The organism is Terrimonas rubra (assembly GCF_042686025.1).
Lineage (GTDB): Bacteria > Bacteroidota > Bacteroidia > Chitinophagales > Chitinophagaceae > Terrimonas > Terrimonas rubra.
In genome coordinates this window covers 980,416-1,038,086 of the sequence record NZ_JBHUOZ010000003.1, presented here as the reverse complement: position 1 = coordinate 1,038,086, position 57,671 = coordinate 980,416, and the positions used below count along the sequence as shown (strand labels likewise).

Genomic DNA, 57,671 nt, shown 5'->3' with positions numbered 1-57,671 from the left:
GCAAAATTTTATACTGCTTTTCAGCAAAAGGATGCTGCTACCATGAATAGCTGTTACAGCGAGGATATCGTTTTCAGCGACCCGGTTTTTATGCTGCTGGAAGGCGACCAGGTACGTGCCATGTGGCAGATGCTCTGCGAAAATGCCAAAGATTTCAGTCTCAGCTTCAGCAATATCCAGTTAATAGATCATGAATATGCTACCTGTAACTGGACCGCCAATTATATTTTTTCCAAAACGGGTAATAAAGTACAGAATAATGTAAAGGCATTTATGCGTATCAAAGATGGTAAGATCATTGAGCATAGTGATGCTTTCCGGTTAAGCACATGGATGGGGCAGGCATTAGGTATACCCGGCAAGTTATTTGGCTGGACAGGCTTCATGAAACGTAAAGTACAGCTAAGTGCTAAAAAGAGCCTGTTGGACTATATGGAGAAGAATATATAACACCCGTTGCCGGAGCCGGTAAATCCGGGCTCATGTATTCGTTTGGAAAAACAATAACTTTACACCAGGCTATACCAGCCGGCTTAACCTTACAAACATGAAAAAGATATTGATAGCTATGCTACTGTTGGGTAGTCAAATGGCTTACGCACAAACACAACCCCCTGCTTTTAATAAAGCCCTGGCTGATTCACTGGATGCCGATAAATATGGTATGAAGATGTATGTTATGGCCATACTGAAAACAGGCAGTGCCAACATTACCGATAAAGCCACTGTGGATAGCTTGTTCAAAGGCCATATGGATAATATCGGTCACCTTGCCGACAGGGGTAAATTAATTGTTGCAGGGCCATTCCAAAAGAATGACAAACAATACAGAGGCATTTTTATTTTAAATACAAAATCGCTGGAAGAGGCTAAAGCGTTATTACAGACCGACCCGGCGATCAAGGCTAAACTATTGGATACGGAGCTGTTTAACTGGTACGGCTCAGCAGCCCTCCCCTTGTACCTGAAACACCATGCCGAAATAACCGAGCAGGGCAGGTAAGGCAACTATTCAGTTTTCAGTTTTTCCATTAGCCAGGTAAATTCACTGATAAAATGGTGAACCGGTTTATGAAAATTCTCATCGGCCAGTGAGCCATCACTGTTAAACTTTTTGTCTACAGAAGGCACTACCAGTAATACCGGGGAAGCAATTCCAAATAACCCGGCCACTAAAAGCAGCAATTGCTGTGTGGTCCTGATGCCGCCCAATGCTCCCGGCGATGCGGTAACAATACCAAAGGCTTTGCGGCTTTGTTTGGGATAATGATCCAGCAGGTTTTTCATTGCCGGTGAATAGCTGCCGTTATATTCCGGTGTAACCAATATAAAGGCATCGGCGGCAAATATCCTTTCACTTAAGGGCTTATACGGATCGGGGGTATTATCCACCGATGAAAAAACAGTCTGTACCATCGGTAGTTCAAAATCACGCATATCAATAATACTGGCTTCATGCCTGCCTGATACGTTTATCTGCTGCGCCAGGTGAATGGCCACCCGCCTGGTTAAACTGTTTGCTCTCGGACTACCGGATATTATTTCAATTCGCATATCAATATTAAAATCACGGGCAAAGGTTAAAACTTTTACGCATTTTGCCGTTACTAATTTTTAAACCTATAATTTTATTGCCGATTGTATGATCACCGGTAACAGGCTATGGGGATATTACCTGCCGGATCATCAGTACCCGTATTAACACAAAAACAACTGGGATAACATGCTTAATCGAAGAAAGTTTATTAAAGCGTCCGCTTTTACATCAGTAGCCGGTCTTGTATCGCAGCAATTGCTGACCAATGAGCCTGAAGAGGCTGTACTGAATAACCCCGTGGTGATATCCACCTGGGATGCCGGACTGGAAGCCAATAAAGCCGCCTGGGAGGTATTAAGTACCGGTGGGCGGGCCCTGGATGCCGTGGAGAAAGGAGTAATGGTTACCGAAGCCTCCATTAATTGTTGTGTTGGATTAGGCGGAAACCCCGACCGTGAAGGCCGTGTAACACTGGATGCTTCTATTATGGATGAAAACTATAACTGCGGCAGTGTAGCATTCCTGGAACGCATTAAACACCCTATCTCTGTAGCCCGCAGGGTAATGGAAAAAACCCCGCATGTAATGCTGGTAGGTGACGGCGCCCAGCAATTTGCTGTTGCAGAGGGCTTCCCGTTGGAGTCGGGCGAACTTTCACCCGATGCAAAAAAAGCTTATGAAAACTGGCTTAAAAAATCGGAATATAAACCGGTGATCAATATAGAAAATAAAGGCCATGGCCCATTTGCCCCTCAACAGTTAGAGAACGGCGACTGGAATCATGATACCATCGGCATGGTAGCAATGGATGCCAAAGGCAATTTAAGCGGCAGTTGTACTACCAGTGGTATGGGGTTTAAAATGCGTGGACGCCTGGGCGACTCACCTATTATCGGTGCCGGCCTGTTTGTAGATAATGAAGTAGGCGCCTGTACCGCTACCGGCCAGGGCGAAGATGTGATACGTGTGGCCGGCTCGCATTCGGTAGTAGAAGCTATGCGCTCAGGACTATCACCGGAAGCCGCCTGCAAAAAGATCATCGAGCGTATCGTACGCATTAAAAAAGAGCAGGCAAAAGATATCCAGGTGGCTTTTATTGCGATTAATAAAAAAGGCGTGGTAGGCGCTTATGCCCTGCATAAAGGTTTTAGTTATGCCGTACGTACGACCAAAGGCGAGCAGTTAATAAAACCAAAACATTATTTCAAATAGTATATGCAGCCCCATTATATCATTGAAATCGCTACCTCCGATTATGCCACCACTGCTGCCGCCGTGGCAGGCGGGGCCAACCGTATAGAGCTTTGTGCGAACCTGGCGGAAGGAGGTACTACCCCATCCTATGGTGTCATAAAAACCTGCCGGGAGAAATTTGACACCCTCATTTACCCCATTATACGACCAAGGGGCGGTGATTTTATTTTTTCCGATGAAGAGTTTAATTGTATGGTGCAGGATGTTAAGCTGGCCAAACAGTTAGGTTGCGATGGTGTAGTAGTAGGTTTATTGAATAACGATGGTACTATTGACGTAAGAAGAACGGAGCTATTGGTAAACCTGGCCTATCCGCTGGGTGTTACTTTTCACCGGGCATTTGACCGTTGTGCAGACCCGCTGCAGGCGCTGGAACAAATTATCAGTATTGGTTGTGAACGTATACTTACCTCAGGACAGCATCCCAATGCTATGGATGGAATAGCTTTACTAAAAACCTTGCAACAAGCCGCGGAGGACCGCATTATCATTATGCCCGGCAGCGGTGTAAGGAAAGAGAATATAGCCACCCTTGCCAGCGAAACAGGTTGTACCGAATTTCACACTTCTTTACGCAGTACCCGCGCATCCGCTTCACAATTTGTACACCCCGCTTTTACACAGGATAAAGAAAGTTATACCAATAATTATATTGACCCGGAAGAAGTGAGGTTACTGAGGGCGGCGCTGGAGGTAGTTAATAGCTGATAATTCATGGTTCATTACCATGTTACATCAATGCTGGGACAACAATTATCGCCCGTTTCAATAACCCTCAGTAAATCAAATTAACTAATTGTTTAAATAAACTTTGTTTTCTTTACAGGATATTCGGCGTACAACGTTTAGGCCTTAGCGGCCATCTATGTTAACGTATTTAATCAAACAGGTTATGAAACAAATTGCACTATTACTCTCCTTCTTTCTGGTAACATCCTGCGTTTTTGCACAGGCAACACCTGAAGGCATGTTCCTGAACTCAAAGGCCAAAGACTTTAAAGGAACCGATCAGAATGGCAATAGTGTTCGCCTGAAAGACCTTTTAAAAAAAGGCCCTGTGGTACTGGTCTTCTACCGCGGCAACTGGTCCATTCATTGTACCAGGTATTTAAAACAATTACAGGATTCGCTGGACGCTTTTACCGCCAAAAAAACAACGGTAGTGGCCGTATCGCCGGAGTTACCTGAAAATATTACCAAGACAGTAGAAAAGACAGGAGCCACTTTCCCGGTATTATATGATGAGGAGCTGAAAATATCCAAAGCCTATGATGTGAACTATGAAGTGCCGCAGAATACGATTACCCAGTTTAAACGTACCAATATTAACCTGGATGAAATAAACGGTAAAAACGGTTTTAACCTGCCTGTTACGGCTACTTATATTATTGATAAGGAAAGCACGGTGATCTATCGCTTTTTTCAAAACGATTATAAGAAAAGGCCGACCATTACAGAATTGGTGAGTAAGTTAAAATAAGAGCCTGGTAGTGTCCGGCATTAATTCTCCATCTTGCTGGTCTCCACCAGCTTACCAATGGTGCCATTATTACCGGCTAAAAAAACCACGTTGGAGAATTTGCCCGTGCGGCATACATTATAACTATCGCCCGATATATTGACCCAACGGCGACCGGCATCGTATGACAGATCCACACCACTGGTACCACAGGCAATTAATACTTCATCTGTAATAAACTCAACACAACTCCTGAACCCCCTGGGAGGTGTTTTGGGCCTTTGCCAGGTTTTACCATTATTAACGCTGAATATACAGTTTTGGGTATTAACCGTATCCCGGGTATAATCGCCCCCCACTATCACTATATGCGTACGTTTCGTTTTTTGACTTCTTTTATATACGGCAATGGAATAAGCGCCTGATGCCGGGGTGTTTTGTACCAGGGGAAGAGCCGTGGCCAATGTTCTGGTGATCAACCGGGAGGCTTTGCCGCCACTGGCCAGGTAAAAGCTTCCATCAGGAAACAGGCGTACATTAGTGCCGCTGGCAGCGTAAAACGCTTCGCCGCTGTCGGCTACAGCGCCAGGATGTTGCAGGTTGGTCTGTTCCCATGTATCACCATTATTCTTTGTCTCGGCTATAAAAAAGCGGTTATTCACGGGGTCGCCCACTACAATGCCATGTTCGGGGGTATAAAAATCCATGGCGTCCAAAAACATCCCCTTTGTAAAATTCTGGTACACAATACGCCAGTTATCGCCCCCATCGGTTGTTTTTAAGATATAGGCAGAATCGCCCGAGGCCATAATGATGGCCGTATTGGGGCCAAAAGCTTCTATATCGCGGAATTCCGCCTTTTCAAAGCCGGGGACGGTCATCCATTTCCAGTTTTTGCCGCCGTTGGTACTACGCCCTACTTTGCCTTGGCTGCCACTTACCCACAACACATTATCATTAACCACGCTCAAGCCCCGTAAACTGGTTTTTGTGCCGGTGGTCAGCACTTCCACTGCTCTTTTCTGGCCAAATAACTGTCCGCTGCCTGCTATTAACAGTAATAAGCCGATTATTTTGTAATATTTCTGCATATTGAACAATAAAGTGTAAAGTAATGAGTTCTTTCCACTGTTCATAGTCTCCGTATCCTAAAAAACCAGTTTACACTAAATATTTATATTTTCGCAGTAATTATTTAAACCCTTATATGAGAAAACAAGTACTGGCGTTTTTGACCTTGGCATGTTTAACTGTGTTTTTTGCGGGCTGTGCTAAAGAAAAAAGTTTTGAGACCGGCTTTGGCCCTTCGGCAGGGTCTTTACAAAGTGAAACAACGGGTGATTGTTTACCCAAGAATGTTGTTGGTATTTATGAAGCTACTGTAGCCTTAACTGCAGATAATTATATTGAAGTGGACGTAGACGTTACTACTGCCGGTTCTTATACCATCCGTACCGATACGGTAAACGGATTTTCATTCAAAGCACAGGGATATTTTACTGCAACCGGGAAACAAACCGTAAAACTAATGGGTAGCGGTACACCCGCCAATAAAGCCATCAGTAACTTTACCGTAAGCTATGCCGGTACGAACTGTGTAGTTTCGGTTAGTGTATTACCCCAAGGTGCCAGCGGCCCGGCCGCTTTTGAACTGATAGGTTCTCCCAATAGCTGTTCGGGAGCCATTGTAGACGGTGTATACGGCGAAGGTATTGCCCTTAACAACTCGCATACGGTTACCCTTAATGTAAATGTAACTACTATTGGTGTATATAATATTACCACTACCACCACCAATGGTATTACTTTTAAAGGTACCGGTGCATTAATTGACCTGGGTCCAACCACAATTGTATTAACAGGTAGCGGCACGCCAGGTCCTGCCGGATTATACTCTATACCTATTGCCGGACCTAACTCCTGTACTTTTGATGTTACAGTTGTTGGACCTGCTACATATACAATGGACTGTAGTTCCATCGTTGTAAACGGCACTTATGCCGCCAACACCAATCTGGGCGCTACAAATACTATAAAATTAACAGTGGATGTAACTTCGGTTGGCCCTTACAGTATTACCACGGCAGCTGTTGACGGAATGATATTTACCGGATCTGGTAACTTCGGAGCTACCGGTCTTACTGACGTTACTTTAAACGGTACAGGTAAACCTGGCTCTGCCGGTAATAAAACAATTACCATTAATGGTGTAAATGGCCAAACCTGTACAGGGGATATTGTTGTTAGTGGCGCCCCGGATCCCAGTGCTGCTATTTACACTATTGAAGGAACCGGGTCTCCCTTGCTTTGTTCAGGTGCTACACCTACCGGTGAGTATTTAATTGGCGTGGCTTTAAATCCGTCAGTTAATAAAGTAACAGTCAAAGCAAATGTTACCAAAGCCGGAACAGCAAATATTACCACAGGTACCGTAAATGGGATCAAGTTTTCTTTTACAGGCTCTTTCCCTACTGTCGGTAATTATAATGTTGAGTTAGTTGCCTCCGGCACACCTTCAGGAACTCCGGGTACAGTAAACTTCACTCTTCCTTTTAGCGGTTCATCTTGTGGTTTTTCTGTAACTACAAAGGCTCCTGCACAATATACAATTAACTGTCCCAGTGTAGTTGTTAACGGAACATACACAGGCTCCACACCACTCACTAGTACAAATACCATTACAGTAGGAGTAAATGTAACCAGCACAGGCCCTTATAGTATTTCAACCACTACAACCAACGGAATAACATTTAGCGGAACAGGCGAATTTACTGCCACTGGTGCACAAACTGTTACACTTGCCGGTTCTGGCACACCAAGTACCGGAGGTTCAACAATCCTACACGGGTTCCCGACAACACCTGTTTGTACATTCAGTATTACATATGGTGGCTCTCCAACGCCTTGTACCAACTTATCGGATGATAAATTTAATTTAATCGGACGTTTTTCATTTACCGGGATAAGTTTCTCCAGTACTATGGGTCCCAAATACCAAATCTCACTAGTTAGCGGCATAAAACAACTTGATATATTTTTCCCGACCAGTACATTCCCCGGATACGGAACCTTTAACATAGGCGCAGTTACCATGCAGGTTATTGACGAAAATTTTACAACAAACGGTATTACCTGGAAAGCAACAAGCGGTAGAATTTACGTTGTAAAGAACTCTGCCGGAGACGCTTATGTTGAATTTTGTGATGTCTCTTTTACAGGTACATCAATCTTCGGAGGAAACCCTATTACAGCTAAAGGAGAAGGACGTTTAGGAGAACTGTAGTTTGACTATTCCATATTTTTTAATAAAAGCCATTTCTTATTAATAAGAAATGGCTTTTTTATGTATAAACGTTACTAAGTTTTAGTTACGAAACAACCATTTCCATATATTGCTAACCGTAACGACGTATGCAAACCTGCGTTATGCTCCATTATTTAACTTAAATTGCAACCTACTCATCAAAACAACCAAGCATGATAAAACAAGGCCTCTTTGCTTTATTGCTGATTGCTGCACAATCAGCCACTGCACAGGACGATGCAGGTTACAAAACCCCGCCCAAAGATATTGTGGACCTGGTTTCGGTAAAACCCACGCCATCCGTTAGCATCAGTGAAAACGGCGAATGGATGCTGTTCCTCGAAAGGAACAGCTACCCCTCGATTGAAGAGCTGGCCCAGCCGGAATTAAAGATCGCGGGGCTAAGGATCAACCCGAAGAATTTTGCACCCAGCAGGCAAACCTTTATCAATAACTTATACTTAAAAAGCCTGAAAGGCGGACCGGAATTGAAAATAACCGGCTTACCCAGCCCGCTTTCTGCATCCGGCATAAGCTGGAGTGATAACAGCAAAAAAATTGCCGTTACCAATACCACCAATAGCGGCACTGATCTTTATGTTATTGATGTAGCCACCCGCAAAGCAGTTAAGGTGAATAAACAGCCGCTGAATACCATCATGAACGGCATGCAATGGTTTGATAACAATACCCTGTTGTACTATACAATCGTTAAGCCGGCTTCAGCTGCCCCGGCCAAGCCTTTGGCACCCAAAGGACCAACCATCCAGGAAAACTATGGCAAAGCCTCTCCCCGCCCCACTTACCAGGATATGATCAAATCGCCCTACGATGAAGAATTATTTGCTTTTTATGCCACCACCCAACTGGTAAAAAATGTAAATGGCGTAGAAACCAAAATAGGACAACCGGCTATTTATGCGGATGTAAATATATCCCCCGATAAAAAATACTTACTCACCCGCACCCTGAAAAAACCTTTCTCCTACCTGGTACCGGCTTCAGGCTTCAATAGCAGCTTACAGGTACTGGATGCTACCGGTAAACTGGTAAAACATATTACTAACTTACCTTCCAGTGAAACGGCGCCGGGTGGTAACGATAATGTACAACCTGGGCCCCGCAGTTATACCTGGCGCAGTAACGCTCCTGCCTCCCTGCTTTGGTGCGAAGCGCTGGACAGTGGTTTGATAAAAAACAAAGCCGAATTCCGCGATGCGGTGTATGAATTAAAAGCGCCCTTCACCGGTAAGGCCGACGAGCTGTTTAAAACCAGGATGCGTTATTTTGGCACTACCTGGAGCGATGGCGAAAATGCATTGGTAACAGAAGGTTTACGCAGCAAGCAGGTAACACAGATCGACCGTTACTTTACCGTAACCGGCGACCTGGAAACATTGATCACCCGTAATACCACCGATGCCTATAACAACCCCGGTATGGTAGTAACCGCTCCCAATCAATATGGCCGCAACGTGGCCGTTACCATTGATAATGGCAATAAAATATTATTCAACAATCCCACCGGCAGCTCACCTAAAGGCGACCTGCCCTTTTTAATTTCTTTTGACCTGCATACCAAAAAAGCAGATACCTTATGGCGCAGTAAAGAAGGAACTTTTGAGAGCATTACCCGGGTACTGGACCCAAACAAACTCACCATCATTACCCGTAAGGAAACTGAGAATGAAGTACCCAATTACTGGTTAAAGAATTTACGGTTACGTGTGGCTGATCAGCAGCTCACCAGTTTTACCGATCCTTATCCGCAGCTTAAAGGTGTAAGCAAGGAAAAAATATCATACCAGCGGGAAGACGGCGTAACCCTGACCGGTGACCTCTACCTGCCCAAAGGATATGATGCTAAACGTGATGGTCCCTTGCCGGTATTTATCTGGGCCTACCCTGCCGAGTATAACTCTGCAGCCGATGCCGCCCAGATACGTGGCAGTAAACACCGTTTTACCTTATTAAACTGGGGTTCACCTGTTTATTATGTTACACAGGGCTATGCCGTACTGAACAATGCCGAAATGCCGATTGTAGCAACCGATACGGCTAAAAAACCAAACGATAATTTTGTTGAGCAGTTACGCATGAATGCTGCAGCAGCTATTAACAAACTGGCCGCCTTAGGTGTGGGCGACAGTACAAGAGTGGCCGTTGGCGGTCACAGTTATGGTGCTTTTATGACTGCTAACTTACTGGCCCATACCAACCTTTTTAAAGGTGGTATTGCCCGCAGTGGTGCTTATAACAGGACCTTAACGCCATTTGGCTTCCAGAATGAAGACCGTACCTACTGGCAGGCTCCTGAATTGTACAATAACATGAGCCCGTTCAGTTACGCGGATAAAATAAAAACACCTTTATTACTCATACATGGCGAAGCCGATAACAATACCGGCACCTACCCCATTCAAAGCGAACGCATGTTCAATGCAATTAAGGGCCATGGTGGTACGGTAAAATTTGTAAGCCTGCCATTTGAAAGTCATGGTTACCAGGCTAAAGAAAGCATTATGCACACACTGGCAGAACAGTTTGAGTGGCTGGAAAAATATGTAAAAAATCCCCCGGCTCAACCATTAAAAAAAGCAGGTACAAAAGCATTTTAGTGCTTCCGAAAAGTAGTTAGCACTTAATAGAAGGGTGTTTCTGTCGTAAAGCGGAAACACCCTTCAACTTATAACCCCGACCGCTACACAGCCGCTTTCGCCCCCTATCAACCGATATTTTAAAAATTTCGTAATTTTGTTAAAATGATTCCAGATGAAATCCGAAAACAACTTCAAAATATCGTTAACGGAGTTATCCTTCAAGGGACAACGGATTCTTGCGCAACAATCCGCAACCACCTTATCCAAAGCTTTGGCGCAAGTACAACTATTAAAAGCGAATTCGAAAGTAGATTACTCATTAAAGAAAACGAGAAAAACTTTCTCATAAACTACGCAAAACGTAATGGCGTCTGGAGCGAATCGCTACCTCCGGACGCTTTATATCTAACCAGAGGCGGAGAACCTTTAGTATACTTATCTGCGGATCTGAAGCATGTTCTTAAAGTTAATGATGCCATTTATTACGCCACATGGAGCGAATACTTTACGAGTTTAGTTATACACAACCTGCTATTCCCTTCAACAGCCTACCAATTGAACGGCTTCACTTACAACAAAGAAGCAGATTTATGTGTCATCCTCCAGCAAGCATATGTTCAAGGCGACCAGGCATCTCTCGAAAACATTGATGAGCTCCTTACCTTTAATGGTTTTAAGCATCTCAAAAGACACGACTATTACAACAATGAATTCAATTTATTGTTAGAAGACATGCACGATGAAAATATAATTAAAAAAGAAGGACTCTTATTTTTTATTGATACCGTATTTTATATTACTGACCGCACCTGATCCCTTTTGCATTACCTGAAGCACTCACCTTATAGCAACCTGGCTACCAACAAACTGCAGGCAACATTATACAAAGAGTGCATCAGCAGTCCCTCAAACCGTTATTATTTCCACACGCATAGGCTAATTATACCCCCGCTTTTTGTATTTTAATCATTTTATGTACATTCGCCCCGTTGAAACGTTTTTTCGCCATAACATTTTTCCTGGTGTACCTTACCGCTTATGGTGAAGGGCATCAGTTATTGCGCATACCATACCTGGTAAAACACTTCAAAGTGCATCAGCAAACCGATCCGGAAATGGCCTTTACCAAGTTCATCAGGATCCATTACCTGCAACCCATACAGGTAGATGATGATTTTCAGCAGGACCAGCAATTACCTTTCCGGACCATTGACTGCAATATGCTTTTTGCGTCTTTCTGTTACACTGCACCTGTTACTATTGAAATAGAGCGCCCTGAGTGTACAACCGAAAAAGTGTTTACCCCGCTCATTGTTTATATCCCCGAACATAAAGCCTTCGGCGTTTTTCAGCCGCCCCGTTACGCCCATATATAGTCCGCGTTATTACTATTTATTTTCTAAGGCGTAAATCATTTACTCATGTTAAATGCAATTATCCGCTTTTCCGTAAGGAATAAGCTGTTAGTTGGTTTATGTACATTGGGCCTGTTAGTAGCAGGTATCTTTCATCTTAAACAACTACCTATCGATGCCTTGCCTGATATTACCAGTAATCAGGTACAGGTTATAACCGTTTCCCCTGCGCTGGCCGCTCCCGAGGTGGAACGACTGGTTACTTTTCCTTTAGAGCAGGCCTGTGCCAATATTCCCGGTATTACGGAAATGCGTTCCATTTCCCGTTTCGGCCTTTCTGTATTAACCGTTGTTTTTAACGATCATACCGATGTGTACTGGGCCCGGCAGCAGGTAGCCGAACGGCTGATGCTGGCAAAAGAGAATATCCCGCCCGAAGCAGGTACTCCCGAATTAGCCCCGCCCACAACGGGTATCGGAGAGATCTACCAGTATATCCTGAAACCGAAAAAAGGCTATGAAGGCAAATACGACCTGGCGGAATTACGTTCTATCCAGGACTGGATTGTAAGACGGCAATTGCTGGGTACGCCCGGGGTGGCCGATGTAAGCAGCTTTGGCGGTTACCTGAAACAATATGAAGTAGCCGTTATTCCCGGCCAGTTAAAAAGCATGAACGTAACCATGGCCGAAGTATTTGAAGCCCTGGAAAACAACAACCAGAATGCCGGTGGCGCTTATATTGAGCATGGTCCTACTGCCCTGTTCATTAAAACAGAAGGCCTGGCCAAAAGCATCAAAGAAATTGAACAGACCGTTGTAAAATATACGCCGGATGGCACGCCTGTTTTTATACGGGATGTGGCCAAAGTACAGACCGGGCATACTGTCCGTTACGGCGCTATGACTTATAAAGATGAAGGAGAGGTAGCCGGAGCAGTGGTACTGATGTTAAAAAACGCCAATGCCTCGCAGGTAATAGAACTGGTAAAGATGAAGGTTGAGGAAATAAAAAAAACATTACCCGAAGGAGTTGAGCTGGAAACATTTTATGACCGGACCAAGATGGTGGACAGGGCCATTAAAACGGTAAAGACCAACTTGATCGAAGGAGCATTAATTGTTTTACTGGTATTAATAGTGTTCCTGGGCAACTGGCGGGCAGGCCTCATTGTAGCATCCGTTATTCCCCTGGCCATGTTATTCGCCGTCATTATGATGAACCTCTTTGGTGTATCAGGTAATTTAATGAGCCTGGGGGCGCTGGATTTTGGCCTGATCGTAGATGGTGCTGTAATTATTATTGAAGCCGTATTACACCGGCTGGCACATAACCGTTTATTACCCGGCACCAACGCCATCAGCAAGGAACAGTTAAATGCCGAAGTAGAACAGGCGGCAGGAAAAATGATGAATGCAGCCGTATTTGGCCAGATCATTATTTTAATTGTTTACCTGCCCATACTTACCCTTACCGGCATTGAAGGCAAGATGTTTAAACCCATGGCACAAACCGTGGCCTTTGCCCTGATAGGTGCTTTTATTCTATCGCTCACCTATGTCCCTATGATCGCCTCGATGCTGCTATCGAGAAAACCGGTAACAAAGGAAAACTTTGCCGACAGAATGATGAACCGGCTTAAAAAACTATACCAGCCGGTATTGGGCAAGGCATTGCAGTTCCCCAAAACCATCATCACAGCTACTATTGTTTTATTTGCCCTGGCCATTTTTACGATGAGCCGCCTGGGTGGTGAATTTATACCGGAGATGGAGGAAGGTGACTTTGCTGTGGATGCCCGTTTGCTGACCGGCAGCTCACTGACCGAAACCATCAAAGTAACGCAGCAGGCCGTACATATTTTACAAAATAAATTCCCGGAAGTAGAAAAAATAGTCACCCGTATTGGCGCCAGTGAAATACCCACCGATCCTATGCCTTTGGAAATGACCGATATCATGATCAGTCTGAAACCCAAAAGCGAATGGACATCGGCAAGCAGTTTCGAGGAGCTGGCCAATAAAATGAGTAATGCCATGAAAGTGATACCGGGACTTACCAGCGGCTTCCAGTTCCCGGTACAAATGCGTTTTAACGAACTCATTTCCGGCGCAAAACAGGATGTAGTGTGTAAAATATTCGGCGAAGACCTGGACAGCCTGGCTGCTATTGCCGGCAAGCTGGGCACGGTGGTTGGATCAGTAGACGGGGCCAAGGATATTTATATTGAAACAGTAACCGGTTTACCACAGATAGTTGTGGAGTATAAACGGGAATTACTTGCTCAGTACCGCCTGAGTATTGCCGGAGTAAACCGTTTGATACGTGCGGCATTTGCAGGTGATGTGGCGGGTACCGTTTACGAAAACGAAAGACGGTACGACCTTGTTGTACGCATGGATAAGTCACAGGCCAATAGCCTAGAGTCTGTACAAAACCTGCTTATTGCCACCCCGTCGGGCGACCAGATACCTTTATACCTGGTGGCAGATGTAAGCATTAAAGAAGGCGCCAACCAGATACAAAGGGAAAATGCGCAAAGGCGTATCATGGTAGGCTTTAATATACGCAACCGCGATGTGGAATCGGTGGTACATGAGCTGGATAATAAAGTACAACGACAATTAAAACTACCTCCCGGTTACAGTATTCAATATGGAGGTCAGTTTGAAAACCTGGTGAACGCAAAAGCTACCTTATCCATTGCCGTACCCGCGGCATTATTACTGATACTGGTGATGCTCTACTTCGCATTTGGCTCTGTAAAATACAGCATACTCATTTTTTCCGCTATTCCCTTATCTGCTATTGGTGGTGTATTTGCTTTATGGCTTAGAGGTATGCCTTTCAGTATTTCAGCCGGCGTAGGCTTTATTGCCCTGTTCGGCGTGGCGGTGCTGAACGGCATTGTACTGATAGCAGAATTCAATAAACTCAAAGAACAACAAACAGATATAAAAAACATCATTATGCAGGGAGCATTGGTAAGACTAAGGCCCGTACTGATGACCGCTGCCGTTGCCTCACTTGGCTTTTTACCTATGGCACTCAGCCAGGGTGCCGGTGCGGAAGTACAACGGCCTTTGGCAACGGTAGTGATCGGTGGTTTGATCAGCGCCACTATTTTAACACTGGTGATACTGCCTATTATTTACAATTTAATGGAGCGTAAACCAAAACGCAAAACAAAAACAACAGCAGCAGCCATATTAATACCGGCATTGTTACTTACAGGTTTTGCTAACGCCCAGGACAATATCAGCCTGGATAGTGCCATACAGCAGGCCCTGCGGAATAATTTATCCCTGCAGGCGGTAAAGGAACAGCAACATTACTGGAAGGCCATGGCAAGTAACACAGTGGAATTGCCGAAAACAGAAATAGGAGCCGAATATGGAGGCATCAGCAGTATTAAAAATGACAGCCGCTTTTTTATCAGCCAGGGCTTTGGCCTGCCGGTAATTTACAGCCGTCAAAAAAAATACTACGAAGCAGAACTGAACACCCAGGGGCACTATACCCGCTCACGCGAAGCCGCATTGGTTCAGGAAGTGAAATATACTTTCTACCACCTGGTATACCTGCTGGAAACCGAGAAGCTGTTCATTGAGTTGGACAGCACCTATAAAAACCTGTTGCACACCGCCAATATCCGGCAAAAGACGGGCGAAACCGATCAGCTGGATGTAAGCGCCATCAATATGCAGTTATTACAATTCAGCCTGCAAAAAGAAGATTTGCAAAAAGATAAAACAGCCGCTTTGTTACAGCTGCAGCGGTTATGCAATAGTGCCGCGCCGCAACTGCCGGTATATACCAGCTTTAAAAAAGAAATGCAGGTAAATGATAACACAGGCACGGGAGCCCATAGCTTACTGGCTTATACCCAAAGCAATGAGATGGCAGCCAATGCCTTTACGCAAACTGAACAAAGCCGGTTAACACCCGATATCAGTATTGGTTACAGCAACCAGTCTATTATCGGTTACCAGAGCGCTGATGGTGTTAACCAGCAATACTATGACGCAGGTCACCGTTTTCACACGGTCAATGCCACAGTGGCCATACCTATTTTTAACCAGGCGGCCAAAGCAAAAATCAAAGCAGCCCGTTCCAAAGAAACAATTGCAAAAAAACAAACAGCCGCCACCGCACAGGAGCTGGACAATAACCTGCAAACGGCTACCCGGCAACTGCAGATCAACAGCAATATGATCACACAATATGAAACCATTGGCCTGGCCCAGGCACAGCAGGTATTGCAATATGCGCAGCAAAACTTCCGGGCAGGTAATATAAGCTATGCCGAATGGACAGCGCTTGCAGGTAATGCTATCAACACGCGGATACAGTACCAGCAGGCCATAAAAAACTATAACTACAATATTATACAGCTGGAATATTTATTATCCAACTAACCGCAACTACAACAAAACGATCAGTTATGAAACAGCATATAAATCTTTTGATCATCCTTATTACCCTCATGAGTTGTTCTTCCAAAAAAGAAGCCGCTCCTGAAAAAAAGGAAACAGAAAAAGACCAGGTAACTTTAACGGCCGAACAAATGCAACATGCCGGTATACAACTGGATACTGTGCGCCGCCAGGCCATTAACGGCACAGTGGAAGTCAACGGGCAGATAGATGTGCCCCCGCAAAACATTGTATCGGTAAGCTTCCCCTATAACAGCTATTTAAAAAGCACCCGGCTTATCCCGGGCATGAAAGTGAACAAAGGCGATGTGCTGGCCACTATGGAAGATCCTGCCATCATTCAGCTGCAACAGGATTACCTGATAGCAAAAGCCCGGCAGGCTTACCTGGAGCTGGACCATCAGCGGCAAAAAACCCTGCAGGAAAACAATGCCAACTCCGAAAAAATATACCAGCAGGTAGCCAGTGAATTAAAAACACAACAGATACTGGTAAAAGCTTTTGATGAAAAGCTCAGGCTTATTGGCATCAACCCTGCCGGCTTAAACGAAAATAATATATCAAGGTCTGTGGTATTACGGGCGCCTATCAGCGGTTATGTAAGCAAGGTAAATGTAAACACGGGTAAATATGTAACAGCTTCCGATATCCTGTTCGAGCTTATTGATCCCGGTGATATTCATGCTACCCTCAATGTGTACGAAAAAGACCTGCTCTTTATCAACAAGGGACAGTCAGTGGAAATTGCGGCTGTTAACGATCCTCAACAATCCTATAAGGCCAGCGTTCACCTTATTAACAAAAACATTTCCGATAGCAGGAATGCCGAAGTGCATTGTCATTTTGACGGCACCCCGCCCGGTTTATTACCCGGTATGTTCATACAGGGCCGTATTCATATTGTAAATAAAGAAGCCATTGCAGTGCCTGAACAATCATTGGTAAGACATGGCAGCGAGCAAATGGTATTATTGTACCAGGGCAATAACACTTTTAAACTCCTGCCTGTTGAAACGGGTATTAACAATAATGGTATGGTAGAAATAAACAGTGATAATTTGCCGGGGGGAAGCATTATTGCCACACAAAATGCTTACAGTATTTTAGGCCAGCTTAAAAATACAGCCGAAGAGTAGGTTAAAGCCCTTAAACACAACAAGCCCTTGTTTAACAGCGTATTAAACAAGGGCTTGTTACAGGGCATAAAAAAAGCATCAAGTTTTTTACATTCTTTATCGTAATAAAAAACATAATTAACCCGATGCTTTTTGAATGAATATTACTTTTTTCAAAGCTTTACCCATCCGCATTACAATTTCCTGTTACTACAATTTACGACAGCTAAAACTTATTGATTAACAATAGATTATTATCCGTCTTGTGGTTACATTTATCGTAACGTTTATTAAGTCTAAGTTACATCACATAACGACCTTTTCCAAATATTCTGCTACTTTAGTATGCACCGGTTATGCACCAGGTTATGCACCGGAAAAGCGCTAAAACAGGCAGTTATGCACAGGTTATGAACGCATATTCTCAAACTGAAGCGGCACACCCAGGTCCCAGCCCTTTGCGGCCTGTATCACGGTCTGCAGGTCATCAATTTTTTTGCCGGTAACCCGTACCAGGTCATCGTTAATGGAAGCCTGCACTTTCAAACCGGCGTCTTTAATGAACTTTACCACCTTCTTGGCATCCTCCTGTTTCAGGCCATTCCGCACCTGCACTTCCTTCTTCCAGGCCTTGCCTACCTGGCTGCCTTCTTTACTTAAATCAAAAGCTTCGGGAGCTATTCCCTGTTTATGTGCACGGCTCACCAGTACATCCAGTAACTGGCGCATCTTCATATCATCATCCGTTTCCAGCTTAATTAAAAAGCTCTTCTTATCCAGGTCAATCACAATATGTGCACCTTTAAAATCAAAACGGTTACCAATCTCTTTTGTAACCACATTCACCGCATTATCCAATGCTTGCGCATCTACTTTACTTACAATATCAAATGAAGGCATAACAAACTAATTTAAACATCAAATATAAACACTATTACCAAGTAAACATCTTTTTACCATACCACCTGTCATTTTACAGGCTCCCCGTCCGGGGCTGTCTGCTTCATTGCATTGCTCAGCTACTGTTCACGCCTTTGGTAGTAGTGCAAGGCCAACGCACCGGCCTGTCATTGCAGCTACTACTGCCAGTCGTGCAGCCTTTCAGCTACAGTACATGGCCAGGCAACTACCCCGGCATCATATATTATCAATGTTAAACTGCTAACACCAGCTATAACAAGCTTACCTTTGTTACGCATCAGACAAGATTAAAGTAACCAAGCATGACAGTGCAGCAACAACTCCGGAAAGATGGTTTTGTTATCGTTGACAACCTGTATACAACGGAAGAGGTAAACAATATAATACAGCAAATTGAAAACACGGATACCGGCAAAACAAATTTCCGTAAATCGGCCGATCTCTTTGCTATCCGGCAGTTTTTAAAAGAAGTACCCCAGGTAGCTGAACTTATCTTTACCCAAAAGGTAAAAAACCTCCTCACTGGTATAATGGGGCAACATTATTTCGTGGTAAAAAGTATTTACTTCGACAAACCAGGTTCTTCCAACTGGTATGTGGCTTACCACCAGGATCTCACCATCTCGGTTGACAAAAAAAAGGAACTACAGGGTTTTATCAACTGGACACAGAAACACAACCAGTTTGCTGTACAACCTCCGGTACAAATATTGGAAAACATTACTACCATCCGTATTCACCTCGATGATACGGATGAAAACAATGGCGCCCTGAAAGTCATTCCAGGCTCACACCTCAAAAAAATATATCGCCCCGAAACCATTGACTGGTCTGTTGAACAAGAGGTTGACTGCCCGGTAAAACAAGGTGGCATTATGTTTATGAAACCCTTAACCCTGCACAGCTCCGGCCGTAGTACGAATCACAAAAAACGCCGGGTAATTCATATTGAATTATCCAGCCAGGAACTACCGGGCAACCTTTTATGGTCGGAAAAAGAACCGGTCTTATTTTTGCAGGATCAGGTTTAATTCACCCTATAAAATATTTATACCTTCATGCGCTTACTATATTTCACGGCCCTGCTTTTTATATTCACGCATTGCAGCGATACAAAACAAACACCGCCCACAACAGCTAAGGACAGCATTCCTGTTACTAATACTACTCCCAAACCGGCAGTAACAACCGCCGGTACAAAGGATACCATTATTTTATCGCCCCTGCACAAACCCAACTATATCCTGGCCGACCTGGATGGAGATAACTTAACTGACAGTGTACAACTCATACAACATACCAGCAACAAAAAATACGGGCTGCTGATAAAATTCGGCAACCATACCTCCACCCTCCTGGGTGCAGGCAAGGATGTATTGCAACAGGGCTTTGATGACCTTGACTGGGTAGGTGTTTTTGAAAAAGCACAAAAGGGCGATATTTACTGGAACAACGTGAACGATGAAGGTGAGATCATTGGTGAAGACCAGGTTCCGGAAACAGCAAAGATCCGGCTGCCAAACGACGGTATCTTTATCCATGCCGCCGAATCATGCGGCGGTGGTGTGATCTATCTTAAAGACGGGAAATTTGAATGGATACAACAGGAATAATATTTCATTAAATAAAAGTCAGATGAAGCTTATAATCGTATTGCTCCTTCTATCGCTGCTGGCATGTAATAATCCAAATAACAGTCAACATCCTGCATCAAAAAATGATAGTGTTACCACTTTTACAGTAACCACACCTTTACGCCCCGGCGAAAACATTGTCCTCAATCAACCCTATACCGATACACTGGAGTTTATTAAGTTTAACGATGATGGCGATTACTACCTGTGTTTCGTTAAAAAGAACACGGATACCATCGGTTTAATTTACGACAGTGAATACCATTTTGTACGGGGCGATGAAATTGCTATAACCTGGAAAATGGATAGTATAAGGTATGCCGGTGACAGCGAAGTGCTGGATTATACCGCATTCCTGGTAGCTGCTAAAAGGATAAAAGGGCTTACACTCACCGATAAAAACATCAGTTTTCTCTCCGGAACAAAAAAGTATGACGCCACCATAAAAGATTCATTAAACACGATGGTGATCAACGAAGCCTATTGTAAAACCATCACCGACCCGGAAAAAGCTGCCCTGGCTTATGTAGCTACTTTTGTGGGTAATGAATGCAGCTGGGACGGACAGGCTACACCGGAAAGATCCAACCTGAAATGTAAAATACTATCGGCCCTGGACCTGGGCTACCAATGCTCCCATACACACCTTGATTTTTTGAAATACTGGTTCCGTAAAGACAATACCGTTTTACAAGAGCTGCAAAACTGTCCTACCACACCGGATGGCGCTACCATACAGGATAGTTTTAAAAATATCAATATCACTACAAAGGGCAATACCATCAATATTACGTATACCGTAGAAGCTATCAATATTCGTGAGGGTAAAAGCTGGAGCTGGACCGAAACCGACCAGTTCCGGTTTGATACAGACCAGCTCCAGCTCATTAAAAAGGATAAATCGGCGGTGAAAGAAACAAGTTTCGTGATCAGTGGAAATTAAGTGTCAGCTTCCTTTGTAATTAATTAAGTATTTTGCTCCTTATTTTACATATATGAGAGCATTATTCGTACTTACATTTTTATTAACCACCGTTTTTAAAGGGTATACACAGGCTAATAACAAAACACCTTTAACTATTGGTGAAATAAGAACCATCCACTCAACTATACTCAATGAGAACAGAACGCTGAATATTTACCTGCCACAAAATTATGACAGTACCAAAGCCTACCCTGTTATTTATTTGCTGGATGGTAGTATGCACGAAGATTTTTTACATATTGCCGGCTTAGTACAGTTTTTCAACCTGCAGATGCAAATGCCGGATTGTATAATGGTAGGCATTGCCAATGTAGACCGTAAAAGAGATTTTACCCATCATACCGATTTGAAGGACCTGAAAAAAGACTATCCTACTACGGGTCATTCAGCACCCTTTATACGTTTCGTGGAAGAAGAGTTATTACCTTATGTTTCGGCCAATTATAAAACTACTGCTACCCGTTACATCATTGGTCAATCCCTGGGCGGTTTATTGGCTACTGAAATATTATTACACAAACGCTCATTATTTTCCCATTATCTTATTGTAAGCCCCAGTTTATGGTGGGATGATGAAAGCATGCTAAAAAAAGCAACTACCCTTTTACAGCAACAGGCAGATAGTGCCACCTATGTATATATTGCAGTAGGTAAAAACGAACACAAGACCATGGTAAAAGAAGCAAAGGAATTATACCAGCTATTACTGGCAGCCAAAAACAAAAACCTGAGCCTGCACCTGAATGTGATGGAGAGCGAGAACCATGCTACTATTTTACATAACAGCATCTATGCGGCTTTGCTCCGGTTATTTCCTTACAAGGAATGATCTTTGCCTGTTATAATAAACAAAGGGACTGATGAATCAGCCCCTTTGTTGTGATATATGCTGAGTAAGAAATGTTGCTCAACTTTTATATAAAACTGTTCAATAGCATTACAAATGTTAAACGGAGCGTCGCAACAGCAGCCTGATCAGGGAACCGCAGCCGGTGAACTAAAAATGCTTTTTAATTTTGGCCACCGCCACCGCCTACACGGTTTTGCTCATCGCTGGCGCCGCTTTTACGCTGACGGGCCTGGGCAATATTGGTTTTACCAAAACGGTAGGTAAAGCCTATACTCACCTGGCGGGTATCACGCACATTGGATAAATTCACATCAATATCGCTGTATAGTACATGACCGCTTACTTTCTGCGTGTAGAACATATCCCTAACCGACAAACGGATAGTGCCTTTTTTCTTTAACACCTGTTTGCTTACACCTGCATTCATAGCCCACAGATCATTCAGTACCAGTAAACCTTCCGTTCCTTTACTACGGTACCAGCCGCTTAATTCGGCATTCCATCCATTACCCAAATTAAAGCTATTGCTCATATTACCCATAAAAGTAGTCATCTGAATATCGATGGGGTCGCCATTATAAAAACCTTCAAAATGGTTATTGTAAGCATTTAAGTAAGTACTGATAGTCCACCATTTTTTAATGGGCGTATTCACCATCACTGCTATACCGATCTGCGACAACTTAGCTACGTTCTCTCTTGTCTGGAAAGTTTTTCTACCTTCCTGTTTCAGCATCTCGGCAATCACATCGTTGGTTACACTGTAGTTTACCGTAGTGGTAATGAACTTCAGGAAGGTATGCGACAACTCAATATTATCCGTGATCTGTGGTTTCAGGTAAGGGTTACCCTGGTTATAGGTTAAGGAGTCCAGGAAGAAAACAAAAGGGTTCAGGTTATCATAAGAAGGGCGCTCTATACGACGGCCATAAGCCAGGTTCAGCTGATTGTTCTCGTTAAAGTTATAGCCTACACCTACATTCGGGAACAGGTTTACATAATTACGCTTAAAGGATGAGTCGCCAACCGCTTGTTTACCCTTTGCATTGGTATGCTCCAAACGTAAACCGGCACTGATACTCCATTTATTTACCTCGCCGGATAATGATCCGTAAGCCGCATTAATATTCTCCTTATAATCAAAAGCATTGCTCCTGTCATCCGGCATCCACTCGTGTGCATCTTTGCGGATATAATCAGCCACGTTATCCGTATTTACCCAGCTTGATTTTAACCCTGTTTCCAGTTTCCATTTGTTTGTAAAAGGGTGTACATAGTCTGCTTTGAAACTATAGATATTGATCTTTGAAGGCATTTTTGTTTCCAGCCAGGTGTTGGACACCGTATCCCTTACAAAATCCACAACGTTAGTATATAGAGTATTGTTGTTACGCGAATCATAGAAAGCATAGTCGGCATCTGCAGAAAACTCGCGGCCTTCTTTATTCAATGTTTTTTTATAGTTCAGGTTAGTGGTAACGCCCAGGAACTTCCGGCCCTCGGTACCTGCCGATTTAAACCTTGAATCGAGTTGTTTACCGCTGTTCAGCATATTCAGGTCGCTCCTGCTTTTTTCATCATTATCATTCAGGTTCACATTTACCAGTACACCAATGATCTCATCTTTTTTAATGCTGTAGTCCAGGCCTACTTTAAAATTCTGGCCAAAACCCCAGTACTTATTATGCGATATCTGGTCGGCAAAAGCCTCGGGAGTTACTTTGTCTGTTTTAAAGATGGTACGCTGGATATTCAGCTCATTAAAACCCGCAAAACGGTAAGGATTATAACTGCCAAACAGGTTAAACTTATCGTTACGGTAGTTAAGGTTAAGGTTGGCAAAACCACGCGGATAAACGCCCTGTGTGTAACCCAGGCCCACGCTGCCGTTCATACCTTTTACTATGTTCTTCTTTGTTTTAATATTAATGATGCCTGAATTACCGGCAGCATCATACTTGGCCGGAGGGTTGGTCATAATTTCTACCGACTGTATATTATTGGCCTGCATATTTTTCAAAAAAGCGGCCAGGTCGGCACTACTCATATAAGTAGGTTTACCATCTATTAATACCAGCACACCTTGTTTACCTTTTAAGCTAATATTACCGTCATTGTCTACCGTAATACCCGGTGATTTTTCCAATAACTCCAAAGCATTTAAACCTGCATTGGTTGGCGATGCATCAACATTCACCACCATCATACCGGGTTTTGCTTCCACCAGGGGTTTACGTGAGGTAACAGTAACCCCTCCTACTGCCTTTGCCTCCGGGTTCATACTAATGGCAGGAACCGTGTGGTTAAGCGCTGAGCCGGTCAATGTTATCAGACCGGTATTGCTACCCTGGAAACCCACTGCGCTTACCGATAAAAAGTACGTATCAAAAGGCAGGTTCTCAAACGCATAAGCACCGTTCTTATCGGCCACTTCTATTTTCACCACGCTGGAATCCTTGGCTTTTTTAAGGGTAACAGAGGCCGCGGGTAAGGAATTAGCCTCGGCATCTTTAATAATACCCTGGATCTTCCCGGCAGGGGCCTGACCATATACATTTGATATACAAAGTATAACAGCCAGTAAAACAAGTAGTTGCAATTTTTTCATGATTCTGGTTTTATCGTCTTCGGTTTTTGATTTAATTCTTTCACAAAACTAAAGTACTATGCATTACACAGTAGCTTGTTTTATATTGAACGGTCGGAAATAATGATAACTGGTTTCCTTTCCCTGGTTTCCGATGTGCCCGATTTCTTCAATTAGCTTAACCGCCCTCATACCTTAAACTTTAAACCTTAAACTTCAAACATTCCTTTCCGTTCCGCAGTATGACCCCGCAGGCAAATATTTTGTTACACTGATGTGACATTTTAGGATAAATGGTCATTATATTCCGTTAGTGGTAAAGACAGGATGCGGTATATTGCAGCAAAAATGGTATGACAGTAGATTACAGATCGGACACAGTGACCAAGCCTACAGCGGGCATGCTGGAAGCGATGATGAACGCCCCGGTAGGCGATGATGTATTTGGTGAGGATACTTCTATTAATAACCTTGAGAAAAAAGCAGCGGATTTATTTGGTATGGAAGCAGGATTATTTTGTCCTTCCGGCACCATGACCAACCAGATCGCTATAAAATGTCATACCCAACCCGGCGATGAAGTGATATGTGATTACGATGCACATATATATCAATATGAAGGTGGCGGCATTGCTTTTAATGCCGGCGCATCTGTACGTTTACTGAGTGGCGACAGGGGACGTATCACTGCTGCACAGGTACAGGCTGCCATTAACCCCGAAGATGTACACCGTGCCAATACCAGCCTGGTATGCCTGGAAAATACCAGCAACCGGGGCGGTGGCAGTTGTTATGACTGGAACGATATACTGTCCATACGTGAAGTTTGTGTACAGCATGACCTGGCTTTTCACCTGGACGGTGCCCGTTTATTCAATGCACTGGTGGCTAAAAACGAAACACCATTACAATACGGGCAAACATTTGACAGCATTTCTATCTGCCTGAGTAAAAGTTTAGGCTGCCCGGTAGGCAGCTTATTATTAGGCACAGCCTCCTTTATTAAGAAAGCCCGCCGCATACGTAAGGTATTTGGCGGCGGCATGCGCCAGGCCGGCTTTTTAGCAGCAGCCGGTATTTATGCACTGGATAATCATATAGAACGCCTGCAACAGGACCACGACCACGCACAGCAAATTGCCCAAACCATCAGCAGCAAAAGTTTTGTAGCCAAACTGCTCCCCGTTGAAACGAATATTATTATATTCGAACTGCACGATAGCAGCGGCGCTCCTGCCTTTGTTGCCAGGTTAAAGGAGCATAATATTTTAGCTTACGCCATTGCTCCTAACCGTGTGCGCCTCGTGGTACATTTAGATATAACCCCGTCGATGGTGGCCCATACCATTGATGTTTTAAACAAACTATAAATTATGTTCCCTGTTATTAACCCAACACAAAGTAAAGCCTGGCAAGACCTGCAAGCGCATTATAACGAGATAAAACAAACAGACATTAAAAGCCTGTTTGCGCAGGATGCTGACCGGTACAATAAATTACACGTACAGTTTGATGATATTTTGTTTGACTATTCCAAAAACATAGTATCCGCAAAAACATTGGAACTGTTGCAAAGGCTTGCGGTTGACAGCAAAGTAAAACAAGCTATTGACGCTATGTTTTCCGGCGAAAAGATCAACCAGACGGAAGGGCGATCGGTTTTACATATTGCTTTACGCAACTTTTCCAAAACACCCATTAAGGTAGACGGTACGGACGTCATGCCTTCCGTTAAAAAAGTATTGCGTAAAATAAAAACCTTTACCGATAAGGTACATAGCGGTGAGTTACGCGGTTATACCGGTAAACGCATAAAATATATTGTCAACATAGGTATTGGTGGCAGTGACCTGGGTCCCTTTATGGTAACCGAAGCTTTAAAGCCCTATACGGTTGATGGTATTGAAGCCTTCTTTGTATCCAATGTAGACGGTACCCATATTGCTGAAACCCTGAAGAAGGTAAAACCTGAACGCACTTTATTCCTGATAGCCTCCAAAACCTTTACCACGCAGGAAACCATGACCAATGCGCATACTGCCCGTAACTGGTTCCTTAAAAAAGCAAAGGATGAAGCGCATATTGCCAAACATTTTGTAGCACTAAGCACCAATGAAACAGAAGTGGTAAAGTTTGGTATCGATAAAAAGAACATGTTCGAGTTCTGGGACTGGGTTGGTGGCCGTTACTCTTTATGGAGTGCCATTGGTTTATCTATTGCCCTCACGATTGGTTATAAAAACTTCGAGGACCTGTTAAAAGGCGCCCACCATACCGATAAACATTTTTCTACCGCACCGGCCGAAAAAAACATTCCCGTTTTAATGGCCCTGGTAGGGTTATGGTATACTAATTTCTTTGGATCACAGACAGAAGCTATACTTCCCTACGACCAGTACCTTCACCGCTTTGCGGCTTATTTCCAGCAGGGTAATATGGAGAGCAATGGTAAGTATGTGGACAGGAGCGGCAACCCGGTAAGTTATGCCACCGGCCCCGTGATCTGGGGCGAGCCCGGCACCAACGGTCAGCATGCTTTTTACCAGCTGATACACCAGGGTACCGTTTTAATACCCTGCGATTTTATAGCGCCTGCACAAACGCATAACCCGATAGGTGATCATCATGATAAACTATTATCCAACTTTTTTGCCCAGACAGAGGCCTTGATGAACGGCAAAACTGCCGAAGAAGTAAAAGCAGAACTCACCAAACAGGGACTGGGTAAAAAAGAGATCGAAAAGTTATTACCCTTTAAAGTATTTACCGGTAACCGCCCGACCAATTCCATACTGGTGAAGAAGATCACACCCTTTACACTGGGACAGTTAATCGCATTGTATGAACATAAAATATTTGTACAGGGTGTTATCTGGAATATTTTCAGTTTTGACCAATGGGGTGTTGAGCTGGGTAAACAACTGGCCAATAAAATTTTACCGGAGCTGGCGGATAAGAGTATCATTACCTCACATGATGCTTCGACCAATGCGCTGATCAATGCGTATAAAAAATGGAGATAAATTTAATTAGCAGATTAGCTGATTAGCTAATCTGCTAATTATAAAAGCCCTTGACAAGTAATTCCAAAATCTATTTCAATAGTTAATAAAGTGGATACGAGGCTTAGTAACCTGATAAATGCATTTGAAAATAACGGGTGGACAAACGAAGGCAATATAGATATCAGTAGCGACTGGTGGTTCAAAGATATTTTACAACTTAGATATTCCCGTAGCCGATTAGATAAATTTATTTACCTGACACTCTTAACTGATCCCCAACTTATACGTGAAAAGAAAGTTTGGTGCATTGGCATTTCAACTACTATTCCGGGTAATGAAAATTTCAGGTATTTAAAACAAGTTACACTGAATGATATAAAGAGAACAGACTTAAACCTCCTTGCAAAAGAAATCAGCAGAACATTTCTCTAGCAACACCAGCATCAAATACCACCAAGCCTTGCTAATCTGCTAATTCTTTTTGAGCAACGTAGCAAACATTGTATCGGCCTGTTGTTCATAGCCTTTGAGAACCTGCTGTTCAACCAATGTAAATCCATGCTCCTGTAATAACGCCACCTGTGTTTCATTCTCCGCTTTAAATACCGAGCAGGTAATATATAAGTAATAACCACCGGCCTTTACCGCCTTAGAGGTTTGCAGTACGATCTGTTGCTGCAGCTTTTGGAATTCCCCTATCTTACCGGTTTCAAAATAATATAACTGCTCCGGTGTACGCGACCAGGTACCGCTGCCGCTGCAGGGCACATCGGCTATCACCAGGTCAATAGTGCCGTCTTTTATTTGTGGTACCGGTTCAACCGCGTTGGCAATAAAAGAATTAAACTGTTTTATGCCGGCCTCCGCAAACCTGTTCCGTAAATTAGTAAGGATACTGGCCCTAATATCAGACACGGTGAGATCAAGCTGCATAAAGTGATCCCATAACATGATGCTTTTTCCCCCGCTGGCCGCACAGCAATCCCATACTTTAAGCGGTTTATTATGCGGCAACAATGTAAATAAACCGGCTACCTGCTGGGAACTATAGTCCTGTACAACTGCCGTTTTATTCAGGCTGATCACATCTTCTATCCTGGTGCCATTAGGCAGGGCTAGGCAGGTTTCACTCATAACAGTGAAAGGCACCTGTTGCTGCTGCAGAACCGTGGTCACTGTTTTATAGTAACCAGGGCGGATACGTATGAATAAATAAGGCTGCCGTACATGAGAGACGGAGAACGGGACTGCATCTATTAAATCACTTAACTGGTCATGCCAGGGAAACACCTGTGAAAGATCAAGCGGTAATGACAGCATAGCCAGTTTTTCGGGCAATGAGGCTGCTATATGCTGGTTCTGCTCAGGCCGTAACGCCTCCAGTATTGGTTGGGGCTGATTACTGCATAAGAACAAGCCGGCCAGCAGGCGCTCCTGTATATCCCCTTCAACAACCAGTTTGCCCAAACGATAGTAACAATAGATCAGATGACTGATCTGTTTCCTGTCCTTTGAACCATACTTTTTATTGGAGGTAAAATACTTTTTTAAAAAAGCCGCCAAAGGCTCCGCACCATTATATTGCTGAATAATGGCAGTTGCAGAATTGATATAGGAATAAAAGCGACTCAAGATAGTGCAGAAGAGTATTTAGTATTCAGTATAAAGTATGTAGTATATAGACCACACTATTAACTATTAACTATGAACCATTAACTATGAACTATTAACGACTACACCCCTCTTCTCTTCAACTCCTTATTGATCAATCCAAGCTCCCGGCCTGTTTGACCTTTTACAGAAGTGTTTTCCTGTGCACGGCGCATCAGGTAAGGAATTACATCATCAATAGGACCAAAGGGCAGGTATTTACTAACGCTGCAACCGGCATTGGCCAGGTTAAAGGTAATATTATCGCTCATGCCATATAACTGGCTGAAATGTACATGCGGGTGGTTCAGGGGAAGGCCTTTTTTCTGTAAGAGTTCCGCCGCCAATAAACTACTGTGTTCGTTATGAGAAGCTACAATTAAACCGATCCTTTCCAGGCGTTCAATACAAAATTCAACTGCTTCGTTATAATCCCTGTCCGAGCTTTCTTTATCAGGCTGTATGGGTGAAGGATAACCCATTTCGGCTGCACGCTTACGCTCTTTTTCCATATAAGCACCACGTACAATTTTAGCGCCCAGTATAAACTTACGTTCTGCGGCCGCATCGTAAGAAAGTTTTAAAAATTTTAACCGGTCGTGGCGATACAACTGGATAGTATTGTAAATAACCACTTTTTCTTTGTTAAACGTATCCATCATCAGCATTGTCAGCGCATCTACAGGATCCTGTATCCAGGTCTCTTCCGCATCTACCAATACACCAATTCCTTTATTGGCCGCGGTTTCGCAGATATGCATCATGCGTAACCGTACCCTGTGCCATTCTTCCTTTTCTGCTGCAGGTAAACTGTCAATAGCTGTGAGGTATCTTTTCATCAGGCTGCCTTCCAGTTGCTGCATGGTACTATCCAGTTTTTCCAGCAGGGTAAAGCGGGCAAAGCCGGTTACTTTAATACTCATGAACGGGATATTGGGCTGCGTAGCTGCATACTCAATTACCCGGATAAACTCTTCTGTAGCGTGGTCAAAACCTTTTTCCCCGTCATCACCGCCTTCTACCCCATAATCCAGGATCACCCCCACCTTGTATTCACCCAGTTTTTTAGCCACCGCAGCCGTTTGCTGCAAGGTTTCACCACCGACAAATTGTGCAAAAATGGTATTGCGGATCAGGCCTTTTACGGGCAGGCCTACTTTAATGGCCCAGGGGGTTAAACGACTGCCGATCTGCACCAGCCAACCTTTTCCCATTACGGAGAAAAGAAAACGGGCTTTTTTCAGCTCTTTATCGGACTTGTATTCAAAGGCAAACTGTGTGTTATCGAAAGATATACGGGGGCTATTTTCCATATTGTAAAATGATTGCAAAAATAAGGATTACAGCATAGCTTTAAGGCTAAAATGGCACCGCTTGTAAAAATAATAGCCTCCCCGTCCGCCGGTGATCATATAAAACGTTTGCATAAATGCCACTCCCCTAGGGTGGGTTGTTACAGGGATGGTAAAATTGATGATCCAAGCCCTGTTTAAGGCTATCTTTGCCGCAAAAAATAAAGATATGGAACCTAGAAAAGCCATGGACAGCCTGACGATCATGACAGAACTTGTATTGCCCAACGATACCAATGTATTTGGTAATTTAATGGGAGGCCGGCTGATGTACTGGATGGATATTGCTTCGGCTTTGGCCGCTCAAAAACATTGTAATGCACCGGTGGTTACCGCATCGGTAGATAATATTTCGTTCGAAAATCCCATTAAACTGGGTAATGTGGTGCATATTGAGGCCAAAGTAACCCGTGCATTCACTTCTTCTATGGAAGTACATATGAAGGTTTGGGGCGAGGACCTGAAGAAGAAACACAAATACAAAAGCAATGAGGCCTATTATACTTTTGTAGCCCTTACCGATGAAAATAAACCAACGCCTGTTCCCGGCCTGATACCGGAGAGCGAGGAAGAACAAAGATTATTTGAAGGTGCTTTACGCCGTCGCCAGATACGCCTCATCTTAGGGGGCAAAATGAAGCCGGATGATGCCAAAGAGTTGAAAGCCCTTTTCGAGAATTAAAAAAGTTGTTTGTATAATAAAAGCCCGGATGATGATCATCCGGGCTTTTATTATTTTTGTCAACGCTATCATTGCAGATAATATCGTAACCCGATACTCACATAACGCATACGGGCTTTTCCGCCTGACAAAGTCATTTCCTGGTCTTTGTATAGTTTATTGATAGCCTGCGAAAAAGCAGCCTGCAGGGCAAACTGATCAGTTAACTGATGTTCCAGTTGTATATGTCCGCTGGCACCAATATTGGTAAGGTCTTTTTTAATAGATGCTTTTTCTGTCTTAGGCGCCCATACATATACATAATCAGGAAGAGGAGATTCCACTATAAGCATCTTATCATTATAGGCCTTTGCCCACAATAAGAAATCAAGAGACGGACCTATACCAATACTTGTTTTTTCCGTAAGGTTCAACTTAAGCACTGCTGCCAGAGAAGCAAAACCCAGGTTTGCATTCCCCTGCTTCTTTTGCAAGGAAGCATCAGCCTGATTATCAGGTACATACGGGAAATAGCCTACCCCCGGGCTGGGACTTTGCACAATATAAGCCGGGTAAGTTATACCGGCATGATAGTAAGTACCTTTTGATTCGGTATAGTTAGTACCATCTGTCGTTATAATATGGTATTTATTTTTTTGCCGGTAGGCCAGCATCCTTATACCGGCTGAAGCCTCAATGGCAAGATATTTACTCAGCTTTACCTGTGCGCCACCGCTGACATTAAAGCCCGGTTTATGTTTGAATGTAGTACTGCTGTTGATAACGGACTGGTTCGGATTGGCAGCAAAAGTATTCACATATGTACCGTTGTTTTTAATCTTCGGAAGAAGAGACAGGTTACCCTCTGCCTGAAAAAAATAACGTACCTGTGCATGTAAAAAGGAGTTACCTGTCACCAGCAACAGGGCGATCAATATAAGACGCATGGTTTAATTTTGCTATTAAATTACACAAAAAGAAGAAAGATTGAATGACTGACCTGTTATTAAAACGATAATACTGATCATTTCCTTACCATTGCCCGGCCAATACTTTCTCCATGGCATCAACTTTCATTTTACATTCCTCCCACTCGCTTTGCGGGTTACTGTAGAAAGTAATACCTGAGCCGGCCAGTACCGATACATAATTGTTTAGTCCGTTATATAAAATACTTCTGATCACCACATTAAAATCAAAATCACCGGCAGGGTCTATATAACCTACAGCACCGGAAAACAGGCCGCGTTTAACAGGCTCATAGGCAGCGATCAGTTCGGCCACCCGCTTTTTAGGAGCACCGGTCATGGAGCCCATCGGGAACAGGGCTTTCATGATCCCGGCAAAATCCACGTCATCAGCAACTTTGCCGGAGATGGTGGAGATCATCTGGTGTACTTGCGGAAAGCTGTAAATACCAAACAATTCATCCACCTGTACAGTAGCTTCTTCGCATACACGGGCGAGGTCATTACGTACCAGGTCCACGATCATCACATTCTCCGACCTGTCCTTGGTGCTTTGTTCCAATGATTGCCTGGATGCCTTATCACTTGCTTCGTTACCGGGAATACGCTTAGATGTTCCTTTTATCGGTTGTGATAATAATGTGTCGCCGCTCTTTTGTAAAAACCTTTCAGGGCTTGCACATAATAACCATTGCTGGCCCTGCTTATATAAAGCCGAAAAAGGATTAGGGGAAGCAGCACTTAAGCGTTGGTATACCTGCAGTGGATTGATGGGTATACCGGTTGCGAAAAACTCCTGGCAAAAGTTTATTTCATAACAATCGCCCCGCAGGATATGCCGGCGTAATTGTTCAATGGTATGAATGTACTGGGATTGTGTAAGCCTGCTTTGTAGTGTAACAGGCAGTTCGTTATCATTAGTAGCAACAGGCGTTCCTGTTATTTCTTCATATATGCGTTCTGCATTGTCCGCAATTATTTCCAGGCGGTCGCCCGAAAGCCGGATCACAATCTCGGGTTCATAAAAAAACAGCCTGGCAAATGGAACGGATGAAGGTGTCTGTGGTTGTAAACCCGGATATAACTCTTCTGCCAGGTCATAAGCCAGGTGGCCAAAATACCAGCCTTTTTTTTCGTTCAGGAATTGTTGCAGCTGGTGTAAGCTGTCAGCCGCAGGTTGTATATATCTTTTAACCCCTGCCCCCACCAGGCATTCCTGTGTATGCGGATGCAACTGGTATTGGTGGTTATCTAAAAAAGAAAAGGTGTCAAACTGTTGAGACCAGTTCAACACCTTATCTTTTATTACCTTAAAATTATTTACAGGAAATATATGTGACGGGTGCATTATTTAAAAATCATCATCATTATCATCAAAGTCGTCATTATCGTTAAACAGGTCACTGAATTCATCATCCATTTTAAAGTCGTCATCATCACCGGCACTTTTCTTGCCACCTGCAGAAGAGCCTCCGGTACTTTTCTTAGACTTTGACTTTGGAATATCGAACTCATCAAAATCAGGATCCCAGTCCTCGTCTTCTTCTACTTTATCCCAATCATCCACTTCGTCATCTGCACTGTCATCATCATCATCGTCATCCTCATCAGATGCTTTTGATTTTTTAGCAGCAGCTTTACCTTTTCCACGGGGAGTTTCCTCCTCTAATTCATCTAACATATCATCATCTTCATCATCCAGTTCATCCTCTTCTTTTTTTGAACGGGTAGACGCTTTCTTTGCAGGCAGTTTACCTGCATCATCATTTGTTTTGTCGGTTGCTTTTTTAGCCTTATCAGATTTAGCCATATCCTAAAAGGGTTTGAGTGTAAAATTTCAGCGAAGTTTTTAAATAGCCAAATTTTTTTTAAATAGTTTTTTTAATTATCCGTCCTGTTGATTTTCCCATGCCTCAGGGCATTTCCGCGCTATAAAATTATTACCAAATGCAAATACTATCAACATTTTTTTACACTTTCACATATTTTTTTATTCACCTCAATGATGTCGTTGTCAGTACCTGTCGGCAATCTTAAAACGCCTGATTACAGGGCTATGATCTGGTCGCGACCCGGGCCGTTTGAAACGTAAGCCACTTTCACCCCTAAATAGTTGTCAATGAAGGCCACATAATCTTTCATGGTTTGTGGCAAAGCCTCATGCGAGGTAATAGCGGAGGAAGTAACGTTCCAGCCTTTAAAAGTATTGTAAACCGGCGCCACTTCTTCTCTATCAAAACGGAAAGGAATTTCTTTGGTTTCTTTACCGCCAATGGTATACGCAACACAAAGGTCAAGTTCAGAAAAGTCATCCAGTACATCAGCCTTTGTCATCACAATTTTTGTCACGCCGTTTATTAAACAGGCAAAATTCAGGGCAACCAGGTCCATCCAGCCACATCTGCGGGGGCGGCCGGTAGTAGCACCAAACTCGCCACCAATTTGCCTTAATTTTTCGCCGGTCTCATCATGCAGCTCAGTGGGAAAAGGTCCGCTGCCTACCCTGGTACAATATGCTTTGGTAATACCGATCACGTCCCTGATCTTTTGAGGCGCAATACCTAAACCACTGCACACACCTGCCGAAATAGTATTGGAAGATGTTACAAAAGGGAAAGTACCGAAGTCAATATCCAGCATACTACCCTGTGCACCTTCCGCTAACACCTGTTTGCCGGCAGCTAATTGTTTATTGATAAAATATTCACCGTTAACAATATTCAATGATTTCAGGAACTCAACCGCGGCGAAAAATTCTTTTTCCCAGGCTTCCAGTTCTGCTTCATTTACAAAGTCACCTTCTACTATACTGCCGTCTTCTTTTGTGCGGTAATTATTCAATAACTGTAAATGCTTGGCTTTCAGTTTTCCGTACAGGGTGCTGAAATTTTCATCCAGCAGATCCCCCACCCTTAAACCGTTACGGCCGGTTTTGTCCATATAAGTCGGACCAATACCTTTTAACGTAGATCCGATTTTTTCATTTCCTTTCGATATCTCAGCCGCTTTATCCAATGCCCTGTGCGTAGGCAGAATAATATGGGTACGCTCTGCAATGAATAAATTTTCCTGCAGGTTAACACCAAATGCGGTTACACGGTCGCACTCTTTCTTTAAAGTAACCGGGTCAAGCACCACCCCGTTACCAATAATATTCAGTTTACCTTTATGAAAAACACCGGAAGGTATCTGGTGTAATACCACTTTTTCACCGTTTACATACAGCGTGTGACCGGCGTTAGGACCACCCTGAAAACGGGCAATAACATCGTAATCTTTTGCAAAATAATCTACAATCTTACCTTTTCCTTCATCGCCCCATTGAAGTCCCAGAATAACGTCAACCATTATTGTTGTTTTTTGTTGTTTTAATATCAGCTATACACTGTCTAAGTTTTTCCGTTACCGGCTATACAGCCCGTTGTAACTGCTATTCCGCCATTTTTCCCATCACACTATTACTTATCCCGCAAACCGCAAATGTATACCGCAAAAGTCATAAATAGGTCAAACATTATTGCTTTATGCTTTTACGGGCGCAAAAATAACGCAACAATAAAAAGCCACCGAATAAATATGTGGCTTTTACAAATTAATTATGCCCATAGTGTGGGTAGTTATTAACGAATGAGCATCACCGTGCCTTTTTTAGTGATTTTTTGCCCGTCGGTGGTAATTCCCTCTGCCATCCAGATATAAGCGCCGTTATCCTGCTCAATACCTTTAAACCGGCCATCCCAGCCATCGTGCAGTGTGGTAGTTGAAAAAATCACCTGTCCCCAGCGGTTGAGTACCCGGAAATAGTTTAGCTTATCGATACCAACGGGGAAAGGGAAAAATTTATCGTTATGGCCATCCCCGTTGGGGGTAAAGGCATTGGGGGTATATAGTTCAGGTCCTTTATACACACGTATGGTTGCAGTGGTTTCGCCTTCACAGCCGCCGGCAGAGCGGGCTGTTACTGTATAAATACTTATACTGCCGGTACTGCCCGCAGTGGCCAGCGGCGCGGCTATACCTGCATTGTTTAAGCCGGTGGCAGGGGTCCAGGAATAGCTAAGATCAGATTCCGGTATGGGCTGGTTGGTTTGCTGAGACAAGGTAATGGCCCTTAAAGGCACAATACTTCCTTCATACACAACGGTATCTTTCGGCGTAGCGATCACTTTTAAAGGCGGTGTAACTTTTACGGTTACCGCATCGGTTATTAAAGACGAACAACCATTTGCATCTTTCACGCTTAAAGTATAGGTAATGGTCTGAGCAGGCCTTTGGGCTATTGTAGTAGCCTGGGTGGCATCTGCTAAATAGGTAACCGGAGACCAGTTATAGACTGTACCGCCGGAACCGTTTAAACGGTAATCCTGCCCGTAACATATATCCCCGTCAGGCCCTGCATTGGGAACCGGGGCTGCATTTACCGGCACCACTACATCATCTGTGGCGGTACAACGCCCCAATGTAAGTTGCACGGTATAGGTAGTGGTTTGCCTGGGTGAGGCCATGGGGTTCGCAATGCTGTTATTACTCAGTCCTGCGCCCGTCCATGCATATCCGGTTGCGTTGGAAACAATAGCCAGTTGGGTACCCGTTCCCTCACAAATGGCTGCGGGATCAACCATGGGGGTAAAGCTCAGGTTATTATTCAGCCCTATCACTACCCCGCTGATGGTATAAGAACAGTTGTTAGCATCGCTGACAACTATATTGTAAGTTCCCGGGCCATTATGGATCGTAGCATTATTACCCGGGTTACCATTTTCAAAACCATACCGGTAAGGCGCCGTGCCCCCGCTGGCTGCGATAGTGATAGCACCGTTATCCCCTCCTTCGCAGGTAGCATCAGTTATGTTGTTAATAACAGCGGTCAATGCAGCCGGTTCGGCTACCACCACATTGGTTACACTGGCCCTACAACCGGTCGCATCTTCCACATACACGTTATAGGTATTTGCCGGTAAATTAAACAGGTTAGAGGCCTGCCAGCTAGTATTATCCAGCGAATAACGATAGCCACCGTTACCCCCGGTAGCGGTAACCCGTATAGTACCATCATTGTTACCATTGCAGGTAGCAGCGGTGACCTTTGTGGTAATAGCCAGCGCCGCGGGCTCGGTGATGGTTACATTATGTTGCCCCTGGCATCCGTTCTGTTCGCGATAGTAAACGGTATAATTATTCGCTGTCAGCCCGGTAAAGGTATTGCCCGCCTGCCAGTTTACCCCATCCAGGGAATAGCTATAGGGTGCTGTTCCCATAGTGGGCACGGCTACCACAATACTGCCGTTATTACCACCGTTGCAACTGGCAGCCTGCTGCACCGAAGTAGTGGTAAGTGCCGGCCCTGCTGCCACATTAATATTATTAAGAGTGCCGGTACATCCGAGATCATCTGTAATAGTGATAATATGAATGCCCGGACTAACATTATTAAAAGTAGCGCCGGGCTGGGCCGTGCCGCCATCTAAACTGTAACTAAACGGAGCCGTGCCATTAGCTGGTACAACCGTAATACTGCCATTCGTGGCTACATTACAACTGCCAGGCACGGTAGTTACCGTTGCCCTAAGCCCGGTACCTTCTCCTACCGTAATATTGTTTACCGTATACTGGCAACCGTTACCATCGGTTACCAATACGCTATGTACACCGGCGGATACATTGTTAAAAATAGCTGCAGCCTGTGCTGTTCCGCCATCGAGGATATAAGTAAGCGGGGCCATGGCAGCAGCGCTTGGTGTAACGGTTATACTTCCGTTATTTACACCAGGGCAGGCTGTTGGCGTAGCAGCGGCTGTGGCGGTAAAGCCGGCAGCAGTAGTAACGGTAATAGCGAGCGGAGCAGTGGTCACACAACCAATATTATCGGTAATAGTTACCGTATGGTTGCCTGCACCCAAGCCCGTAAAAGTATTGGCTCCTGCAAAGGTTTGGGGGCCGCCACCGTCAATACTATAGGTATATGGTCCTACCCCGTTGGTGGGCGTAACCGTAATGGTACCGGTACTTACACCGGTGCAAGCGGTGGGTGTTTGTGTCAGCGTGGCCTGGATACCTGTACCGGCTGCCACTGTAATATTGGTAACGGTAAAACTACAGCCGTTACCGTCTGTTACCAACACCGAATGCGTACCCGCGGCCACACCGGTAAAAGTGGGTGAAACCTGTGCCGTACCACCATCCAGTACATAACTGAAGGGTGCCACTGCCGTAGCGCCGGGTGTAATGGTGATGCTGCCGCTGCTAACACCCGGACAAGCCGTTGCCGTAGCAGCAGCCGTTGCGGTAAACCCGGATGCCGTGGTAACATTGATCGTTAACGGGGTGGTAGTAACACAACCGATATCATCGGTAATGCTTACTATATGGCTGCCTGCGCCCAGACCCGAAAATGTATGTGCTCCGGCAAATGTTTGCGGCGCACCGCCATCAATAGTATATGTATACGGACCAACACCATTGGTGGGTGTAACAGTTACCGTACCGGTACTGACACCCGTACAGGCTGTTGGGGTTTGTGTAATGGTAGCCTGTATGCCCCCGCCTGCTGTTACTACGGCCGGGATATTAGCCGATATACATACGCCGTTCTGTCGGATACGGATATTATAAGTTGCCGGCGCCAGGCCATTGAATATATTACTGCTTTGCCATGCACCGCCATCAATAGCATATTCGTAAGTGCCGGCCCCGCTGGTTGGAGTAACGGTAATTGAACCATTGTTCACCCCCGCACAGGTGGTAGCAGCAGTTGCAACTGTTCCCGTAACCGTTGTACCACTGCCGCCAACAAGGGCAGTAATAATGCCGGATACACAGGTTCCATGCCTCACTTGGATAAAGTAGAACCCGGGATTTAACCCGGTAAATACATTACTGCTTTGCCATACAGCCGGGTTGGTGCTCATATTGTACTCTGTGGTTGCATCACCATTAGGAACATTCACCGTGATAGTACCATTATAAGCGCCTGTACAGGTAGCGGCCGTAGTATTTACGGTAGCCGCCAGCACACCGGTATTGGGAACATTCACTGCCAGGTTGCTGGAACAACCGCCTGCGTCGCTTACTATTACCGTATGAGCACCGGCAGTGACACCCGAAAACGTATAGGTATTGCCGCCGGGTACAGGTGTACCTCCATCCAGCACATAACTATAAGGCCCTGTTCCGATACCAGCAGGAACAGTAACCGCGATTTGCCCGGTACCCGCAACTCCGCAATCAGAAGCCGTGGTAACAGCTGTGGCCTGTAAAGAACTGGTAAGATTAATGGTTATGGTATCACTGTTGGTAAGGTTAACCGAAGGATCATCGCAGGAGGAGAAAGTATTCCTGATAATATATTGTGTTCCTGAAACGGTGGGGCATAAACCGGGGAAGGTCAGGTCAACCAATCCTGGGGTAGTATTGGCCGAAGTTGCGGCGCCCAAAGGAGTACCATCCAGTAAAAACGCTTCGCTGCTGATAAACCTTGAACTGCCGCCGCCGGGTGTAAACCGGTAAGCGGTATTTGACTCTGTCCAGTTAGCAGCATTTTTACCTGGTGGGGTTATGCCAATGGTGCGGTCCCAGTTTTGAATACCCAGGATAGCTCTTCCTTCATCCTGTGCAAAACAAGACTCTTTATTGCCCACCTGCACTTCAATAATGCCGGTGCTTTCGAATAAAACGATCTGGGTGGTATTGGTAAGGCCTGCACAACGGTCACCGGTAAAAAAAGCCATTTCATAAAAACTGATCACAAATTTGCGACAGGGGGCTACGCCGTAGGTAGCATATTCTATCCGCCTGTTGGCGGCATTTTTGGTAGGATCAAGGTCCTGGAATACTCCCATAATACAGGCAGGGGGATAATAAATCGACTCCTGGTTATTTGCTACACCACCGTCATAAGGAATGGAACGTTGCACTTTATACGCGTTAACTTCCCCGGCCCTTCTTTCATCAAAAGTCACAATACCATTAGAGCCTACTACAATTTTTTCGTAAACAGAATCAAAGAAACAAAACCGGAAAGGCAGGTCAATTATATCACTGTATACATCATCCCGGTTCGAGGTAGTTACCACAGTACCGGCATGTGTAGGAAAAGGCAGGTAAGCAACCTGTGATACAACATAATTATCAGTGGAGCGGATATCGGGAACCTGTATGGGACGATTGTAGCAGGTAACGCCACATGCCAGGTTAAACGTAGAATTGTTTAACCCTGTATTAAAACAATTTTGCGCATAGCTGTTTATACAAACGATAATGAACGCCAGTATAACAACCAGTCGCCTGAACGCAGCAGTTAGTCTCATAACAGTTAGTATAATTATTACCCTGAAAGCAATAATCATGCTTGAAAGTTACGGTTTTTAACTGCTAAACAATACCCCGTTTCTTTTTTTTGAAAAAACTTGATTTGAAGTAAAAGCCGGTGTTACGGCCCCTGTAAGAGGACAGGCCATACCGCAATAATAAGATACAGTACGTTTATTTACGAAGGGAATAATACTATACTAAATTTCTGAAAAATGTAAGGGTGAGGGCATCATGATCTGGTGACTGATCTCGGCCAGGTCAATATTCAGTTTAACATTGTCCTCCTCTTTAATGATGATCTTTTCTTTGGTTACCCTTCTGAAGCCGGTTTTTTCAAACACCAGTTTATAAGTGCCCGGTTTCAGGCCGTCAAAGGAGTAATTACCGGCTTCGTCCGTTTGCACCGATATTTCTTTTTTATTATCCGTGTTCAGGTAAGCGGTTACCAATACATCTTTCAAAGGACGTTTATTGGTTGCATGCGATACAATGCCGTTTACAAAATCTTTTTTCTTTTTATTCGCAGGATCAGGGCCCTTGTTGCAGTTACCGGCATGTACTGCTGCACAGGCAAAACAACAGGTGAGCAGTAATAGTAATAGTTTTACTTTCATACAACCAGGTTTATTCGTGAATAAAAATACCGTAAAATAAGAGAGGATAAAAAACTAACACAGATATGGTTAGCCAAAAGATGATCTTTTTCTCATACACAGCTCAATACCTTCCTTCCTACAATTCGGGGAACCACTGTAAAATTAAAGCAATTTTAGCGGATTTTCCAAACACTTTATGAACTCCGTCCAGATTTCGTTTACCACTGTGGCAGCAGGCTGTATGGACTGTATTAAACTGCTCACCTGCCCTATTTCCAGTTCACCGGCTTCCATATCACCTTCAAACATACCTTTTTTAGCCCTACCCCGCCCCAACAGTTGCTGCAGCTCTTCGGGTGTAGCGCCCTTTATCTCCGCCTGGGCCACCTGTTGAAAAAAATCGTTTTTAAGCAATCGCACCGGCGTTAGTTTTTTTAAAGACAATTGTGTATCACCTTCTTTGGCTGCGATAACAGCCTCTTTAAACTGCCGGTGAGAGGAGGCTTCAGGCGTAGCCACAAAGCGGCTTCCTACCTGCACACCCTGGGCGCCTAATACCATGGCAGCCAGCATCTGGCGCCCTGTGGCAATACCCCCCGCGGCAATTACCGGTATGGTAACAGCCCCTGCCACAGCCGGTATTAACACCATGGTGGTGGTCTCCTCCCGGCCATTGTGCCCGCCGGCTTCAAAACCCTCGGCTACCACGGCATCGCATCCTGCCTGTTGTGCTTTCAGGGCAAATTTGCTGCTGCTTACCACATGCACCACTGTAATACCCTGCTGTTTTAAATGTGTTGTCCAGGTAGCAGGGTTACCGGCCGAAGTAAATACGATCTTTACCCCTTCCTCTATAATGGTCCGGATATGTTTATCAATATCAGGGTATAACAAAGGCAGGTTCACGCCAAAAGGCTTATCCGTAGCGGCTTTGCATTTTTGTATATGCTCCTTTAATACTTCAGGATACATAGAGCCGGCACCCAGTATGCCCAGTCCGCCGGCATTACTAACCGCACTGGCCAGGCGCCAGCCACTGGCCCATATCATACCGGCCTGTATAATGGGATATTGGATATTAAAGAGTTCAGTTATTTTATTTTTGAATGGCAACATGATCATTGATTGTTTAATGAAACATAAGGAGTTACAATATTATTAAACAATAGCTTAAGGAAGAAGTATAAAACTGTTTATCCCTGCTTTTGAAACACCAGTTTTGACCAGCTAACATTTTTCTTATCGGCCATCATACTGGCTTGCCGCTGCCGGTGCAATAAAATGCCCAGTCCATATTGTCTGGCCAGGGTAACGGTTTTAATAGCATCGGTGGGAAATATATGGGTGCCCAGGCCAGCGGGACCATTGCGTAATGTGACCGCAAAAATGCCGTCCTGCTTTAAGCGTTGCGCTATGCTTAACAGGGCCATATCCTGTTCTGCTTGATTGAGGTGATGCCATACACCGGCGTCCAGTATAAAATCATATTGCCGGCCCTGCCTTCCAATTTATGTAAAAAGGGTAAGCCATCATCGATCCATTCCATATTTACTGAAGCGTAACGTCTTTGCCCTTCTTCTCTGAAACTGTCCAAAGGTTCTACTGCCGTAACAGTATGCCCCATTAGCGTAAACGCATAAGCATCTTTACCAATACCGGCACCCAGGTCCAGTATATGACCGGGTTGTGAAGGTATAAAGGGTAAAAACTCATGGTACAGGGTGTTAAAATCCAGGGCAATGGTGGCTGCAATAAACCGTTCTTCGCGGCCTTTGTACCCTTTAATTCCCGGAATTACCTGATCCTTCATTTGGTTAGCTTTATAACAGGAGGAGTAATGTGTAAAAAGATGCACAATGGTAAACAGTTGAACGGAGCGTCGCAACAGGTGCCCAATCAAGGCACTGCAGCCGGTTACCTAACCCAGGTCAATACTGGTATTATCGCCGATATTCAGCGTTCTTGATTCACCCCTTAATGCGGTATCGCTGCCAATGATGGATTGTTCCAGTACTATATCGTACAGGTTGGAGTAATTGCCTACAATGGAATGTTTGATAATGGAGTAATCCAGTTGGGTATGATCGCCGATGGTTACATTGGGACCAATGATAGAGTTTTTGATCACACAACCTTCACCGATACTCACGGGTTTAATAATGACCGTGTTTTCGAACTGATATTCCATTTTATCGGCGCCAAATTTTTTTAGCAAAGTGGCATTGGATTCCAGCATGGTCTCTTTACGGCCGCAATCGAACCAGGTATCCACTTTAAAGGCATCAAATTTCACCCCGGCCCTTATCATACAATCCAGGGCATCGGTTAAACTGAATTCGCCATGACTCCGCAGGCCCTGCAATATATTGTTCTCAATGCAGGAGAACATTTGTTCGCTTTCCTTGATTTTGTATAAGCCAACCAGCGCCATATTAGACTTTGGTATATGCGGCTTTTCCACCACATGTTCGATCACGCCGTTCTCATCCACTTCGGCCACCCCAAATTCGCGGGGATCATCTACCTTACGTAAACCTATCACCGAGTTGGGGTTATGTATAAATGCCTGTACATCGTATTCGCAGATCGTATCGCCCAGCACCACTACCACTTCATCGTTGTTCACAATGTTTTTTGCCATCTGTATGGCATGACCCACACCCTGGCGGTCGGGCTGGTGTACATAATGCGCCTGTATATCGGGGTATTTTGCCTGAACGTAATCAAATATTTTATCGCCTAAATAACCTACTATAAATACAAATTCGTTAATACCTCCTTCACGTAACTGATCAATAATAATGCTCAGCACCGTTTTGCCTGCCAGGGGCATTAACGCTTTAGGTTGTGTATAACTGTGCGGACGCAGTTTGGTACCAGCTCCTGCTACCGGGATAATTGCCTTCATTAACCTGTGTTGTTTTATTAAAACGGCCCGTGAAAGTAAGTAATTTACAACAAATGTGGGTGTATAGAACAAAATTTATACATATTAACAAAGGCCTGTGGTTTTCCACATAATTTATCCAATTATCTAATCATCTAATTCTCTAATTATATTATTATCTACTACTTTTGCCACATGCAAAAAGACAACCTGGTTTTTGACCTTATACAGAAAGAATTAGAACGCCAACGTAACGGCATTGAGTTAATAGCATCTGAGAATTTTACCTCCCTGCAGGTAATGCAGGCCATGGGTACGGTAGCTACCAATAAATACGCAGAAGGATATCCCGGCAAGCGTTATTATGGCGGTTGCGAGATTGTTGATGAGATAGAAACACTTGCCATTGAGCGCCTGAAAAAAATCTTTAATGCCAGCTGGGCCAACGTACAGCCTCATAGCGGAGCGCAGGCCAATGCAGCGGTATTTTTAGCCTGTGTAAAACCCGGTGAAAAAATATTAGGTCTTGACCTGAGCATGGGTGGCCACCTCACACATGGCAGCCCTGCTAACTTTAGCGGGAAAAACCATGAAGCTTTGTTTTATGGTGTAAAGAAAGATACCGGCCTGGTAGATTATGAGCAACTGGAAGAGATCGCTTTGCGTGAAAAGCCCAAGATGATCATCTGCGGTGCTTCGGCCTATAGTCGCGACTGGGATTATAAACGCATCCGTGCCGTAGCCGACCAGATCGGGGCGATCGTATTTGCCGATATTGCCCACCCCGCCGGCCTTATTGCCAAAGGTTTACTGAACGATCCTTTTGATCATTGTCATATTGTAAGCTCAACTACACATAAAACCTTACGCGGACCAAGAGGCGGTATCATTATGGTACGCCACGATTTTGAAAATCCCTGGGGTATTAAAGACCCTAAAGGTAATACCCGTACCATTACGCAGTTGTTAGACCTGGCCGTATTCCCCGGTACACAGGGTGGTCCGCTGGAGCATGTGATTGCCGCCAAGGCCGTTGCCTTTGGTGAAATACTGAGCGATGATTTTGCTGTATATGGTAAACAGGTAATTGCCAATGCCCAGGCTATGGCCAAAGCTTTTGTAAGCAAGGGCTATAACCTGATCAGCGACGGTACCGATAACCATTTAATGCTGATCGACCTGCGTAATAAGAACATCACCGGCAAAAAGGCCCAGGAAACACTGGATAAAGCCCATATTACCCTGAATAAAAACGCAGTACCTTTTGATGATAAATCACCCTTTGTTACTTCGGGTATCCGTGTAGGTGTGCCTGCCGTTACCACCCGTGGCATGAAGGAAGCCGATGTAACGACTGTGGTGGAGCTGATTGACAGGGTACTGATGAATATTGACAATGAGCAGGAAATAGCTGCCGTTAAAAATGATGTGCATACATTTATGCAAAAATTCCCTCTATATCCTGAATTATAATTTGCAACCGGTTTATTTATAAAAACTTAAACTATAATTATGATACAACGCCAGCAGAGTTTATGGTTACTGTTATCAGTAATATGCGGAATACTGAGTTTCAACTTTCCTTTTTACACCGGTACCCGCTTGAATGAGGCCAATATGATGGAAATGGCCATACTGGATGGTGCCGCTAATTTTTTTTATATTTTGCTTACAGGTGCCAATATAATACTGGCCCTGGTTACTATTTTCCTATATAAGGACCGTAAGTTACAGTTACGCCTGGCCCTGGTTGGCATACTAACTTCCCTGGGCTTGTTTATTATGTACATAGCAGGTATGCAGAAGTTTGAAAAAGGTAATTTAGCGTTAACGTCCTTATTGGTATTGGGCATTATAGCCGGATTTGTGATGGCGGCCCGCGGTATCAGGAAAGATCAGCAGTTGATCAAGAGCATTGACAAATTACGCTAAAAGTAATTTGATATAATAGTAAAAGCCCGTCAATGAAAATTGCCGGGCTTTTTTGTAAGACGAAATATTCAAATACTAAATCAAGGCTTTATCGTTTTGAAGGAGATTATATTTCTACGCCTTCTTCTTTGTCCTTAGTGATATTTAAAGACTTTTCTGTTTTTTTAATTTTCAGTTCGGGATATTTTTTTAACAGTGATTCATGTTTTTTGTATACATCCTGTGATGCTTTTTCACCGTTAATATACAGGGCACCGTCTTTGTGCTCCAGGGTATAATTCTTTTTACTATCTAATAAGCCGTCTTTTTCAAGCCCTTCAACAATGGTTTTATAATCTTTTACTTCTACCCTTGCCTTTTCAATCTCTACTTTTGCCTTTGACAGATCAAACTCCATATTTTTCATGGACTTTTCCAATTCCGGCTTCATTTTCTCTATCTCTTCATAGGCGCTTTTCAGCTCTTTTTCTATTTGCGCTTTATTAATGGTCTTCATTTCTTCTTTGGCCCTTTTCATATCTTCTTTTGCAGTAACCAAAGCTTTTTCCATATCAGCTTTCATTTTATCAAAATCCACTTTAGACAGGCTTTGTTCTATCTCCTGTTGAATTTTATCCAGGTCAATACTTTTCATGGCCAGTTCGGCTTCTTTCATGGCCGATTGTACCTGTTGTTTTATTTTCTCAGCATCTAACTGGCTTAAAGCGGCTGAGACTTTAGCTTTTAACTCCGGTCCTGATAGCTGCCTTTCCGCTTCGTCTAACTGGCGCAGGGTCTCATCAAAATCCGCTACTTTTTGTTTGGGTACGGTATCATGTACCTGGTGTGTGCCCTCGTACTTATACTGGGTTTGTTTATACCCCCAGGAAGCCAGTACACATACTGCCGCCACACTGAGTGCGGCTATGGAAATCTTTTTAACTGTTCTAGTCGGCGTGGTTTGCATAATAATTGATTTATGGTTTAAAAACGAAATACTTCGTACAATATTACGACAATATTCGTATTAAATAAACCCGCTACGGGGATTGTAAAATATTTAACAAACGGGGCGGGGTCCGGTTATTGTAAAAGACGTTTCCATTCATGTTGCAGCATGGCGTACAGCACAATATCAAAATAAACATCATTTACCCGTTCAGATTCTCTTAAAACTCCTTCCCGGATAAACCCCAGCTTTTGCGGAATGGCCTGGCTTTTTATATTATGGGTAGCTGCCTTTATTTCAATGCGATGCAGTTGTAAAACCGAAAAACCGTATTCCACTATTTTACGGCAACAGTTCAGCATCACGCCCTTGCCACCGGCTTCACGGGTGAGCCAATATCCTATGGCCCCGGACTGATTAGCCGGCTGAATATGGTGTATCCCTATCCTGCCCGCAATAACACCGTTAACAACGATCACAAAACTCTGCTCCAGTTTTTCAGCTGTCTTTTGCTGGCATTGTTGTATGTACCGTTCAAAATCTTCCACCGTCTGCATGGCCCCTACCCAGGGTAAAAATGTCGACAGGTGATCCCGGTTGGCATTCACCGCATCCAATAAACCGGCTGCATGCTCCGGTGCTGTTTCTTCCAGCCGCGTATGTTCATCAATTACTATTACCATTATTTATTTTTTATCCGCTGTAGTGCATCCATGTTCTTTGGTTGCTTTTACCTCAACAGTATTGTTGCGGGGCATATACATGTCCACTCAACCTGTCTTGCAGTGGTGTAACATGAACCACACAAACCAGCTATAAAATGATTCTTACCTATTGTAAGTTACAGGATGTTTCCGATAACCGCCATAAACAAAAACTCCTTTTACCGGGGTAAAAGGAGTTGAATGATATAAGCAGGTAACTGTTTAACTTATTTACGGAATGCCCATTTCAGCATTTCTTTCCAGGATGGCTTTTTGCCATACATTAAAATACCTGTGCGGTAAATTTTACCCGCAAACCAGGTAGTAAACGCAAAACCACCAATTAATAACCCTACTGATAAAGCCAGTTGCCAGACAGGCACAGTACCCGGTACGCCAAAAGGTATACGGGCCATCATAACAATAGGCGAGGTAAACGGAATAATGCTACCCCATACAGCCACAGGACTGGACGGATCTTTAATGGCAATGGTCATTAACATGATAGCAAAGATCACGATCATGGTCACCGGAAAACTTAAGGATTGCGCTTCACGCATATCCTCGTTCACCGCACTGCCGATTGCCGCATACAGGGAGGAGTAAAAGAAGAAACCACCCATAAAGTAGAAGGCAAAACTTCCTAATAACAATGGCAGGTTTAAAGAAGTGAACACTTCCTGTACACCGCCAACCATTGAGTTAATAGCCGATCCTTCACCACCACCGGATACTTTGGTAGCATTATAAATGATGAATATAAAAGCGATCCACAAAATAAACTGGGTAAATGCCACCAGGCCGATACCGACAATTTTGCCCAGCATCAGTTGAAAAGGTTTTACCGATGATACCATTACCTCGGCAATACGGTTGGTTTTTTCTTCCATCACCCCCATCATTACCTGCGAACCATAGATGAGTAAAATAAAGTATATCAGGAAACCCGACACCATACCAATAGTAGAAGCTACATTGGAATTGGCTTTTTCGTCGTTTACATTTTGCGGTTTAATAGTAAGCTGGCTGGACAAAGCTTTACGCTTGGTTTCGTCAATACCCAGTTTTTCATACTTGATCTCGTTAAGGATATTGCCCAGCTTCATCTGTACTTCCGCTGCCGAACCTAAAGTACGGCCGGTATGCAGGATAAGTTTGTCCAGTCCGTTCTCTACCGTAGCCCCGGCAGGTAATACCAGGTAGCCGTCATAACCTTTTGCTTCAAAGTTTTTAATCACAGTGGCGGCGCTATCGGTTACCAGGTTCAGGTGACTGGAAACATCCGCCGCATTGGCCCTTTCCACCCGTCCCCTGTCCAGCAGGCCCGATGAGTCGATCACCGCGATCTTTAATACACTTTTACTTTTTTCCCCAATATAACCCATACCGAAAACCAGGCCCAGGTACAACAGGGGGAAAAGTAAGGTGCTGATGATGAAAGTGCGTTTTCTTACCCTGGTAAGAAACTCTCTTTTTATAATTAGTATTGTTTTGTTCATTGTTATGTAGTTGGTAGTGTGGTAAAATGTTGGTTAGTTATTAAACTGTCTGGCAGTGGGTGTACCTTCTACCAACTTAATGAATATCTGGTTCAGCGAAGGTAATATCTCGTTGAAAGATTCGATACTCAGTCCCTTATTAATAAAGTACTGGATGATATCATTATTACTAAAGCCTTCATTACGTTGTAAAATAATACTGTTGTTCTTCTTCTCCTTTACTTCAAATAAATGAATGGCCAGGTGTTCCGCCAGCAGTTCATTGTTAAAGGTTACCTTGAAGAGGTTTTCTTTAAACTCCTGTTTCACCTGGTTTACTGTTCCGTCCAGTATTTTCTCGCCTTTGTTTACCAATACAATATGATCGCATATTTCCTCTACCTGTTCCATACGGTGGGTACTGAAGATAATAGTAGCTCCTTCTTTCGCCATACGATAAATCTCATCCCGGATGAGGTTGGCATTTACCGGGTCAAGGCCGCTGAAAGGTTCATCTAAAATGATCAGCTTGGGATTGTGCAATACGGTTGTAACGAATTGCAGTTTTTGTGACATACCTTTTGACAGGTCTTCCACTTTTTTGTTCCACCAGCTCTGCATATCAAAGCGGTTGAACCATTCTTTTATTTTAGCCGTAGCATCGGCCTTGCTCAGGCCTTTCAGCTGGGCCAGGTATAAAGCCTGCTCGCCAATTTTCATTTTTTTATACAGGCCGCGTTCTTCGGGCATATAACCTATATAGGCAATATCATTGATCGGGTCAAAAGGTTTCCCGTCAAAAATGATTTCGCCCTGGTCAGGATAGAATATACCGGTGATCATCCTGATCAGCGTGGTCTTACCTGCACCATTGGGACCCAATAAGCCAAATATTTGTCCCTTTTCAATGTTGAGACTGATATTGTTAACGGCTTTTTGAGTGGCAAAGTTTTTAGTAAGATTATTGATCTGCAGTATAGGCATGTTGTAGTTTTATGCTTACAAATATAAACTTCCACTATTAATATATTGTATAAAATTGTATAAGTGGTATAGCTTTCAGGTTTTTATCCCACCTTTGTAAACTCAAACCCTTTTATGGCAAGATTTAAGTGGATATTACTGGCAATAACCGTTATTATGTTCAGCAGCTGGGGCTACCTGGTGCACCGTACCGTGAACCAACTGGCTATTTATAAACTACCCGCAGGTTTACAACAGTTTTTTTACAGCAATAAAGAAACCCTTGTGATGGACGCCCCCCGTCCCGATAAACGCCGTTTTACTGACAAAACGGAAGGGAATAAACATTTTATTGACCTGGAGTATTATGGCGATTCTGCCGCCTATTTACCCCGGACCTGGGATGAAGCTATTAAAAAGTATCCTGCGGATACGCTACATAAGTACGGCACATCGCCCTATAATATCATTGAAGTATATGGCAAACTGGTAAAGGCTTTTGCCAATAAAAACAAGGACAGTATTTTGTTTTATGCGGCCGACCTGGGCCATTATATAAGCGATGCGCATGTACCTCTTCATACTTCTTTAAATTATGATGGCCAACTGACCAACCAGCAAGGCGTTCATGATTTATGGGAGACAACGGTTCCTGAAACGGTTTTCACCCAGTATCATTTGTACAGTAAGAAGAAAGCAAAGTATATAGCTTCTATCCCTGATGCAACCTGGGATATTATTTACCATACCCATACTTTACTACCGCAGTTATTTGCACAGGAGTTAGCCGTATCCAAACAGTTTACCGATTCTACCAAATACCAATGGCAGTTCCGCTGGGGTAAGAACCGTCGTTTTTACAGCAGTGCTTTTGCCGCTGAATATAATAAAGCCTTGAAAAATAGTATCAACGAACAATTACTGTTATCGGCCGAAAACATAGCCAATTACTGGTATAGCGCCTGGGTAGATGCCGGCAAACCGGATCTTTCATCTTTAATCACAAATACGGTTGATGCTAAAACCCTTAAGAGTGAATTAAAATTGTATAAAAAGGGGAAACTGGTAGAAGCAAAGAAACTGATAGCTACTGAGGTTAAAACGGATGATTAGGAGTTAGGTATGAATGATGAATTATGAATGAGGAATTATGAATGAGGAGTTATGAATTGTTGGGGTTGATGGTGTTTGAGTTAAGGTAGTGACACAAAGTGGCCGGAGTTTTTTCACTGAGTGACACAGAGTCGAATTTTGATAAAACTTTGTGTGCCTCTGTGAATCAACTCCTTTAACACTGTGGTTATTATCTTCTATTCCTCTTTAACACCTAACCTAACTGCACCAATATCGCTTCCACTACTCTTTCGCCGTCCATGGCTGCACTCACAATGCCGCCTGCATAACCGGCGCCCTCGGCACAGGGGTATAGTTGTTTTATTTGCGGATGTTGTAAGTCGCCGGCATTACGCGGAATACGTACGGGCGAGGAAGTACGGGATTCGGTGGCTACCACAATTGCATCGTTGGTATAATAACCCCGCATTTTTTTGCCAAATTCAATAAAAGCCTGTTGCAGGCTATTAAATACAAAGCCGGGTAATACCTGCTGCAGGGAAGTACTGTGCACACCCGGTAAGTAAGAGCAATCAGGCAGGGAAGAAGAAATAATATTTTTCGAAAAATCAACCATGCGCTGTGCAGGCGCTACCATCTTTCCACCACCTGCCGTAAAAGCAGCCTGCTCCACCTGTTGCTGAAACTGCATTAAAAGCAAAGCATCCTCTTCCTTATAGGACAGTTTTTTTTGTTTATGATGTGTTATGGCATCGGACACATTTACCTGTACAACCATGCCGCTGTTGGCATGTGGATTATTGCGCTTGGAAGGCGACCACCCATTCACCACCAGCTCGCCGGGTGCCGTTGCAGCCGGGGCAATGATACCGCCGGGACACATACAAAAGGAGAAAACACCTCTACCCTCCACCTGTTGCACCAGGCTATAGGATGCCGGCGGCAATAGGCCGTCACGCACCGCACAGTGATACTGGGCCGTATCAATAATACTTTGCGGATGTTCTATACGCACGCCAAGGGCAAAGGGCTTGGCCTCGATGGCAATATTTTTTGTCTGTAACAACTGGAAAACATCCCGTGCCGAGTGACCCGTTGCCAATATAACAGCATCGGCCGTAAGACTATCCCCGTCGGCAGTAACCACACCTTTCATCACCTGGTTGTCAATAATAAAATCGGTTACTTTTTTTTCAAATAAAAAAACACCGCCGCTGCCAATGATCTGTTCCCGCATGGCGGTCATGATCTGGGGTAGCTTATTGGTACCGATATGCGGATGCGCTTCAAAGAGGATATTTTCTTCGGCGCCAAAATGTACAAATATATTCAGGATACGGTCAATATCGCCCCGCTTGCTGCTGCGGGTGTATAATTTACCATCGCTGTAAGTGCCGGCACCGCCTTCTCCAAAGCAATAATTGCTCTCCGGGTTTACAATGCCTTCCTTATTGAGTTTTGCCAGGTCGCGGCGGCGGGAACGCACATCCTTGCCTCTTTCAAGAATAACGGGTTGTACACCTGCTTCCAGTAAACGCAGGGCGGCAAATAATCCTGCAGGGCCTGCGCCCACAATAATGACCTTGTGCCTGGCATTGGCAACTTCTTTATATTGTAAAGGAATCAGTGACCGCTGCTGAAAGGGCTCGTTAATAAATACGTTCAGTGTTAAATTGACCCAGGGCTGTTTGCTGCGGGCATCGATGGATCTTTTCTGGATAATAAAACCGGTAATGTTTTTAGGCGGCACCGATTCCGTACGGGCAATGATACTTTTAATGGCTGTATCGCTGGCAGCTTCTGAGGGGAGTACTTTTAACGTGATCTTCTTTTGCATATTATTGTCGGGTATTTATCCCGAAGCTGCAAAAATAAGACAGATAGGGCAATTTACCTGCCTGCCAATAAAGCCCTTTACCAACCCGGACCTGCATACTGGTATACCAGTATTAAAACAACGGAGGCCCAGAAGAATATTAAGGGCAATATTTTATAAGATGCATGCATATAACCAAAAGCATGAAAGGCGGCCATAGGCAATAAAGCCATGATCCAGCTTTCGAGGCTGTTGCCGGTGTTGACAAAAGGAATTAATAATGCAATGAGTAAGTAGAATAATAAAATACTCCAGCCTTTACGCACCTGTATCAACATACGGCGTAAATGGTCCTGTACATAATACCCGCCTACCAGGAAAGGCACCATGATCAGGAAAACACTGCCCGCCATCCAGGCCGATTGTTTTATTTTAGGCAGGCCGATACTGATCTGCGGTAATAATACCTCCCAGCTGAAGCTGTCGGTTAGCAACAGGTAAATAGCCAGGAAATAGTAAGGCGTGGTAATACCTAGTATACACAGCAGCCATTCGTTTAGTTTAAAAGGCCGTAGAATGGATAAAGCGAGTATTACCCACAAACCAAAGAAGATAATGGGTGAATAAAAGAAAGAGGCAATACCCAGTGCCAGGCCAATATTAAAAATGCTGCCCCGGGCCTGCGGTTTATTGTACGTATTAAAGATGGCAGGCAGGATGTATAATAATATGGTATTGGCGAGTAAAGAGGCCGAGAAATAATTCCAGTCGGGCAATAAAGAAGTAACCACCATATAAGCCAGGCCCGGTAAATAGTTCAACCGGTTCATCATACGATGATGGTTGATGAACCTGGTAAGCAGGTTAGCCTGTAAAAATAACAAAGTAAAAGCCAGCAAAGGATACAAAAGCGGAAAACCCGCAGCAGAAGGATTCAATGCCTCTACTATACGGGTATAAAAGTAACCATCGCTGCTGTGGGTAACAGCCGGATGGGGGTTGATAAAAGCAGGTAATTTTATTAAAATGCCTACTATTAACAACAGTAAAATATTTGCCGGACTCTTTTGTTTAAAAACGCCTATCACGAAGTATTGTGGTTTTGTTGGGTATGTACGGCTCAATGAAGCCGTACATACCGGTGCAAAATACAACGTGTACTAGTTAAAATCAACTTTTGCAAAACAAATATAATTGCGGTACAAACAAGGGATGATCATTTGGTTACGGCCCACCTGTTTACCATACCGCGGCATAAACTCCCGGCCACGGTCTAAATTCTTCAGGGTAGGATTACGTTTCATTTCACCCTCCGGTGATACGGTAAAGTCGCTTAATAACTGTGCTTTTGACTCCAGCGTATTAAACAGGAAGTGTAACTGTCCCCCGGTGATGAATAACTGGTAAGATAAGAGGTTATCGGACTGGTCGTTATACTGCTCTTTGGTAATAACGTTGTTCCATTCGTTATTGCCCTGGCTGTCAAAAGACGAAATAGTAATATTATCGGCCTGGTAACGCACATTATCATTGCCCCAGCGGTTCATACCCCAGTAGGAATTATAGTAGTAAGGAGAGTAGTAATAATAATCAAAAGGGCGCATGAAAGGTGAACCCCAGTAGTTCCAGCGATTCCAGGGTCCGCCGCCACCTCTTGAGCTTGTATAGGCCGCTTCGCTGGCAATAATAAAACCACCGTCACCTTTTAAAATAATATTCTTGATAAAGTTATCATCAAAAGCCGCTTTGGCAGAGGTATTTCCTTTGGCCTCCTTACGTAAGGCTTCGGAAAAAGCCAGTGCCTTTTCACGGACCACCTGGCCGGCTCTCTTATCCCATACATACAGGTAGTACCCTTCTATATTACCTCTCTTGGTTTTATTGTAAAACGATACCATCACCAGGCGTTTATTCACATTATCCGCTTTGGTTTTAATATCATCCAGGTAAATGCCTTCAATATTGATAGATCTTTCTGTTAAAACGTCCTCCATCGCGGTTTTTTGTATCAGGTCGACCTTACTGATACTCTCATTGCTTAAGCGGTTAAAACGGGCAAAGAAGAGGTCGCCGTCATTATCTAGGGTAAACTCGCCCAGGTAATAATCCCGCTCTTCCATGGGAACCGTTAAACGGCTCAGTTTTAAAGTTTGCAGGTTATCATCCAGCAGGCGGGTTGTAAGCCGGAAAAGCTTTTTATCCTTACTGTTTATTTTATACAGCAGTATTTTGCTTTTATCTTCACTGGTAACGGTGGTGTAGATCTTATTATCGGCACTATAACCGATACGGGTAGTATCCAGCAGCATAACATCACCTACCTTATCACCCACCTCGTTTAAACGGGCTGCCTCGCAATACACGATGCCTTTGCGCTGGTATTGATAAATTACATAGAAATAGCTGGAATACGGAACGATATCCACATTGATAACACGGTCGCCGTTGGGCAAAAAGTCAAAATTCTTTTTGGCTACGGGCAGCATTTCATTGTCCAATACCGATACCCAGTGTCGGCTCCTGTTGCTTTTATAAATCAGGAAGTTGTTACCCATTTTACCGATCACTTCAAAGTTTATCCGGTGGCTGTCGTCTTTTTCGGCTTCCGAGTACACAATTTGTTGCGCCTGAACACCAAAACCGGCCAATAGTAGCATGATTATCAGATACAATCGTTTATTCGTCATATTCATCTTAATTTACCTTGTATTAAAGTTACAAATAGTTGGCCACATACAATTTACCTGATGCAATTTGTTGCGGCATTACATTAATAACGAGGTTAAAAATCCAAAAGTTGTTCCTTTAATCATAAAAAAAACCTTAAATCAGGCCGGCAGCGAAAGCGGTTACCGGCTATTAAGTGTAAAGACTGAGCTAACCAGCCGGTTTTCCCGCGCCTGGAAGCAGAACAAAGAAAAACGGCATAAGAGATTAGAATACGATTAGAAAATGGCGGGTTAAAGCTTCGTGAAAAAAAAGTTAACGGCTTGTAATTTTTGTATGCCTGTTTTACTTATAACTTTGTAAGTCGAATTACGGCCCGGGCAGAAGCCGGCCGTTTTTCGTAAATTTTAACAAGTGAAAGGACCTACCAACAAAGTCACCGCTGCGGGACTTCTAATAGCACTCGGAATTATTTTTGGCGATATTGGCACATCACCACTTTATGTTTTTAATGCCATCATCGGTGACAGGGAGATCAATGAGCTGCTGATCGTTGGTACTTTATCCTGTATTATCTGGACACTTACCTTACAAACCACCATTAAGTATGTTATTCTTATTTTAAGAGCCGACAACCGTGGTGAGGGCGGTACATTTGCCTTGTATGCCCTGGTAAGACGCCGGCGAAAGTGGCTGGTAATACCGGCAATGCTGGGTGGCGCGGCGCTATTGGCCGATGGTATGATCACGCCGCCTATTTCCATTACCTCCGCCATTGAAGGCCTTTCCAAACTCCCCTATTTAAAGGAAACACTGACCGCCAATACCATTATGGTGATCGTACTGATCATACTGGCCCTGTTTTTTTTCATGCAACAATTCGGCACCTCCTCGATCGGTAAGTTTTTCGGGCCGATGATGTTCATCTGGTTCACCCTGTTACTGGTACTGGGCCTTGCACACGTTTTTGACGATCTTACCATTTTCAAAGCATTAAGTCCTCATTACGCAATTGAATTTTTAAGTACCTATAAAGAAGGTTTCTGGTTGCTGGGTGCCGTGTTTTTGTGTACCACGGGTGCCGAAGCTTTGTACAGCGACCTGGGACATTGCGGCCGTGGGAATATCCGTATGGCCTGGATATATGTAAAAACCTGTTTACTGGTACATTATTTTGGACAGGGCGCCTATATGTTAGCGCATTACAACGGCACTTTTGTAAACAAGAATGCCCCGCAACTGAACGCCTTTTATAACCTGATGCCGGAGTGGTTTATTTTGCCGGGCGTTATTATTGCCACCCTGGCAGCTATTATTGCCAGCCAGGCCATGATATCGGGCGCCTTTACACTCATCAGTGAAGCCATGCGTTTAAACCTGTGGCCTAAACTGAAGATACGTTACCCATCAGAAGCCAAGGGCCAGTTGTTTATACCGGGTATTAACCTGTTGTTATATGTGGGCTGTACCGGTATTGTACTGTACTTTCAAAAATCATCGGAGATGGAGGCGGCTTATGGCCTGGCCATTATTGTTACCATGCTCACCACCACCATCCTGTTTGCCAATTACCTGGTATTACACCGGGTAAAAAAACGCTGGATATACCTGTTCCTGGTAAGTTATTTTATTGTAGAAACGGCTTATTTCATTGCCCTGCTGGATAAGTTTACCCATGGTGGTTATATTACCGTGTTGTTAGGCGGCCTGATGTTCCTGGTAATGTATGTATGGTACAGGGCCCGTAAAATTAAGAACCGTTACGTGGAGTTTGTACGGCTGGAACATTATATACCCAAGATACAGGAGTTAAGTAATGATAAATCGGTAGCCAAGTACGCCACCCACCTTATTTACCTGACCAGCGCCAATAACCCGAAAGAGATTGAACATAAGATCATCTATTCCATCTTGAATAAAAAGCCTAAAAGGGCGGATATATACTGGTTTGTGCACGTAGATACATTGGACGACCCCTATACCTGTGAGTATAAGGTGGAGCATATTATACCCAATGACATTATACGTATTGATTTCAGGCTGGGCTTTAGAATGGAGCCAAGGATCAACCTCATGTTCCGCAAAGTAGTGGAAGACCTGGTGGCCAATAAAGAAGTAAATATTATCAGCCGTTACGAAAGCCTGGCAAGCAGTAATACTGTTGGCGACTTCCAGTTTATGGTAATGGAAAAATACCTGAGCCAGGATAACGAATTACCGTTCAGTGAAAGAGTTATTATGAAGTTCCACTTCTGGTTAAAAGAACATAGCCTGAGCGAGGAAAGAGGTTTTGGCCTTGACCTTTCGAATGTAACGGTGGAGAAATTCCCGCTTATTGTGGCACCGGTGACCAACCTGCGGCTTACACGTATTGATAGCTAGTTTTTCAATAATATATTGGATAGTATAAAAAAATAGGGGTGCATAGACATGCACCCCGCTTTAAAATCCAATATCCTATGAAAAACCAGGACAAATATACCTGACTTGTATTTGCAGGCCACCCTCTTTTCGCTAAATTGACAATTATCATCGTTAACCTTCTGTTTTTTCAAGATGAACCGTTTGTTCTGCTATTCACGGCAGCGGTATTTTGTTTACATTTAAAACATGGCGAACAAAAAAAGGCAACAATAAATGTT

At 43.9% G+C, this 57,671-nt stretch carries 45 protein-coding genes (1 of these 45 running past the window's edge); 22 read left to right on the top strand and 23 right to left on the bottom strand.

All coding sequences use genetic code 11. From position 1 onward, the window contains the following. Together ACFS6H_RS13620 and ACFS6H_RS13615 are read left to right on the top strand one after the other, a co-directional pair. Positions 1-450, top strand: partial view of a nuclear transport factor 2 family protein gene (locus ACFS6H_RS13620; RefSeq protein WP_386099732.1) — the 3' portion only. It extends 24 nt beyond the left edge of the window; only the last 450 of its 474 coding nucleotides appear in the window; the start codon falls outside the window, past its left edge; it ends in the stop codon at positions 448-450. 97 nt (positions 451-547) lie between these two features. Then, on the top strand, positions 548-1,003 hold the full coding sequence (locus ACFS6H_RS13615) for a YciI family protein (protein ID WP_386099729.1): 456 nt from the start codon (positions 548-550) through the stop codon (positions 1,001-1,003). Between the two features lie 5 nt (positions 1,004-1,008). Here the strand turns inward: ACFS6H_RS13615 and ACFS6H_RS13610 are convergent, their stop codons facing one another. Next, positions 1,009-1,554, bottom strand: coding sequence for an NADPH-dependent FMN reductase (locus ACFS6H_RS13610; RefSeq protein ID WP_386099726.1), 546 nt, complete (start codon positions 1,552-1,554; stop codon positions 1,009-1,011). A 169-nt stretch (positions 1,555-1,723) separates the two neighbouring features. Between ACFS6H_RS13610 and ACFS6H_RS13605 the strand changes: the two genes are divergently transcribed. The 3 genes from ACFS6H_RS13605 to ACFS6H_RS13595 all read left to right on the top strand — a co-directional run bounded on the left by ACFS6H_RS13605 (position 1,724) and on the right by ACFS6H_RS13595 (position 4,271). After that, positions 1,724-2,749 (top strand): isoaspartyl peptidase/L-asparaginase family protein, encoded by a 1,026-nt coding sequence (locus ACFS6H_RS13605; RefSeq protein ID WP_386099723.1) that lies wholly within the window; start codon positions 1,724-1,726, stop codon positions 2,747-2,749. A 3-nt stretch (positions 2,750-2,752) separates the two neighbouring features. Continuing rightward, on the top strand, positions 2,753-3,499 hold the full coding sequence (locus tag ACFS6H_RS13600; protein ID WP_386099720.1) for a copper homeostasis protein CutC: 747 nt from the start codon (positions 2,753-2,755) through the stop codon (positions 3,497-3,499). Between the two features lie 184 nt (positions 3,500-3,683). After that, entirely contained in the window at positions 3,684-4,271 is a 588-nt protein-coding gene (locus tag ACFS6H_RS13595) for a peroxiredoxin family protein (RefSeq protein WP_386099717.1), read from the top strand. A 20-nt stretch (positions 4,272-4,291) separates the two neighbouring features. On the opposite strand, the gene ACFS6H_RS13590 is transcribed toward ACFS6H_RS13595, so the two are convergent. Continuing rightward, positions 4,292-5,341 carry an oxidoreductase gene (locus ACFS6H_RS13590; protein ID WP_386099714.1) on the bottom strand — a complete coding sequence of 350 codons (1,050 nt, stop codon included), beginning with the start codon at positions 5,339-5,341 and terminating at the stop codon, positions 4,292-4,294. Between the two features lie 116 nt (positions 5,342-5,457). Here ACFS6H_RS13590 and ACFS6H_RS13585 point away from each other — a divergent pair, with 116 nt between their 5' ends. The 6 genes from ACFS6H_RS13585 to ACFS6H_RS13560 all read left to right on the top strand — a co-directional run bounded on the left by ACFS6H_RS13585 (position 5,458) and on the right by ACFS6H_RS13560 (position 17,082). Then, on the top strand, positions 5,458-7,533 hold the full coding sequence (locus ACFS6H_RS13585; RefSeq protein ID WP_386099711.1) for a hypothetical protein: 2,076 nt from the start codon (positions 5,458-5,460) through the stop codon (positions 7,531-7,533). A 194-nt stretch (positions 7,534-7,727) separates the two neighbouring features. Next, on the top strand, positions 7,728-10,172 hold the full coding sequence (locus ACFS6H_RS13580) for an alpha/beta hydrolase family protein (protein WP_386099708.1): 2,445 nt from the start codon (positions 7,728-7,730) through the stop codon (positions 10,170-10,172). 144 nt (positions 10,173-10,316) lie between these two features. Then, positions 10,317-10,967, top strand: a complete 651-nt coding sequence (locus tag ACFS6H_RS13575; protein ID WP_386099705.1) for a putative polyvalent protein kinase domain-containing protein — start codon at positions 10,317-10,319, stop codon at positions 10,965-10,967. A 176-nt stretch (positions 10,968-11,143) separates the two neighbouring features. Beyond that, a complete protein-coding gene (locus ACFS6H_RS13570) occupies positions 11,144-11,530 on the top strand; it encodes a hypothetical protein (RefSeq protein WP_386099702.1) in 387 nt (128 codons plus the stop codon). Positions 11,531-11,575: 45 nt separating this feature from the next. Then, entirely contained in the window at positions 11,576-15,928 is a 4,353-nt protein-coding gene (locus tag ACFS6H_RS13565) for a CusA/CzcA family heavy metal efflux RND transporter (RefSeq protein WP_386099699.1), read from the top strand. Positions 15,929-15,954: 26 nt separating this feature from the next. Beyond that, the gene (locus tag ACFS6H_RS13560; RefSeq protein ID WP_386099696.1) at positions 15,955-17,082 is read left to right on the top strand and encodes an efflux RND transporter periplasmic adaptor subunit; all 1,128 of its coding nucleotides are present in this window, start codon (positions 15,955-15,957) and stop codon (positions 17,080-17,082) included. A 387-nt stretch (positions 17,083-17,469) separates the two neighbouring features. Here the strand turns inward: ACFS6H_RS13560 and ACFS6H_RS13555 are convergent, their stop codons facing one another. After that, on the bottom strand, positions 17,470-17,961 hold the full coding sequence (locus ACFS6H_RS13555; RefSeq protein WP_386099693.1) for a YajQ family cyclic di-GMP-binding protein: 492 nt from the start codon (positions 17,959-17,961) through the stop codon (positions 17,470-17,472). Between the two features lie 323 nt (positions 17,962-18,284). On the opposite strand from ACFS6H_RS13555, the gene ACFS6H_RS13550 reads away from it, so the two are divergent. Genes ACFS6H_RS13550 through ACFS6H_RS13535 form a run of 4 tightly spaced genes read left to right on the top strand, consistent with a single transcriptional unit; the run spans position 18,285 to position 21,430 of the window. After that, entirely contained in the window at positions 18,285-19,013 is a 729-nt protein-coding gene (locus ACFS6H_RS13550) for a phytanoyl-CoA dioxygenase family protein (protein WP_386099690.1), read from the top strand. A 27-nt stretch (positions 19,014-19,040) separates the two neighbouring features. Continuing rightward, a complete protein-coding gene (locus ACFS6H_RS13545; protein WP_386099687.1) occupies positions 19,041-19,595 on the top strand; it encodes a hypothetical protein in 555 nt (184 codons plus the stop codon). Positions 19,596-19,617: 22 nt separating this feature from the next. Next, a complete protein-coding gene (locus tag ACFS6H_RS13540) occupies positions 19,618-20,559 on the top strand; it encodes a hypothetical protein (protein WP_386099684.1) in 942 nt (313 codons plus the stop codon). 52 nt (positions 20,560-20,611) lie between these two features. Then, positions 20,612-21,430 carry an alpha/beta hydrolase gene (locus ACFS6H_RS13535; RefSeq protein ID WP_386099681.1) on the top strand — a complete coding sequence of 273 codons (819 nt, stop codon included), beginning with the start codon at positions 20,612-20,614 and terminating at the stop codon, positions 21,428-21,430. 181 nt (positions 21,431-21,611) lie between these two features. On the opposite strand, the gene ACFS6H_RS13530 is transcribed toward ACFS6H_RS13535, so the two are convergent. Beyond that, the gene (locus ACFS6H_RS13530) at positions 21,612-24,059 is read right to left on the bottom strand and encodes a TonB-dependent receptor domain-containing protein (RefSeq protein WP_386099678.1); all 2,448 of its coding nucleotides are present in this window, start codon (positions 24,057-24,059) and stop codon (positions 21,612-21,614) included. A gap of 332 nt (positions 24,060-24,391) precedes the next feature. Here ACFS6H_RS13530 and ACFS6H_RS13525 point away from each other — a divergent pair, with 332 nt between their 5' ends. Together ACFS6H_RS13525 and pgi are read left to right on the top strand one after the other, a co-directional pair. After that, the gene (locus ACFS6H_RS13525) at positions 24,392-25,408 is read left to right on the top strand and encodes a threonine aldolase family protein (RefSeq protein WP_386099675.1); all 1,017 of its coding nucleotides are present in this window, start codon (positions 24,392-24,394) and stop codon (positions 25,406-25,408) included. A 3-nt stretch (positions 25,409-25,411) separates the two neighbouring features. Continuing rightward, complete coding sequence (pgi, locus tag ACFS6H_RS13520; RefSeq protein WP_386099672.1) at positions 25,412-27,061, top strand: glucose-6-phosphate isomerase; 1,650 nt, start codon at positions 25,412-25,414, stop codon at positions 27,059-27,061. A gap of 453 nt (positions 27,062-27,514) precedes the next feature. Here pgi and ACFS6H_RS13515 read toward each other — a convergent pair whose 3' ends face one another. After that, positions 27,515-28,675, bottom strand: coding sequence for an Fmu (Sun) domain-containing protein (locus ACFS6H_RS13515; protein ID WP_386099669.1), 1,161 nt, complete (start codon positions 28,673-28,675; stop codon positions 27,515-27,517). Positions 28,676-28,776: 101 nt separating this feature from the next. After that, complete coding sequence (locus ACFS6H_RS13510) at positions 28,777-30,006, bottom strand: proline dehydrogenase family protein (RefSeq protein WP_386099666.1); 1,230 nt, start codon at positions 30,004-30,006, stop codon at positions 28,777-28,779. A gap of 208 nt (positions 30,007-30,214) precedes the next feature. Between ACFS6H_RS13510 and ACFS6H_RS13505 the strand changes: the two genes are divergently transcribed. Then, the gene (locus ACFS6H_RS13505; protein WP_386099663.1) at positions 30,215-30,727 is read left to right on the top strand and encodes an acyl-CoA thioesterase; all 513 of its coding nucleotides are present in this window, start codon (positions 30,215-30,217) and stop codon (positions 30,725-30,727) included. Positions 30,728-30,795: 68 nt separating this feature from the next. Here the strand turns inward: ACFS6H_RS13505 and ACFS6H_RS13500 are convergent, their stop codons facing one another. From ACFS6H_RS13500 to ACFS6H_RS13455, 10 genes are all read right to left on the bottom strand, one after another. Beyond that, a complete protein-coding gene (locus ACFS6H_RS13500; RefSeq protein ID WP_386099660.1) occupies positions 30,796-31,653 on the bottom strand; it encodes a hypothetical protein in 858 nt (285 codons plus the stop codon). An 85-nt stretch (positions 31,654-31,738) separates the two neighbouring features. Next, positions 31,739-33,022 carry an anthranilate synthase component I family protein gene (locus ACFS6H_RS13495; protein ID WP_386099657.1) on the bottom strand — a complete coding sequence of 428 codons (1,284 nt, stop codon included), beginning with the start codon at positions 33,020-33,022 and terminating at the stop codon, positions 31,739-31,741. A 3-nt stretch (positions 33,023-33,025) separates the two neighbouring features. After that, positions 33,026-33,484, bottom strand: a complete 459-nt coding sequence (locus ACFS6H_RS13490; RefSeq protein ID WP_386099654.1) for a hypothetical protein — start codon at positions 33,482-33,484, stop codon at positions 33,026-33,028. A 236-nt stretch (positions 33,485-33,720) separates the two neighbouring features. Next, on the bottom strand, positions 33,721-35,022 hold the full coding sequence (locus ACFS6H_RS13485) for an adenylosuccinate synthase (RefSeq protein WP_386099651.1): 1,302 nt from the start codon (positions 35,020-35,022) through the stop codon (positions 33,721-33,723). Between the two features lie 272 nt (positions 35,023-35,294). Next, positions 35,295-39,980 (bottom strand): T9SS type B sorting domain-containing protein, encoded by a 4,686-nt coding sequence (locus ACFS6H_RS13480; RefSeq protein ID WP_386099648.1) that lies wholly within the window; start codon positions 39,978-39,980, stop codon positions 35,295-35,297. 201 nt (positions 39,981-40,181) lie between these two features. Beyond that, a complete protein-coding gene (locus tag ACFS6H_RS13475; protein WP_386099645.1) occupies positions 40,182-40,598 on the bottom strand; it encodes a carboxypeptidase-like regulatory domain-containing protein in 417 nt (138 codons plus the stop codon). A 144-nt stretch (positions 40,599-40,742) separates the two neighbouring features. Then, on the bottom strand, positions 40,743-41,696 hold the full coding sequence (locus ACFS6H_RS13470) for an NAD(P)H-dependent flavin oxidoreductase (RefSeq protein WP_386099642.1): 954 nt from the start codon (positions 41,694-41,696) through the stop codon (positions 40,743-40,745). A gap of 77 nt (positions 41,697-41,773) precedes the next feature. Further along, the gene (locus ACFS6H_RS13465) at positions 41,774-42,010 is read right to left on the bottom strand and encodes a hypothetical protein (RefSeq protein WP_386099639.1); all 237 of its coding nucleotides are present in this window, start codon (positions 42,008-42,010) and stop codon (positions 41,774-41,776) included. After that, positions 41,998-42,390, bottom strand: coding sequence for a class I SAM-dependent methyltransferase (locus tag ACFS6H_RS13460; RefSeq protein WP_386099636.1), 393 nt, complete (start codon positions 42,388-42,390; stop codon positions 41,998-42,000). The genes ACFS6H_RS13465 and ACFS6H_RS13460 overlap by 13 nt, the downstream gene beginning before the upstream one ends. A 108-nt stretch (positions 42,391-42,498) precedes the next feature. After that, the gene (locus ACFS6H_RS13455) at positions 42,499-43,488 is read right to left on the bottom strand and encodes a sugar phosphate nucleotidyltransferase (protein ID WP_386099633.1); all 990 of its coding nucleotides are present in this window, start codon (positions 43,486-43,488) and stop codon (positions 42,499-42,501) included. Positions 43,489-43,662: 174 nt separating this feature from the next. Between ACFS6H_RS13455 and ACFS6H_RS13450 the strand changes: the two genes are divergently transcribed. Continuing rightward, positions 43,663-44,940 carry a serine hydroxymethyltransferase gene (locus tag ACFS6H_RS13450; protein WP_386099630.1) on the top strand — a complete coding sequence of 426 codons (1,278 nt, stop codon included), beginning with the start codon at positions 43,663-43,665 and terminating at the stop codon, positions 44,938-44,940. Between the two features lie 39 nt (positions 44,941-44,979). Continuing rightward, positions 44,980-45,399, top strand: a complete 420-nt coding sequence (locus tag ACFS6H_RS13445; RefSeq protein ID WP_386099627.1) for a DUF4293 domain-containing protein — start codon at positions 44,980-44,982, stop codon at positions 45,397-45,399. A 106-nt stretch (positions 45,400-45,505) separates the two neighbouring features. Here ACFS6H_RS13445 and ACFS6H_RS13440 read toward each other — a convergent pair whose 3' ends face one another. The 4 genes from ACFS6H_RS13440 to ACFS6H_RS13425 all read right to left on the bottom strand — a co-directional run bounded on the left by ACFS6H_RS13440 (position 45,506) and on the right by ACFS6H_RS13425 (position 49,493). Beyond that, positions 45,506-46,345, bottom strand: a complete 840-nt coding sequence (locus tag ACFS6H_RS13440) for a hypothetical protein (RefSeq protein WP_386099624.1) — start codon at positions 46,343-46,345, stop codon at positions 45,506-45,508. Positions 46,346-46,461: 116 nt separating this feature from the next. Beyond that, complete coding sequence (locus ACFS6H_RS13435) at positions 46,462-47,010, bottom strand: GNAT family N-acetyltransferase (RefSeq protein ID WP_386099621.1); 549 nt, start codon at positions 47,008-47,010, stop codon at positions 46,462-46,464. 248 nt (positions 47,011-47,258) lie between these two features. Next, positions 47,259-48,530 (bottom strand): ABC transporter permease, encoded by a 1,272-nt coding sequence (locus ACFS6H_RS13430; protein ID WP_386099618.1) that lies wholly within the window; start codon positions 48,528-48,530, stop codon positions 47,259-47,261. 33 nt (positions 48,531-48,563) lie between these two features. After that, positions 48,564-49,493, bottom strand: coding sequence for an ABC transporter ATP-binding protein (locus ACFS6H_RS13425; RefSeq protein WP_386099615.1), 930 nt, complete (start codon positions 49,491-49,493; stop codon positions 48,564-48,566). 114 nt (positions 49,494-49,607) lie between these two features. On the opposite strand from ACFS6H_RS13425, the gene ACFS6H_RS13420 reads away from it, so the two are divergent. Next, on the top strand, positions 49,608-50,585 hold the full coding sequence (locus ACFS6H_RS13420) for a zinc dependent phospholipase C family protein (RefSeq protein ID WP_386099613.1): 978 nt from the start codon (positions 49,608-49,610) through the stop codon (positions 50,583-50,585). A gap of 214 nt (positions 50,586-50,799) precedes the next feature. Here ACFS6H_RS13420 and ACFS6H_RS13415 read toward each other — a convergent pair whose 3' ends face one another. The 3 genes from ACFS6H_RS13415 to ACFS6H_RS13405 all read right to left on the bottom strand — a co-directional run bounded on the left by ACFS6H_RS13415 (position 50,800) and on the right by ACFS6H_RS13405 (position 55,019). After that, a complete protein-coding gene (locus ACFS6H_RS13415; RefSeq protein ID WP_386099610.1) occupies positions 50,800-52,383 on the bottom strand; it encodes an NAD(P)/FAD-dependent oxidoreductase in 1,584 nt (527 codons plus the stop codon). 77 nt (positions 52,384-52,460) lie between these two features. After that, entirely contained in the window at positions 52,461-53,450 is a 990-nt protein-coding gene (locus ACFS6H_RS13410) for a DUF6427 family protein (RefSeq protein WP_386099607.1), read from the bottom strand. Positions 53,451-53,522: 72 nt separating this feature from the next. Next, positions 53,523-55,019, bottom strand: a complete 1,497-nt coding sequence (locus ACFS6H_RS13405) for a hypothetical protein (RefSeq protein WP_386099604.1) — start codon at positions 55,017-55,019, stop codon at positions 53,523-53,525. Between the two features lie 424 nt (positions 55,020-55,443). Between ACFS6H_RS13405 and ACFS6H_RS13400 the strand changes: the two genes are divergently transcribed. Beyond that, positions 55,444-57,411 carry a KUP/HAK/KT family potassium transporter gene (locus tag ACFS6H_RS13400; protein ID WP_386099601.1) on the top strand — a complete coding sequence of 656 codons (1,968 nt, stop codon included), beginning with the start codon at positions 55,444-55,446 and terminating at the stop codon, positions 57,409-57,411. Positions 57,412-57,671 lie beyond the last annotated feature (260 nt).

What these genes read in the sequence shown, in the direction of transcription:
- ACFS6H_RS13455 (WP_386099633.1), bottom strand. Translation starts at nt 43,488, where the DNA reads ATGAAGGCAATTATCCCGGTAGCAGGAGCTGGTACCAAACTGCGTCCG.
- ACFS6H_RS13490 (WP_386099654.1), bottom strand. Translation starts at nt 33,484, where the DNA reads ATGGCTAAATCTGATAAGGCTAAAAAAGCAACCGACAAAACAAATGAT.
- ACFS6H_RS13465 (WP_386099639.1), bottom strand. Translation starts at nt 42,010, where the DNA reads ATGGCCCTGTTAAGCATAGCGCAACGCTTAAAGCAGGACGGCATTTTT.
- ACFS6H_RS13505 (WP_386099663.1), top strand. Translation starts at nt 30,215, where the DNA reads ATGGAACCTAGAAAAGCCATGGACAGCCTGACGATCATGACAGAACTT.
- ACFS6H_RS13485 (WP_386099651.1), bottom strand. Translation starts at nt 35,022, where the DNA reads ATGGTTGACGTTATTCTGGGACTTCAATGGGGCGATGAAGGAAAAGGT.
- ACFS6H_RS13530 (WP_386099678.1), bottom strand. Translation starts at nt 24,059, where the DNA reads ATGAAAAAATTGCAACTACTTGTTTTACTGGCTGTTATACTTTGTATA.
- ACFS6H_RS13405 (WP_386099604.1), bottom strand. Translation starts at nt 55,019, where the DNA reads ATGCTACTATTGGCCGGTTTTGGTGTTCAGGCGCAACAAATTGTGTAC.
- ACFS6H_RS13475 (WP_386099645.1), bottom strand. Translation starts at nt 40,598, where the DNA reads ATGAAAGTAAAACTATTACTATTACTGCTCACCTGTTGTTTTGCCTGT.
- pgi (WP_386099672.1), top strand. Translation starts at nt 25,412, where the DNA reads ATGTTCCCTGTTATTAACCCAACACAAAGTAAAGCCTGGCAAGACCTG.
- ACFS6H_RS13585 (WP_386099711.1), top strand. Translation starts at nt 5,458, where the DNA reads ATGAGAAAACAAGTACTGGCGTTTTTGACCTTGGCATGTTTAACTGTG.
- ACFS6H_RS13420 (WP_386099613.1), top strand. Translation starts at nt 49,608, where the DNA reads ATGGCAAGATTTAAGTGGATATTACTGGCAATAACCGTTATTATGTTC.
- ACFS6H_RS13555 (WP_386099693.1), bottom strand. Translation starts at nt 17,961, where the DNA reads ATGCCTTCATTTGATATTGTAAGTAAAGTAGATGCGCAAGCATTGGAT.
- ACFS6H_RS13605 (WP_386099723.1), top strand. Translation starts at nt 1,724, where the DNA reads ATGCTTAATCGAAGAAAGTTTATTAAAGCGTCCGCTTTTACATCAGTA.
- ACFS6H_RS13615 (WP_386099729.1), top strand. Translation starts at nt 548, where the DNA reads ATGAAAAAGATATTGATAGCTATGCTACTGTTGGGTAGTCAAATGGCT.
- ACFS6H_RS13470 (WP_386099642.1), bottom strand. Translation starts at nt 41,696, where the DNA reads ATGTTGCCATTCAAAAATAAAATAACTGAACTCTTTAATATCCAATAT.
- ACFS6H_RS13445 (WP_386099627.1), top strand. Translation starts at nt 44,980, where the DNA reads ATGATACAACGCCAGCAGAGTTTATGGTTACTGTTATCAGTAATATGC.
- ACFS6H_RS13565 (WP_386099699.1), top strand. Translation starts at nt 11,576, where the DNA reads ATGTTAAATGCAATTATCCGCTTTTCCGTAAGGAATAAGCTGTTAGTT.
- ACFS6H_RS13430 (WP_386099618.1), bottom strand. Translation starts at nt 48,530, where the DNA reads ATGAACAAAACAATACTAATTATAAAAAGAGAGTTTCTTACCAGGGTA.
- ACFS6H_RS13580 (WP_386099708.1), top strand. Translation starts at nt 7,728, where the DNA reads ATGATAAAACAAGGCCTCTTTGCTTTATTGCTGATTGCTGCACAATCA.
- ACFS6H_RS13440 (WP_386099624.1), bottom strand. Translation starts at nt 46,345, where the DNA reads ATGCAAACCACGCCGACTAGAACAGTTAAAAAGATTTCCATAGCCGCA.
- ACFS6H_RS13595 (WP_386099717.1), top strand. Translation starts at nt 3,684, where the DNA reads ATGAAACAAATTGCACTATTACTCTCCTTCTTTCTGGTAACATCCTGC.
- ACFS6H_RS13495 (WP_386099657.1), bottom strand. Translation starts at nt 33,022, where the DNA reads ATGCACCCGTCACATATATTTCCTGTAAATAATTTTAAGGTAATAAAA.
- ACFS6H_RS13525 (WP_386099675.1), top strand. Translation starts at nt 24,392, where the DNA reads ATGACAGTAGATTACAGATCGGACACAGTGACCAAGCCTACAGCGGGC.
- ACFS6H_RS13415 (WP_386099610.1), bottom strand. Translation starts at nt 52,383, where the DNA reads ATGCAAAAGAAGATCACGTTAAAAGTACTCCCCTCAGAAGCTGCCAGC.
- ACFS6H_RS13510 (WP_386099666.1), bottom strand. Translation starts at nt 30,006, where the DNA reads ATGGAAAATAGCCCCCGTATATCTTTCGATAACACACAGTTTGCCTTT.
- ACFS6H_RS13450 (WP_386099630.1), top strand. Translation starts at nt 43,663, where the DNA reads ATGCAAAAAGACAACCTGGTTTTTGACCTTATACAGAAAGAATTAGAA.
- ACFS6H_RS13545 (WP_386099687.1), top strand. Translation starts at nt 19,041, where the DNA reads ATGCGCTTACTATATTTCACGGCCCTGCTTTTTATATTCACGCATTGC.
- ACFS6H_RS13560 (WP_386099696.1), top strand. Translation starts at nt 15,955, where the DNA reads ATGAAACAGCATATAAATCTTTTGATCATCCTTATTACCCTCATGAGT.
- ACFS6H_RS13460 (WP_386099636.1), bottom strand. Translation starts at nt 42,390, where the DNA reads ATGAAGGATCAGGTAATTCCGGGAATTAAAGGGTACAAAGGCCGCGAA.
- ACFS6H_RS13600 (WP_386099720.1), top strand. Translation starts at nt 2,753, where the DNA reads ATGCAGCCCCATTATATCATTGAAATCGCTACCTCCGATTATGCCACC.
- ACFS6H_RS13500 (WP_386099660.1), bottom strand. Translation starts at nt 31,653, where the DNA reads ATGCGTCTTATATTGATCGCCCTGTTGCTGGTGACAGGTAACTCCTTT.
- ACFS6H_RS13435 (WP_386099621.1), bottom strand. Translation starts at nt 47,010, where the DNA reads ATGGTAATAGTAATTGATGAACATACGCGGCTGGAAGAAACAGCACCG.
- ACFS6H_RS13590 (WP_386099714.1), bottom strand. Translation starts at nt 5,341, where the DNA reads ATGCAGAAATATTACAAAATAATCGGCTTATTACTGTTAATAGCAGGC.
- ACFS6H_RS13550 (WP_386099690.1), top strand. Translation starts at nt 18,285, where the DNA reads ATGACAGTGCAGCAACAACTCCGGAAAGATGGTTTTGTTATCGTTGAC.
- ACFS6H_RS13575 (WP_386099705.1), top strand. Translation starts at nt 10,317, where the DNA reads ATGATTCCAGATGAAATCCGAAAACAACTTCAAAATATCGTTAACGGA.
- ACFS6H_RS13425 (WP_386099615.1), bottom strand. Translation starts at nt 49,493, where the DNA reads ATGCCTATACTGCAGATCAATAATCTTACTAAAAACTTTGCCACTCAA.
- ACFS6H_RS13610 (WP_386099726.1), bottom strand. Translation starts at nt 1,554, where the DNA reads ATGCGAATTGAAATAATATCCGGTAGTCCGAGAGCAAACAGTTTAACC.
- ACFS6H_RS13480 (WP_386099648.1), bottom strand. Translation starts at nt 39,980, where the DNA reads ATGAGACTAACTGCTGCGTTCAGGCGACTGGTTGTTATACTGGCGTTC.
- ACFS6H_RS13535 (WP_386099681.1), top strand. Translation starts at nt 20,612, where the DNA reads ATGAGAGCATTATTCGTACTTACATTTTTATTAACCACCGTTTTTAAA.
- ACFS6H_RS13540 (WP_386099684.1), top strand. Translation starts at nt 19,618, where the DNA reads ATGAAGCTTATAATCGTATTGCTCCTTCTATCGCTGCTGGCATGTAAT.